Genomic DNA, 53,825 nt, shown 5'->3' with positions numbered 1-53,825 from the left:
AGAAGCGCGTGTACCTGCGTGACAACAAGGGTCGGTGTCTGTCGACGATTGTCTGCAAGAGCATGGAGCACCCACACAGAATTGTGGGCTTCAACATTGCTCACGCTCTGGTCGACGAAATCGACTGCATGCCGATCAAGAAGGCCGATAGCGCCTGGAAGAAGATCATTGCGCGGATGTCGACCGTCTGGCCGAGCCGCGATCAGAACACCATCGACGTTACGACGACGCCGGAGGGCTTCAACTGGGTCTATCGCAAGTTCGTCAAAGAGCTGGCTGCCAACCCATCGCAGCGACCGCTATACGGGATCGTGCATGCCAGCACCAGGCAGAACGCCAAGAACTTGCCGAAGGACTACATCAAGTCCCTGCGCGAGTCGTACCCGGCCAACCTGGTAGACGCCTATATCGATGGCCTGTTCGTCAACCTGACGTCGGGCAGCGTGTATCCGAACTTCAATCGCGAGCTGAGCCACACGAATGAAACTATTCGACCTGGTGAGGCACTGCATATCGGGATGGATTTCAACATTAACCGCATGGCCGCTGCAGTCTTCGTCGTTCGCGATGGGGAGCCATTGCTGCTGGATGAACTCACAAGCCTATTCGACACGCCGGCCATGATTGCGGCGCTCGAGGCCCGCTATGAAGGCAAGCACCAGATCACCGTGTATCCAGACGCCAGCGGCAAGAACCGCAAAAGCGTCAACGGTAGCGAGTCAGATCACAGCCTTCTCAAGCAGGCGGGCTTTACGGTTCGCGTGAACCCAGCCAACCCTTTGGTCCGCGACCGGGTGCTGGCGGTCAATGCCATGTTCCTGAATGGTGAAGGTCTGCGCCGCTGCAAGGTCAACACCGATATATGCCCAGTCACCACCCAGGTGCTGGAGCAGCAGACTTACAACGATCAGGGCGAGCCGAACAAGGACGGGACAGAAGACCCGGGCGATGCGTTTGGCTACTTCATCGTCAACCGTTACCCAATCGTTAAACGCACAGGCGGTATCCGCCGTATTGGAGGATTGGCTTAATGCCGGTGCAATCGACAAACCCCGACTTTGACGCACACATCGCCGAATGGCGAATGATGGACGACGCGCTCGAGGGTGAAGGCGCTATCAAGCGCAGCCCGAAGAATTTGCCCAAGCCGAGCGGCATGGTTGAGGCCGAAAAGCTGGATGGGGCAGGAAATGCCTACCTCTACCAGAACTACACCGACCGAGCCCAGTACGAACACTGGGTACGCGACTCGCTGCGGTCCATGATGGGGCTGGTATCCCGGCTTCTCCCAGAAATCAACCTGCCTTCTGGATTGCAAGGGCTGGAAGACAACGCCACGTCGGACGGCTTCGGCCTGAAGCAGCTGTTCTTTCGCATGGTGCGCCAGGCCATTTCTCATGGTCGCGTTCCGCTTGTGGTGAACATCGATGAAACCGGCGAACCGTATTTCTCAACGTATGCGACACGCAACGCGATCAACTGGAAGGTTGGCAGTCAAGGCGGTCGGCAGGATCTGGTCCTTGCGGTGTTCATCGAGTTCCGCGATGACAAAGAGGACGAGTTCGATCACGAATGCAAGATGGTTTACCGCGTCTTCAAGATGATCGGCAACGTATGCCACAGCGAAGTGCTGGGTGAAGCCGGCGAGGTCATCGAGGAATTGAAGCCGCTGGGCACGACCGGCACAGATAACCGGCTTGTGCGAGGCCTTGAGTTCTTGCCGGTGATCTACTGCGGCTCAACGGACAACGCGCCAGATGTGGACGAGGTTCCTTTGCTGACGATGGCCAGGGCTGCACTGAAGTCCTATCAGTTGAGCGCCGACTACTTCACTGCTCTGCACCAGACCAGCCACCCACAGCCATGGGTCGCCGGGCTGGACGAAAAGGTTGAGCTGAGCGTAACCGGTCCATCTGCTGCCTGGGATCTCGGCCCGACCGGTTCCTGCGGCTATCTGGAGTTCCAAGGCGCCGGCATTGAGGCTGTCCGCAAGGCCATGGACGATCAGCGCAACGCCGCTGTTGAAGCTGGCGCCAAGGTCATGGATGTGGGCGGCACTGAGTCGGGTGAGGCGCGCAAGACGCGTCAGAACGACCAGCATGCGACTCTGCACAGCATCGTCATCACAGTGGCTGAGGCGGTGGAGCAGGGGCTGCGTTACGCCGCCGAATGGAAGGGTTACGACTCGAAGCAAATCAAGTTCAAGGTCAACCCTGAGTTCGTGATCCCGCAGGTCGACGCTCAAGTGCTGGCCGAACTTCAGAAGAGCGTCATGGCTGGCACGATCAGCGCCGACACCTACTGGCAGTACCTCACGACCGGCAAGCTGCCGGAACGACTCTACGACGAAGAAGCCGAGCTGATCAGCGACGAGCGCGAGTCAGCTGGCCTCAACCTGGACAATGAGAATGCCGACAGCAAGCAGGGAGCAGGCCGACAGCCAGCTGCTGGAGCAGACGACCCGTCACTCAGTGATGGTCGAGCGGCTTAAGGCTGGCGAGGTCAAGAAGTTCGAGAAGTACTTGCGCCAGATCGATGCGCTTGTGCGGGAGCAATTGACTCGCAAAGAGCTGACTACCTACAGCCGTGACCGCCTTGAGCAGTTCCTGGCTCGGGTGGATGGAAAGCTGCTGGAGATCTACAAGGCCTTCAGCGATTTGGTGCAGGCTGACCTGGTGGACATCGCCCTTTACGAGTCCACCTTCGAGGCAAACAGCCTCAGCCACGCGATGTCGATCGATGTTGTGGTGCCGACCAATGCAGTGATCCGCGCGGCGATCTTCTCCTACCCGTTACAGGTGAAAGGGATCGACGGCGGCAAGTTGCTCAAGAGCTTCCTGATCGGCTGGACCAGAACGGAAACGATGCGGGTGACCAACACCATTCGCTTGGGCTTCGGCCAGGGCCAGACGAACGCACAGATCATCCAGGCCGTGCGCGGTACCGCGGCGCAGAACTTCACCGATGGCATTCTCGCCGTGAGCAACCGTAACGCAGCGTCTGTCGTGCAGACGGCGATTCAGCATGTGGCCACGACGGCGCGGATGGAAACGCTGAAGGCGAACAGCGACGTCGTGCTGGGCTATCGCTGGGTGTCGACGCTCGACCGCAAGACCTCGCAGCAATGCAAAGGCCTGGATGGCATGCGCTTCGACTTGGGCAAGGGGCCACTGCCGCCGGCGCACATCAATTGCCGGTCGACGACGGTGCCCACCACCAAGCTTTCGGAGCTGTTCGCGAAAGACTCTACGCGTGCATCGATCGGCGACAGCGGTGCCGGGCAAGTCGATGCAGGCCTGAACTATTACGAGTGGCTGGCAACGCAGCCGGCGCGCTTCCAGGACCATGCTCTCGGGCCGGTTCGGGGGAAATTGTTCCGCGATGGCGGCCTAACACCGGAGAAGTTCGCGAAACTGCAGCTCGACAAGAAGTTCAAGCCGCTGACCCTGGCTCAGTTGAAAGAGGTCGAGCCCGACATGTTCGCTCGAGCAGGCGTTACACTCAGCGCTCAACCAGGTTGAGATTGGCGATGCAGATCATTGTTGAAGATGGGCAGGGAAGGCCAGACGCTAACAGCTTTGTACCGCTGGAGAAGCTGATCTTCTACCGGGACTACTACGGCTTTCGCATTCCTGAGACAGAGGAAGAGCAAAAGGCTTTGCTGCTGCGCGCCGCCGAGGACATCAACGGTCGTCAGTGGAAAGGCCGTAAAGCCAATCCTGATCAGGCGATGGCCTGGCCACGTCGTGACTGCAAAATCGAGTACCAGACGCTGTCTGAAACCTTTGTTCCGTTCGAGCTTGAATGGGGTCAGGTGCGGCTTGCCGCTGAGCTCTATGCCGCCGAGCAGGGCTTTCAAATCGAAGAGCCGACACACTGCGCCGAGCCGAATGGCCGCCGTACTCGACTCAATCGCAACACTCCTGGGGTTCGCATGCGTCCGCCGCCGTACGCACCCAGCAGGACGCAGTTCGCCGATTACTTGGTGATGCGCGGACTCCTATTAATTGCTAAGGGATAGCAGATGCTTAAAATATTACGGTTTACGGTAGCTGTTGTTGTGACTGCTGCGGTTGTTGGGCTTGCATTTATGCTGGGTCTCTCTTTTGGACTTGGTAGCAGCCATGGAAAATTCATTTCAGAGGCCGTACCTGTACTTTCGATGTTGAGCGGGTGGGTTGCAGGTATTGGTGCGCTAGCGGCCGTTTTGACCACGCTGTGGTTGGCAGACAAGCAGCGTCGTGAGGATGTGGAAAGCCTGCACATCGGATTGAACACCTGCATCATGACGGGTGGTGATACCTGGTTCATCAATCTCCAAATCACCGCGAATGGAAAGCGCCCTGCGTTGGTTAAAGGGGTTACGTTTACCTCTCCGTATTCAAAGCATGCCTGCCACATAACTGGATTCATGCAATACGGCAGTCAATTACCAGTCCAACTCAGCTACGGAGAGCAGGCTGATTTTCATCTTGATTACGGGACGGAGAATCAGTTGGCAAATTTCGTAGAGAATTATTGCGGAGGCCGTTTGAACGGGCTCAAGGTTAAAGTGAGTACGACACTTAATACCTTTGAAGCGAAGGTTCCATCGTACCTGCTAACGCTGAACGAATAACACACGCCACATACACCAAGCCTCGGCCATGCCGGGGCTTTTTTATGCCTGCAAAGCGGGCTCAAAACACTTCCCAAGGGGAAAACAATGCCTTTCGATTTTGACCCGGTCGAGCTCGGCCTTGAGCTTGATGCCGAAAAGACGGCTGCACTGAAAACTGCCTTGGGCGGGATCTTTCAAGAAGCGCTGGATGCCGAAGTAACCGGTCTGAAGACCAAAAATGCCAATCTGATCCGCGACGGCAAGGCCATCAAGACCGAGCTTGATCAGTTCAAAACTCAGTTCGAGGGCTTGGACATCGGCGCAGTGAAAGGCCTGCTGGCCAAGGTTGGCCAGGACGAGGAAACGAAGCTAATCGCCGAGGGCAAGCTCGACGAGGTGATCACTCGCCGGACCGAGCGCCTGCGTGGCGACTACGACAGGCAGCTGACCGCCGAGAAGGCCCGCGCCGACAAGGCTGAGGCCTTCGCCGCCAAGTACAGCAACAAGGTACTGGCCGACTCTATCCGCGCTGCCGCCATCAAGGCCGGCGCGCTCCCCGAGGCTGCCGAGGACATCATTCTCCGCGCACGGGGAACTTTCAAACTCAGTGAAGACGGCGAGGCAATCGCTACCGACCGTGACGGCGAGGTCGTTTACGGGAAGGACGGGAAAACCCCGCTGTCACCGCTCGAATGGGCGGAATCGCTGCGTGAAACAGCAACACACCTGTGGCCAAGGGCTCAGGGTGCCGGTCCTACCGGCGACAACGGTGGCAAGGCCACGAAAAAGTGGGGGGAGTACACCGAGCAGGAGCGTGCGGCGCTGGCCCGAGACAACCCCGAAGCATACAAGCGACTCAAAGCCACTCAAGGAACCTAATTCATGGCCACTACGCAACTCGCGGACATCTTTGTTCACGACTATTACACCGATCTGGCGCCGGTTAATTCGCCAGAAAAAACCGCCGTATTCGAATCCGGCATCATCACCAAGTCGCCAGTTCTGGATGCCATCGCCTCTAATGGTCAGGGTGTTGCCGAGATCGATTACTGGCAGGACCTGGACGCCGATGAAGAGCCGAATATTTCCAACGATAATCCGGACGATCTCGGTGAAGTTGGCAAGGCCGAAATGGGCAGCATGCGTGCGCGCACTCTGTACCTCAACAAGGCCTACGGTGTCGCCGACTTGACCTCGGAGCTGGCGCGTTCCGAGCCGATGCAGCACATCCGCAACCGTTTCGGCACCTACTGGACTCGCCGCTGGCAGCGTTACCTGCTGGGCGCAGCTCGCGGCATCATCGCCTCGAACATCACCAACAACGCGGGCGACATGGTGATTGATGCGGGCGCCAAGATTGGTGCCAACGCATTCCAGGATGCGGCATTCACTGCTGGCGATGCCGCTGACGTGTTTGCTGCGATCGGTGTGCACTCGGTGGTCATGAATCAGATGGTCAAGCAGGACATGATCGAGTACCTGCGCGACTCCGACGGCAAGATCATCCTGGCCACCTACCTGGGCAAGCCGGTGTTCATGGACGATGGCCTGACCTACGGTGCCGGCAAGTACCTGTCTGTGTTCTTCGGTCAGGGCGCGTTCGGCTATGGCGAGGGCAATCCAGCGAACCCTGTTGAGCTGGAGCGCAAGCCTTCCGGCGGTAACGGTGGCGGTGCCGAAGTCATCTGGGAGCGTAAGACGTTCATCCTTCAGCCGGCCGGCTTCAGCTGGAAAGGCAGCGAGAACCGCAACTTGAGCCCGACCGCCGCGCAGTACGCCACGGCGGGCAACTGGCAGCGCGTGTTCGATCGCAAACAGGTCCCGTTTGCCGCTGTAATCAGCGGTACCACCACGCCGTAACTCGGCAGCCCAATTGATCTGAGCGTCGCAACTGGCGCTTGGATTGTTTAGAGGTGATCCATGAAAGTGATCTACACAGACGCTCCAGGCAATGAGCCTGGCGCTTGCTATCGCCTGACCGACGAATTCTTCGGCGTCATCGGCACTGCCACTAAGGTGGTGGTCGACGGCGACTTCCCGCACATTACCGACGCCTACCTTCGCGCCGGCATTGCGGTCGAGGATGGCAAGTCGCCAACGTCACTGCGAGAGGATGGTCCAACCATTGCCGAGTGGCTGACGGCAGGCTACCAGGTCGGCAATTACCCACCTGAAGGTTACGCTTCCCGCAGTACTCCGGAAGAGATTGAGGCAGCGCAGAGCCTCGGCAAAAGCCAAGAAGATACCGAGAATGACCCGCTCAAAATGAAGGTTCCTGCTCTGAAAGAGTGGCTGACCGCGAACGGGATCGCTTTTGACTCCGCAGCGTTGAAAGAAGACCTGCAAGCCCTGGTGCCGAAGGAATAAGGACAAGTACATGACCGACTTCATCACTGTTGCCGATGTTGATTCCTCGCTGGGTCCTGGCTGGGCCGGCGCCGGTGATCCGGCCCTTGCTGTGACGATGGCAAACGCTTGGCTCACAGCAAAGATTCAGCGGGCTGCCCCTGATCCGGTGCCGACCGAGATCAAGACGGCCGGCGCACAGGTTGCTAAGGAGGCGGCAGCGGGCAATTTGTACAAGGCCACCCAGAAAGAAGTGCTCAGCAAGACGGTATCGGCTCAATCCGGAACGTCGACCAGCAAGACCTATGCGGCCGGCTCCACTGACCTTTCCGCTGGCGAAAACTTCGCCCTGGCGCTGCTCGCCCCATGGACCAAGCGCGCTGGCGTGTTCATGTTGAAGAAGGCCTGAGCATGGGTATGAAAGAAGAGATTCAAGCCGAACTTGCGGAAGCGTTCGATGATCCGGACGGCTTGGCGGATACAGTAAAGCCTGTTGCGGGTGCTCGAAAAGTTGACCCGGTCTATGACCCCGAGACGAGTACCACTTCCGGCGGAGCGCTGAATTATCTCGGCCGTGGGGTGTTCGGCAGTTATCTCGCTAAAGAGATCGACGGCTCACTGATCCTGACAGCGGATGAAAAGCTGCTGGCGCTGCAAAACGAACTGTTCGTATCGAAGGCGGGGATTCCTACTGAAGTACTGGCGGTTCCACTGATTGGCGACATGATCGGTGGTAGGCGCGTAATCAACGTCGGTGCCGATCCGGCTGGCGCCACCTGGACCATTCAGCTGAGGAAGTAGCATGGCTTCCAGATACGCCGGCATGAACGGCAGCTTTGCCGAGAACATCCGGCAGTTTGCCGAGCAGGCAAAGGAGGGCATCGACGCGACGTTCCGCGAGATCGTGATCGAGATCGGTAGCAGCGTCATTCGCATGTCGCCGGTGGGAAATCCCGAGATCTGGGCCGCTAACGTCGCGCATCGCCAGACGAACACCCGGGCGGCCGACGACTATGACTTCAAGGTTGCCGTGCGCAATACGGTCATCAACATGACTGACAGTAACTTCACCAAGGCCGGCAAGCTCAAGCGCGGCGTGAAATACGCCAAGCCGCTGACCAAGATCGAGCGCGAGCAGAACTTCAACGTGAACGGTCTGGTGGCGGGGAAGGGCTACGTCGGTGGGCGCTTTCGCGGCAACTGGCAGTTCTCAATCGATACTCCGGCTGAGGGTGTGCTGGACCAGGTCGACCCGTCGGGCAATGTGACCATCGCAGTGCTCCGCACCCAGGTGCAGGCGCTGACCATTGGCCAGACAGCCTATATCGTGAACAACCTGATTTACGGTGTGCCCTTGGAGTATGGGCACAGCAAGCAAGCCCCAGGCGGCATGGTCCGCGTGACCTTGACCCGTTTTCAACAGATCGTCGACGACGCCATTAGGAACAACCAGGTATGAGCCACGCAATCATTCGACAGCTATTTGAGGCGCGTCTGACAGACTGGGCAGCAGCTCGCACACCCGCGCTGCGCATCGCCTATGAAGGTGCGGCCTTTACGCCGGCAGATGGCGAGACCTATCTGAAAGCTTTCGCCATTCCCGCCGGCACCGGCAGCAACACACTTGGCGGTGATCATCGCGTTTACACCGGCGTGTTTCAGGTGAGCATTGTGACTCCATCGGGTTCCGGCCCGGGCAGCGCTGAAGGCCTGGTAGGCGAGATCGCCGAGCTGTACCCGCTCTACCTGCGGCTCAATCGCGGTGACTTCGAAGTCATCGTGCTGACGCCGGTAGAGCCAAGTCCCGGCATTCCCGACGACACCACCTACACCGTTGCCGCGTCGTTCCAGTACCGCGCTGACACCAACTAATTACGCCCGTTGGGCAAACCCAGAACCCGCCTTGTGCGGGTTTTGTCATTTCTGAAAAGAGGAAAAACCCATGGGCTTCAAGATCCCCAACGGCGGTACCTTCCAGCACGCCGCAACCTATGAGGCTGCGCTGGCGTTCACTGCCATCTCCAACGCATCCGAGGCGGTCGCCACTGTCGTCGGTGCTGATTTGGACGCCGGCGATATCGTCCTGCTCAATTCCGGCTGGAGCAAACTGGATAACAAGGTTGTTCGCGTGAAATCCGCAACCGCCATTGCAATCACCCTAGAAGCGATCGATACCACCGACACTCAAATCTTCCCGGCTGGTAACGGCGCCGGAACCATGCGAAAGGTGCTGACCTGGGTGCAGATTCCGCAGGTCACTGACCTGGCATTTTCCGGCGGCGAGCAGAACTATCTGGACGTTGTGTTTCTGGAGAACGACCAGGGCAAACAGATCCCGACCGACAAGTCCGCAGCCAGTATGGTGCTGACTATCGCTGATGACCCGGCTCAGGCCTTCAATGCTGTGCTGCTCAAAGCTGACGCGGGCAAGCAGGTGCAGGCTGCGCGCCTGAACCTTCCGGGCAACGACACGCTTCTGTATGGGGCTTACACCTCGTTTTCGAAACAGCCGGCGGTTTCCCGCAACAACCTGCTGACCCGCACCGTCAACCTGGCGCTGCAGGCCGAGCCAACCCGCTACCTGACTGCGGTGGCGTAACCCATGGCCAAGTTCAAGCTGATTCAAAACCCTACGTTCAAGGCTGACGTGATGATCCCTCGGGTCGGCGGCGATCCGATGAAGGTGCCGTTCGAGTTCAAGTATCGAGACCGGACTGAGCTCGCGGCGCTGTATACCGAATGGGGTGAGCGTAACAAGGCGCTGGGCCTGAAAGTCGAGGAGATGGGCCTCGAAGAGTTCACAGCAGCGCAGATCGACATCCAGGTCGAGCAGATCAAGGCGGTGGTCGTCGGCTGGGACTTCGACGAGAAGCTCACCGACGAGAACATTCGCATTCTGGTCAGCTCGATCGTCTCGACGCCCAGCGCAGTGTTGGCGGCGTACTCCGAGGCCTTCAACCAGTCCCGCCTGGGAAACTCCTAAGCGTCGCGCGCGCCCTCTACGAGCAAGGGCCTTCGGCTGAAGAACTGAGGACCTTTGGCTTTATGGTTGGCGACCTTACCGGCCAGGACTGCGAGGTTTGGCCGGACAACTGGCCAGCCTTTACGGTCTTCGAGGCGATGAGCACTCAGTGGCGTACAGGCGCGTGTGGCGCAACGGGATTGGACTACGGCGTTCTGTCCAACGTGATTCGAATGTGTGGCGTGCCTCTCGGTGAGCGGCAAAGCATCTTCAGCGATATCCGGCATATGGAAGCTGAAGCCCTGCAGGTGATGGCGGAACAGAGAGAGCACAAATGAGCACCACCTTTGCATCGCTGGGTATTGCGGTTGAGTCGTCGCAAGCCGTCAAAGCTGCTGATGATCTGGACAAGCTGGTCGATGCGGCTGAGGACGCCGAGAAAGCGATCGACGATCTCGGCAAGACCGGTGACTGCCTGGCCAACACCGGAAAGAAGATCGTTCAGACCGAGACAGAGGTCGCGCAGGGCATCGACAAAACCACTGGTGCGCGGGAGCGGCAGGCCGGCGCGACCCGCAAGGCTACCGAAAGCGCAACCAGCGAAATCGCGATCATCAGCCGTCTCGACAAGGCTATGACGGGCAACCTCGACAGCATTGAACAGCTGATCCAGGCTGAAGGGCTGCTGGAGCGCGCTCGTAAAGGCGGTCTGGTCACCATCGAGGAGCAGACCCGGTATCAGGATCAACTGGGCAAGGCCTACGACAAGATTGAAAAGGCTGAGTCCAAGGAAACTGCACAGAAGCAGCGTCTGATCGACGCGGAAAATCGCCAGATTGAGGCGTTGAAACGTACGGTAAACAGCATCGATCCGGTCACCGCAAAGCTGGCCAAGCTCGAGGCGCAGGAAAAAGCACTGGAGGCCGCGCACAAAGCTGGCGTTATCGACGCGAACCGTTACAACGAGGCGCTGGCCAAGATTGGCGGCGACCGAGCAGCGCTGGAGAAGACCGCGACCGGCTTTGACAAGCTGAAGCTTGGCACGCGCCAGGCGCAGGAAAACGTCGTTCAGCTCGGTAATGCGTTGTCGTCTGGCGACTGGGGTAGCGGTATTCGCGCGGTGGCTCAGTTGGGCGCTGGTGCTGGTGCGTCGGCGGCTGGCTTGCTCGCGATTCTCGCCCCTTTGGCGCTGGCTACTGCCGCTGTGGGTGGACTGGCTTACGCCTATCACATGGGCAGCGAAGAGCAGGATGCGTACAGCAAGGGCCTGATTGTTACCGGTAACTCGGCGGGTTTAAGCACTGGGCAGCTTGCTGATATGGCGCGCCAAGTCAGCGCAACCGTGGGCACCACTGGCCAGGCCGCCGAAGCGCTCGCAGCATTGGCAGGGAATGGCAAGATCGCAGGAGAAAGCTTCGCCGGCATCACGCAGGCCGCCGTGTCCATGCAGGAAGCAACCGGCAAAGCGATCAGTGAAACGATTGGCGAATTCACAAAGTTGGCGGATGACCCCGTCAAGGCATCCGCAGCACTGAATGAGCAGTACCACTATCTGACGGCGTCGGTTTACTCGCAGATCGCGGCTCTCGAAGAGCAAGGCAACCATGCTGGAGCGGTCAAACTTGCAACTGAGCAGTACGCTGACGCGATCAACGAGCGAACGCCGAAGATTCTCGAAAACCTAAGCTTCTGGGAGAAGGGCTACAACGCAGTTGCGCGAGCAGCGGATAGCCTGAAGAACCTTGGTCGCCCAGATATTGGTGCTGATATTGAGGCAGTGCAACGAGATCTGGCCCGAGCGCAGTCTGGCGATGTGGGGGCGTTCCAGAACAAGCAGGAGATGATCGACTTCTACACCAATCGTCTCAACATGCTGGAGGATCAGAAGGCCGCTGAAGCCGATATCGCCAAGTACGAAGGCGAGCAGGCGAAAGTCCAGCAAGATGCTGTTGCTGCGATGGCAAAGGTTGATGCGCTCACCAAGTCATCATGGACGAATGAGCAAAAACGCACGGACGCGCTGAAGGAATACCGCCGGCAACTCGACGATATTCGAAAAGCCGACCCCAAGGATAAGCGCCTTGAACAGGCGGTCGTCGACAAGAACATTGCGAACATCAACGACAAGTTCAAGGACTCAAAAGCCGCAACGGGCAGTGTCGATCTTACTGGCTTCAACGACGCCAAAAATCAGCTCGCCTCGATTGTGGCTGAATACAGCAACGCCCAAAAGCAGCTGGATGCCGCGCAGAAAGCCGGGCTGATCTCCCAGGCTGAGTACACGCAAAAGCGTGACGGCTTGATCGGCAACGAGCGGGACGAGGTAACGGCTGCGTACGAGGCTGAGGTCGCGGCGCTGGAGGCGGTGAAGAACAAGTCCGGTACCACGGCGGCGCAGCGCATTCAGCTGGACCAGAAGATCGCGGATGCACGCACGGCGATGCTCAAGGCGCAGAAAGATGCCGATAGCCAACTCGAGGTGCTCGCCACAAATGAAACTGGTCGACTGGCCAAGCAAGAGCGCGCGATCACTTCATACGCTCAGGCGCTGAGTCAGCAACAGAAGGCGCTGGAGCTGGCTGGGCGGCGCGCTGTTATCGGCGTTGGCCAGGGCGATCGCCAGAACGCACTCAGCGGTGAGCTGAACAGCCAGCAAGACCGGTTCGCTCAGCAGTCGCTGGAGCTGGAAAACCAACGCTCCGACCCGTCGCGCAATATGTCCGACGAAGAGTTCACTCGCAAATCCCAAGCCCTCGCAGATGCGAACAAGGCCGCTACCGACCAGATCCGGCAGAACTATGCCGATGTCGAAGCGGGGCAGGGTGACTGGACGAAGGGCGCGACATCGGCCTGGGCCAACTACCTGGATTCGGCGCAGAACGTCGCCGGCCAAACCAAAAGCCTTTTCGGCAATGCCTTCAGCTCGATGGAAGACGCGGTAGTCAACTTCGCCATGACCGGGAAGTTGTCGTTCGCCGATTTCACCAAGTCGATTTTGGCGGACATGGCGCGAATTGCTGCGCGGCAGGCCAGTTCTGCGTTGCTGAGTAGCCTGGTAGGCGCCGGCATCAGTTACTTCACTGGCAGTGGTTCCGGTGCAACAGGTGCTGCAACGGCCGGCGGTGCAGAGGCTGGCGCGCAGAGCTTCGGCAGTCAGTTTGATGCGAGCTCCGCCTCCGTGAACTTCGGTGGCGGCAGGGCTTCGGGTGGCGGCGTTGACCCCAACACTCTGTATGAAGTGAACGAGAAGGGGCCGGAGCTGTTCAGTCAGGGAGGCAGGTCCTACCTGATGACCGGTGCTGCTGGCGGCAGTGTCACACCGCTGACTACCGGTGGTGGGCCAGGCATCGCAGCAATGGGGGGCGGCAATGGCGGCAACACTTACAACTTCCCAGTTGCTGTTTCGGTACAGACGTCTGGCGAAGCGGGCGGCGCAGCCTCACAGGAAGCATCCAGTCAATTCGGCAAAGGCATTCAGCAGGCCGCAAAGGTCGAGGCTGAAACGGCAATCGCCAGAGCACTGCAACCCGGCGGCTCAATCTGGCGCCTGACAAATGGGAGGGGTTGATGGCGATCGAGACATTCACATGGCCAACCGAGCGCGGTAGCTCGCCCGAGATTACGTATCGGGTGCGCACCGCGCAGTTCGGCGACGGCTACAAGCAGCAGATTGGCGATGGACCGAACAACAAAGAGGACTCCTACCCAATCACCTACAGCGGCCAGAAAGCAAAAGTGCTGGAGATCATGGCGTTTTTTGACCGGCACGCTGGGGCGAAGGCGTTCCTCTGGACAACACCTCTCGGGCAGCTCGGCCTGTTCACCTGCAAGAATCCCGCGCCCACTCCAATGGGCGGCGGCGTTTTTATGCTCACGGCCACCTTTGACCGTGCTTTTCAACCATAAGGGGCAACCATGCCGCTGATCAGTGACATTCAGGTTCTTCAGCCTGGCAGCGAAGTGCTGCTCTTTGAGCTGGACGGCTCGGACTACGGCGCGGATGTTCTGCGCTTCCACGGGCACGCTATCCCGCATTCACCGGCAGAGCTGATGGCCGCCGGCGACAACGCGGACCAGCTACGCGCGAAAGTAATCTGGTTCCAAGGCAATGAGTACAGCGCCTGGCCAATGCAGATCGACGGCATTGAATCCAATGGCGACGGCACGGCGGTTCGACCAACGCTATCGGTCGGCAACGTCAATGAGCGCATTACCGCGCTCTGCCTGGCCTTCGACGACCTGCTCGAGTTCAAACTGACGATGCGTCACACCCTGGGCACGTACCTCGATGCGCAGAACTTCCCGGCTGGTAACCCGACAGCAGACCCAACCCAAGAGACTATCGAGGTCTGGTACATCGACCAGAAGACAAACGAAGATGGGGAGACGGTCAGTTGGGAGCTGGCCAGTCCGGGCGACGTCGGCGGCGAGTCGATCGGGCGGCAGGCGACCACGCTGTGCCACTGGTGCCTCACCGGTGGTTATCGCGGGCCGAACTGCGGCTACACCGGCCCTTACTTCACGAAAGATGGCGTGCAAACCGATAACTCTGAACTCGACGAGTGCGATGCAACCTTGGGCAGGGGGTGCGATCCACGTTTTGGCGTGGGCAATCCGCTGCCGTTTGGTGGATTCCCCGCGGTTTCCCTCATTGCCCGGAGCTGACCATGCGTAAGCACATCCTTAGCGCGATACAGGCGCACGCGGCAGCCGAATATCCGAAAGAGTGCTGCGGGCTGTTGTTGGGCATTGGCCGCAAGCAGCAGTACTACCCGTGCCGAAACATCGCCAGCGAGCCCAACGAGGAGTTCCGGATCGACCCGGAGGAGTACGCGGCGGCCGAGGATACCGGTGAAGTGATTGGCGTAGTTCATTCACATCCGGACGCCACCAGCAGGCCGTCACCGCGTGACCTGGCCATGTGCGAGGCCACGGCTTTGCCCTGGCACATTCTCAGCTGGCCCGAGGCGGATCTACGCACGATAGTGCCGACCGGCAGTACGCCGCTGCTCAACCGACCGTTCGTGCATGGCGCGTGGGACTGCTGGGCCATATGTGCTGAGTGGTACCAGCGCGAGTGGGGGCTGGAGTTCGAAGCCTTCAAACGCGCAGATGGCTGGTGGGAAAACGCTGATAACACCAGCCTGTACGAGGCGAATTATGAGGCGGCCGGGTTCTACCGGGTCGATCAGCCGCAGCGCGGCGACATGGTCGTGATGGAGGTGGGGCGGACGGTTTACCCGAACCACGCCGGGATTTTTCTCGGTGATGATCCGGCGCTTCCAGGCGAGGACGCGAACACCTTCGGCCCCGGGCCTTTCATGTTGCACCATCTGTACGGAAGGCCCTCAGAGATCATTGTCTTCGGCGGCCCCTGGCTCCAGCGAGCCCGCCTGGTGCTGAGGCACAAAGATGCAAAACAACCAGCGTGACGCGTCAGGTTGCGGTTGCGGGCGATTTTACGGTAGGTGACACTATTAGCCATAGGCATGGGAAACCGCCCGTGATTGTCAGGAAAGGAATTCAGATGTTTGTGATTCGGTTTGTCGTTTTAGGGTTTCTCGCGTTTTACAGCTATTCAATGGGGATGGAGCGTGGAGGACTTAACGCATTTGGTAATTTTGTGGTGTTCAGTGGAATTGTGTTTATTCCCGCTTTCTACATGCTGCCCACAATCGAGGCCTGGCTGCGAGAGCACCCGAACCTGACGTCGATCGCCCTGCTGAATCTTTTTCTAGGCTGGACGCTACTTGGTTGGGTTGCAGCTCTTGTGTGGTCATTCAAGCGTCAAGAGTCATATATAACGTCTAAGCAAGTGCAGCCCTTCGTACCTGCTCCTCCAAAGAAAGAAGAGCCGGCGACCAAGGCTTGTCCATATTGCGCAGAGCAGATTCTGGTCGCTGCGGTTAAGTGCAAACACTGCGGAAGCGAAATCCCCGCAGCCTAAATAGAGAGAAACAAACAACCCGCTTCGGCGGGTTTTTTTATGCCAGGAGATAGATATGGCAGCGACAGCGATTCACTACTCCCCCATGACAACGATTCAACTCGGCAGCATCCTCGGGAGAAAGTTTTTCCGGCAGAAGCAATACCAGCTGGATTCTGGTAACACCTGGGAGGTATTCAAGGCTTTAAAGGCAACGGTCGAGGGTTTCGCCGAAGAGATTGCGCGCCTCGATAGACTCGGCATGAGGTTCGCCATTCTGCGCAACGGAAAGAACGTGGGGGAAAAGGATTTTGACTTGGGCGGAATCAAGACACTCAAGATCGTCCCGGTGATCAGCGGCAGTAAGCGAGCTGGCCTGCTACAAACCATTCTAGGGGTGGTTCTAATTGCCATGAGTTCAATTACAAACGGAGCGACCCTAGCGCCTGGTATCGCATTGACCGCCGGCGGCGTAATACAGATGCTCAGCCCGCAGGCATCCGGCCTCAAGCAAAGCGCCGACCCTGCCAATGCGCCGTCCTACGCCTTCGGTAGCGCCAAGAACACCACCGCAAGCGGAAATCCAGTCCCGATTTGCATCGGAGACCGGCGCTGGGGCGGCATGATCATTTCCGCATCGATCTACGCCGAAGACAAAACGTAGATATCACGCAGCACGCAGGCCGCCGATGAGGCGGTTTTTTTTCGCCAGGAGGAAAGCATGGGCGTAGCACAGAGGATCGATATTCACGGCGAGAAAGGCGGTGACAGCAACCCAAAGTCACCAGTTGAAGCCAGCGACAGCCTGCGCTCGACGAACTTGGCCAAGCTCTTGATCGCCGTTGGCGAAGGTGAGTTTGATGGTACTCCGACCGACTACGACATCTATCTGGACAACACGCCAATCAAGGATGCGAGCGGTAACGTCAATTTCCCGAACGTGAAGTGGGATTGGCGTCCCGGCTCTGTCGATCAGACGTACATCCTTGGTATTCCATCGGTCGAGAACGAAACCTCGCTGAATATCGAGTTACGCAGTGACACAGCGTGGGTGCGCTCGATCACCAACACGCAGCTGTCGGCAGTTCGGGTGCGATTGGCCTGGCCCGCGCTTCAGCGGCAGGACGACAGCGGCAACGTTGGCGGGTACCGGATCGAGTACGCTATTGATGTGGCCACAGACGGCGGCGCCTACCAACAGGCCTTGGTTGAGGCCGTAGACGGGAAGACCACCACACGCTACGAGCGTTCGCGTCGTGTCGACCTGCCGGCGGCCACCAGCGGCTGGCAGATCCGCGTCCGCCGGATCACCCCAAACCAGAACAGCAACAAAGTCGCCGACACGATGCTGATTGCCGGCTACACCGAAGTCATTGACGCAAAGCTGCGGTACCCAAACACCGCGCTGCTCTTCATCGAGTTCGATGCGGAGCAGTTCACCAACATTCCAGCCGTGACCGTGAAGTGCCGCGCCCGTAAATGGCAGGTGCCAAGCAACTATGACCCAATGTCCCGGACCTACACCGGCACTTGGGACGGCACCATGAAGCAGGCCTGGACCAATAACCCAGCCTGGATCACTTACGGCATCTGCACAGAGGACCGTTTCGGCCTGGGCAAGCGCATCAAGCCGTTCATGGTCGACAAGTGGGAGCTGTACCGGATTGCGCAGTACTGCGACCAGCTGGTGCCAAACGGCCTCGGCGGGACAGAGCCGCGTTTCCTGTGTGACATGAACCTGCAGGGCAAGGCCGATGCCTGGTCGCTGCTGCGTGATATCGCCGGCATTTACCGAGGCATGACCTACTGGGCCCAGGGCCAACTGGTGATGCAGGCTGATATGCCGCGCGCGCAGGACTTCGACTACGTCTTCACCCGTGCCAACGTCATCGACGGCAAGTTCTCGTACGGCAGCGCTTCGGCGAAGACCCGTTACACCCGGGCTCTGGTCAGCTACGACAATCCGGCCAACAACTACGACACCGATGTGATCCCGTTCGCGGATCTGGCTCTCCAGCGCCGCATGGGCGACAAGCCGACCGAACTGAGCGCCATCGGCTGCACCCGGGCGTCAGAGGCCCAGCGTCGCGGCAAGTGGGCAATCCTGAGCAACAACCAAGACCGCACCGTGTCGTTCAAGACGGGCATGGAGGGTGTTATTCCTCTTCCCGGCCACATCATCCCCGTGGCGGATTCGCTGCTGGCGGGCCGCGCGGTAGGTGGCCGTATCTCGGCCGCCGCTGGCCGGGTCGTGACGCTTGACTGTGATACCCAGGCCAAGGCCGGTGACCGGTTGATTCTCAATCTGCCGGGCGGCCGAGCCGAGGGTCGTACCGTGCAGAGCGTCAAAGGCCGCGCCGTGACCGTGACCACAAACTACAGCGAACCGCCACTGCCGCAGCTTCAATGGGCGCTGGACGCTGATGATTTGGCCATCCCGCTTTACCGCGTACTGCGGACCAAGCGCACTGCGGAGGGCGAGTTCGAAATCAGCGCGTTGCAATATGACCCGAGCAAGTTTGCGCACATCGACACCGGCGCGCGCCTAGAAGAGCGGCCGATCAGCGTAATTCCCATCACCGTGGTTCCGGCGCCGACCAGCGTCACGGTCACGTCCAACTCGGTCGTGTCCCAGGGTATCGCTGTCGCCACCATGACCATCACCTGGCCAGCGGTAAACGGTGCTGTTGGGTATGACGTGGAATGGCGCAAGGACAGCGGCAACTGGATCAAGGTGCAACGCACAGGCTCAACCAGCGTCGACGTGACCGGCATTTATGCCGGTGCCTATCTGGCTCGGGTGAGGGCGGTGAGTGCGTTCGACATCTCGTCGATCTGGAAGAGTTCGAACCTGACCCAGCTCAAGGGCAAGGAAGGCTTGCCGCCGGCGGTGTCGTACCTGAACACCAGCAGTCTGCTGTTCGGCATCGGCCTCAAATGGGGTTTCCCGGCTGGTGCCGAGGACACTCAGCGCACAGAGATCTGGTACGGGTCGACCAACAACCTGGAGGTGGCAACCAAGCTGGCGGATCTGGCCTATCCGCAAAGCGACTACAGCATGCAAGAGCTCAAGGCCGGCGCGACGCTGTTCTTCTGGGCGCGCCTGATCGACCGGACGGGCAACGTCGGGCCGTTCTACCCGGTTGGCAGCGGGGTGATGGGGCAGGCCAGTTCGGATGCTGCGCCAGTCCTGGATATGCTGGTCGGCAAGCTCACTGAGACGGAGCTGGGTAAGCACCTGCTCGACCGCATCGAGTTGATCGATGGCATTGGTCCGGGGTCGGTGAATGATCGTCTGGAGCAGGCCAAGACGGAACTGACAGAGCTGATTGATCAGGTCACCGACGCTCTGGCGTACGACCCAGTCAAGACCTACGCCGCTGGCGAATTTGTTCGGCAGGGCCAGCACCTGTACCAGGCCATCGACTCGGTACCGGTCGACGCGACGCCACCGAATGCCAACTACTGGACGGATGTCGGAACCCTGCTGCAATCCGCCAACGCGCTGGCCGAACAGGTGGCACTCAATACCACCAAGATCACCGAGGTGGACGGCAAGGTCACCGCTTCGGCCACAGCCTTGCAGTCGCTGCGGGCGGCGTACCGCGCTGATGATGGATCGGCATCGCTGGCCGGGGCGCTCAACGACTGGGATGTTAGCGCCTCGTTTGCGCAGCAGGTGAAGGTCCAGGCGGCCGACAATCTGGCGCAGGTCGAGCGCACCACGGCACTGGATGCGGCGGTGGGCGAGAACAAGGCGGGCATCCGCTCGCTGGAATCTGTGGTCGCCACGGACAAGCTGGCCACGGCCGAACGCCTGGATCAACTGAAGGCCGGCGTCGATGGCAATGCGGCTGATATTCAGCAGGTCGAGACGGCCCAAGCGGCAACTGATGAGGCGGTTACCGGTGTGAAGAACACCGTGCGCGCTGTGTACACGATCGGCAGGGACGACACCGGCGACGGGGCACTGTCTGGGGTCGTCAAGGACTGGCACAGCACGGCGCTGTTTGCGCAGGAGACCCGCGCACGGGCCACGGCGGATATGGCTCAAGTTGAACGTTCGGAGCAGCTGCAGGCTTCAATCAATGGCAACACCGCAGCTGTGCAGACCGTGTCTCAGGCCCAGGCAACCGTCGAGGGCAAGTTGCAGACGCTGTGGTCGGTGAAGATGGAGACCACCGCCGGCGGCCAGCAGTACGCCGCTTCGTTCGGGCTCGGTCTTCAGGTCGATCCATCTGGGGTGTCGTCCCAGTTCGTCGTCAGGGCTGACACCTTCATGTTGCTGAACCTGGCCAATGGCACGCCTGTTTCGCCGTTCGCGGTGTCGGGTGGGCAGACGTTTATTCGTGATGCGTTCATCCAGGACGGCAGTATCTCGATGCTGAAAATTGGCCAGGCACTGCAATCGGACAACTACATTCCCGGCACGCTGGGCTGGCGCCTGGATAAGGCCGGAAATTTGGAGTTCAACGGCTCAGCGCCAGGCGGTGGACGACTGACGATGACCAACAGAGCCATCAAGGTCTATGACCAAAACAATGTGAAAAGGGTGCAACTGGGGGATCTTGACGCATGACTCACGGATTACGGATATGGGGTGGCGATGGTGCGCTTCAGCTGGATGAAAACTCGTTCACTGTCAGGCTCGTTTTATCAGTGCTTGTGACATTTACTCGGGCGAAGGAAATTCAGAGCTTCACGGTGCCGGGGTGTAATCCCGGTAACGCAATTGCGTTTGTGGTTCCCAGCGGTCCTGTATCAAACAATCAGCGCCAGTTTGAGACTGAAATGCTTGATGGTGTCGCGCGCGTCTACAACTATACGCGAACATTCGACGCTAGCTCGGTCACAGATGGGACTATGCGCCTGTTTGTCGTGAGGTTTCGTTAATGACATATGGGTTGAGTTTTTCAAATAACGACAATGTTGTTGTTCTGGATTCTGAATATTCCAGGTTGTGTGTCATATACAGTGGGCGCTATGCGCCAAACTACGGTCTGGGCAATTACATGTCACTTGTTACATTTCCAAGTCCAATTACAACCGCCGAGCAGCCTATGATTTTCATCAGGCCGGACACCGTAGGTGGGTTGTTGAAAATGGGAGCTGCCGGAGCTGTACGGGGCAGCCCTGGTAATTGGACCGGTTTTGTGACTGGTATGTATAATCAGGTAGGTTTTTTTCCAAATGGGCGATATATAGTCGCTTCATTTAGCGCGCAGCCTACAGCTAATTATGGGTTAAGGCTGTTCTCATCGGCAGGCACCCCTATTTTCGATTCGGGAACCCCCAATCTGTTGTTTACTCGGGCTTTTCAGAATTGGACCTACGTTAAAACTGAGCGCGGGGATCAAGGCGAATACATTAACTTTTATACGGTTCCGTTTGATTTTCCTGAAAATGAATATCTTTTAGCTAACTCATTCGTGATGAGGATGAATAGTTCGGATAATGTTGGGCGTGCTCTGTATACGTGGTGGGACTTTCCGAACAAGGCTTTGTACGTTGTTACTATAGCCTTCTCCAATCCCTATGCGTTCTGGTTGCCCGCCATGTTTGCCAAGCTCGGCTAATACAGAATTACAATTAGTGAGGCCCGCCCAGTGCGGGTTTTTTATTGCTTAAATTAAGGAAAACACTATGCCCTGGTACAGAGATGGAAAAGTGACCGTAACAAATGGCTCAACGAGCGTGACTGGCGTCGGCACCGACTTCGCGTCGAACAGCCGGGTGGGCGATGCATTCATCGGCCCGAATGGCGCGCTGCACGAAGTGACCAATGTCGCCAGCGCAACGGTGCTGGCGATCTTCCCGGCGTACGCCGGCCCTACAGCCGCCGGTGCGAGCTATACGGTGGCCCCGATTCAGGGGTACGTGAAGCAGCTTGCCGATCAGGCGCAGAGCATCATTCAGCAGTGGGGCTCGACACTGGCCGGCCTCGGCTCCGTGTCGACTGAGAACGTGGTGCCGGTGGAGAAAGGCGGGACGGGTGGCAAAACCCAGGTTACAGCGAGATCCGGGCTTGGTTTGGGAACTGCAGCGACGCTCAATGCCGGCTCCGCTGTGGGCAACGCGATGCTGGCAGGGGATAGGAATTCGCCGCTAGCAGCCACCATTAATACCTGGGGCAATTCCTTCCAGATCTGGAACAACACGACTGCTGGCGCACCAGAAATCAACACGTCTGGAACAATCCTAAATACTGCCTGGATAGACGGAAAGTACGGCGCCCAAATTCTAATGTCTTTCACTGGGCGCATCTTTTTCCGATCAGGCGACTACACGAGCACCCTGATGCGCGAGATTTACCACACCGGAAACACTACACGTGGCTCCGGCGGTGCTCTGTCGGCGGCATCACCAATCGTCAGAATTGCGAATGTCGCGGCAAGTCAGCGTCTCGACCTGCAGGAGCAAACGTTCAAGCCCGCCGGGGAGTGGGGCGTAGCCAACAGCGAAGCTCCCGGTGTGGCTGTAGAACGCCTCGGCGTTGGTGAGTACCGCGTCACGGGAAGCCTTGGCCTGGCCCTTGAAGGGTGGCGCACGCAAGACCCTTGTTCGCCGGACGGTGGTCGAACGCTGGGCATTACCGAATGCCAGCAGGTCGCCAACGGGACGATCATCATCAAGTTGTTCAAGCGGCGGTGGACGCTATCGGACGATGGCGAAATGATCCCAGGCCGCGGCGCCGCACTGGATGTGCCCCTTAACAGCTGGATCGACGTACGGCTGGAAATGCCGAAACCCGAAGTGCTGCCCATACCGCTGGAAAAAATGACCGAAATATAAGAGCCCGCCACTGAGCGGGCTTTTTACTGCCTGGAGAAAAGTTATGACCATCACCGAGACGCGCGGAGTGCGCAACCGAAACCCCGGAAACATTGACTACAGCCCGGCCAACCCATGGCTGGGCCAGCTCGCGCCAGATCCGGCGATCGAGAAGCGGTTCGCCCGCTTCGACACGGCCGAGAACGGTATCCGCGCCCTGGGTAAAACCCTGCTGACCTACCAGCGCAAGCACGGACTGAAGACGGTGAAGGCGATCATTAACCGCTGGGCGCCGAGCATCGAGAACGACACCGGCGCATACGTGCGCGCGGTCGAGGCAAACACCTGTACCGCCCCCGGTGCCGAGATTGATCTGGCCAAGGTCGCGGTGATGCAGGGCTTAGTGAAAGCCATCATCCACCACGAGAACGCCGGCTTTGCCTATCCGGACGCAGTGCTGGTGGAAGGCGTGCGCAGGGCGCTGCTGTGAATGCCGTGGGGTGGCGCCTAATTGGTATCGCTGCAGTGCTGGCCGTTGTGGCCGGCGGTGCGGCGGCGCTGGCCTGGCAGCTTCAGGACTGGCGCTACGGCCGGCAGTTGGCAGAGCAGGCGAGGGTTCAGGGTGAGGCGCTGAATCAGCTGACCCTCGCCGCCGCCACCCAGCAGCGTGCCGAGCAGGACAAACGTTTGGCGCTCGAGCAGCGCCTGGCGGCCAGCGACCAAACCCACCACGAGGCTTTGACCAATGCTCAAAAAGACCAGGCTCGCCTGCGCGATCGCCTTGCTACTTCCGATCTACGGCTGTCAGTCCTCATCGACGCAGCGGATTCAGCCGGTGGTTGCGCAGTGCCAGCCGCTACCGGCGCCGGCGGCGTGGTTCATGGAGGTGCGAGAGCCCGACTTGACCCAGCGCATGCTCAACGAATTATCGGAATCACCGACGACGGTGACCAGGGACTAATCGCGCTGGCGGCGTGCCAGGCGTATGTGAGGGGGATATCACACTGAGGCTGAATGACTGCAATTTTCGGCGCGGGGCCAAGTACTGGCAGATGTCACCCCATTCAAGATGGTCAGTCGCTATTCCGCGCTGCGCTTACTTGGTTTTGGAGGTGCGTCAGGACACTCATCGGCCCATCGCGTAACCGTCATGTCATTGAATTGCTCCCCAATGGTGTCGACGCGCAGGCAAGCGCCGTTCTTTGAGTAGAACAAGATGCAACGCGAGCTATCAAAAGAGCAGACATCGACCTCGAAGAACTTGCGTGCAGCCCGCTCCCGCTCCACGCCACTATATTCATAGCCATCGGTGGTATGCATCCGCGTCGGCTTCCATCCTTGCTTGACGAGCTTGGCCCTGGCCGCAACCAAGAGCTCACCGACGGCGATGCCTGCCGGCCCGTGTTTGTCGTTCGTCGACTGCGAGCCATCCGCAAACGCGGCGCCAGCTCCAATACAATAAAATGCGGCGAGTGCAAGGATCAAAACCTTCATTTTCTGGTACCTACAGCGGCTTCGTAGCTCGCCAAAAACTTTGAATACTCGGCATAAGGCTGCGGTGGATAATGGTTCGCCTTTAACCGCTGGCTCGCCCGTCAGATTGCACAACCCGGTAGTTCCCGACAGAAACGGCCTACTGATACAAGCACCGCCGCTCGCACACACCTTCAGATTTACCACCACGCTGGATGATGACAGTTCTCTGGTGTGAGCGAGCCAACAGCTTATTTTTTCAGGCTGAATTACAGACCAACTTCACCCTTAGCAAGGTCCGAAGAATAGCTGGCTGATATTGGTGTAACTATCCCCTCCCTAATACTTCTCAGGGCACTTGAAATCCCATGCGTCAATTACCAAGTTCTTTACTTCTTCGCCGGTAGTGGTAATTCCGAGGCATACATTATTTTTTTTATAATGGAACTCGCAATATTGCACCCCTTGGGTGCATCTTTCGATTTCGCTAATACCCATATTTTTAAGTATTACCGCAGTGCCAACCGGCTGCATCTCGTTCGCTAAACTTGGCTTCCAACCATGTTTAATCAATGCTTTTCGTGCATTTAAGAATGACATTCCTTTTTTAATAGGCACATCTGTTGCGTTCGCAAAAATGCTAACGCAACATAGCAAAATGAAAGCAATATAATGTAGTTTCATTTTGTAGTTCCGCCAAATTTCTTGTAGGTGGTTATGACATCATCATACGGCATGTACGGCTGACCGGACGGGTGTCCATTCAGTGGGCGATTAGCCATGCCGGGGCCCATTGGTAAAGATTCCCATTGTCCAGACGCTTTGTGTATCGCATCTTTAATGTCACCATTTACGAGTGAATCAATTGCATGCACAGATCGGAGAATTTCGACCGCAGTCAAGTCCTGCGTATGCGGTGTGAAGTCAGATAAGCCCATTGCTGTAATACACTGTAACTTCCATGTATTTATCGTAATTTGATACCTGCCTGATGCCGTAGTTGATCCGCCGTAACCTGCCCCCGGATGGGTGGACTCATCAGTAAAAGTCCATTTTCCAGTTTTAAAACCCGGTGCCCAGCCATAACCAAATTTTGCGTGGTAGTTACCACCTTCGGATTCGGCAATGGTATCCAAAAATGCCTTCACGTTCTTGTTTTTTAAATACCCCTCATTCTCGGTCCGTCTTATCTGTTGCTTGGCGTCCAGCGATACAGTTTTTGGGGTGGAGTCTTTGACGGGCGTCACCGTTCTTGTGGCTCTGGGAGACATTTTTCTGCCATTTTTGCTAAGCACTTCAGCCATGATGAAAGTCACCAATATAGATTTTGACGCTCTCTGTCTGCCCCTCTGGGAAAACAGAAATAATGAAACTTTTTCTTTGGTCTGGGGAGGATTGTGTGCAGTCGGTTGTATGAAGAGCATCTGCTGCCATGCCTTAGTCCTCAAAAAACAGTTTGATTGTTTCGGGCAGGTGCGAACTCACTACATGCGTATACCCCATCGGATCACTTACACCGTGTTCCATGCTGCCGTCAGCGCGCTGGATGGCGTAATCAAGATTGGGTAGAGGCTCGCCCGAGTCTTGGTCAACCAGTCTGAACTTGTCGCTGAAGTGCACTGGCATCGGCAGCAGGCCGCTGAAGGGTGCCGGTACGAAGGTGTCGCCAATAATGACCGTGCCGGATCCAGCCATAACTACGTTGCCGTGGCTACCGGTACTGTCTTGAGTAGCAGCATTCAGCCCATTGATGAGAACCGTAGCGCTGACGCCACCCGTGATCGGGCTCCCGCATGCGGATTTATCGGTCATTCGAGCGGCGGCAAGGCCATCGAAGTTCACATTGGGAGAGCCGCTGACAATAGGATTTGTGCCATGCCCCGGAAGCGGGCAATTGGTGGGGTCTGTCACTCGGGCAGCAGGTTTGCCACTCATGGGAAGTTCCTTTTCAAGGTCTCAAATGGGGTAATAGTGGTCGATGGGCGAGTCGGAAAAGCGCCAGCACTCATCCCTAGGGTTGAACAGTGCTCGGTGGTTTTCGCGCATGGGACGGCAGGCCAGCAACGCCTGCCAGGCGATTTCGACGCAGTTGTCCATGTCCTGAATGGAATAGCCATCAAGCTGGTTGAGCCAGGCGTTGTAATTGGGCATACCAACGCTGCGGTAGGCACTGAGCAATATCTCGGCGACTTCTTCGCCCCAGTGGATAAAGCGCCCCGGACTCCAGGGACCTGTCTGGGCATAGATAAACCAGCCCAAGCTTGGCAAGTCACCATCTGCAAGTCGTAACGTGTCGCGCTGCGAGGAAAAACCACAGGTGATGTGGACGGTCAGCCAACCCTGGTGTTGCTGGATAAATCCAGTGGGGTCAAATTGTGCCAGCGGTACGACACGATAGCCCGTGCCAGGCATTGACCTGGCGACCAACTCAGCGTCCAACCTTGAAACGAAGGCCCGAATCGCTTTGCCTTCGCCGGACGCCGCGCAAAGAATTTCAACCGGCGTGCTCGCAGGCGTGTCGCTGAATCCGACGATGCGAACCAGTCCATAAAGGCGTAACGAGGTTTTCAGGCCGCTGGGATGAAGCGAGGTATCGAGTGTGCAGGCGCAGGGGATGGGCACATCCATAGGTGCAGGGCGCATCAAATATTACCGTCCATGTAAATGTGCGTCGCGAAGAATGCCCCAGGTAGAAGTCGCGCTCAACAATATTTACAATGTTTAGGTTGACAGCCAGTCAATGGCCGCCGATTGCGTGGGCCGTACCGCCTTGGCGTTCGAGCCTGGCGCGGAGCGTCTGGCGTGGTTGACCCATTCGCGACGCAAGTTCATCCGCGATGGTGCGGGGGAGATGTGATTGTGTTCGGTCGGCAGGACGTGGGGGGAGGGTATCGCTTGAGGTAAAGGTGAGGGCGCTATTGGCAGAGCGTCGGCAGCGGATCAGCTATGAGCGGGAGTTGTTTTCCGCCGCGGCTGCCTGTCGATGAAAGAGCGGAAGACCTTGCGATCCTCCGCTCAGGTAATCACTTACCTAAGTGCGCTTTTACCTTGTCGACCATTACGCCAACTTTCTGAACTGCGTCCTTGATCTTCTCCTTTGACACCTTGAAATGTTCAGACCAGTAGTTCAGCTCATATGGTTCATGCACGTTGATTTTAGATGCGTCCTGAGGTCGACGTTTGGTGAGGTCGTCCGACATTTTGTTTCTCCTTGTATGGGTTGGTACTGCGCAAGGAGGCTAGCAGTGTCGTTGATTGTCGCGAGGTAAGACCGTGCAAAACCGATGATCGGCATCACCGACGAAGGTGACCGAGGATTGATCGCGATGGCTGCATGCTTGGCGTTCGTCAGAGAGGTGGTTCGTTGAACGGTTTGATCAGACTCTGTCCCTGGTTGCGCACATTGCCCACGCCGGAGCTGACCTTGAACCATTCAAAGGCTCCGGCCGGTTCGCCCTGGAGCAGCACCATTTGCTCGGCGCGCTCCTTTGGCGTGGCTGGGTCCAGCCATTCCCGAGCCAACTCTGGCGCAAGCACTACCGGCCGTCGGTCATGAATGTCTACCATGCCGCCGGCGCTATCGGCGGTGATGATCACGAAGCCGTCATGTTCGCCAGGCCCTTCATCCGTGTCGGGAAATTGGCCGATGGCGGCACACAGAATTGGCGAGCTGTCCCGGTGCCGGATCAAATAGGGTTGCTTCTTCGGTCCGCCTTCATCGACCCACTCAAACCAGTTATCGATGGGGGTGATTGCGCGGTGTGGCCAGATCGCCCGAAAGAATAGCCCGTGTGCGACCTTCTCGACCCTGGCATTGATTGGCGGGGCGCGATCCTTCGCCCAGTGCGGGCGCCATCCCCAGCGCACCCGATCAGCGTGCAGGGTGTCGCCTTCGAGGTAGAGCAGCGCGACATGAGTCGACGGTGCAACGTTGTACCGCTCGAGCGGTTGATCGCCGACGGTATTGACCAGAGCGTTAGGCATGCTTAACGCCGCAACGAAGTCGTGGATTCCTCTGTACTGGGAAAGTCTTCCGCACATTGGCAAGCCCTCCGGTGGAGTCTGCAAGTTTAGTTGCCCGGGAGGCGGGTATACGGATCGATTCCGGTGAGTTCGAAAATTTTGGCGTAGAGCTCGCTGATCAGCCGGTCCTTTGCCGCTAGCTGCCAATTGCTTTTGGTCTCGATTGAGGTCTTTTCCCGCTTGGCGTCTGACAGCTCGGCTTGTGTGCGACTCAGCTCTGCCCTGAGGTGGTCACGCTCTTTGGACACGTCCGCGTGCATTTGCACTAGGCCGAAGATGTCCTCGCGGGTTCTGCGCAGTTGTAGGGTCAGCTCCTGGACTTCATTTTCCAGTATGCGGTTGTAATGGGCGACAGTTTCCAGTTCGGTCGGGCATCCCAGCCAGTCAGTAGTGTCTTCGATGTCGAGGGGATCCACGGTAGGTGCCTTCAGTGTGTACTGTTTGGATGTACAGTAATCGAGGCGCGATGGTCGGACGAGGGTAGAGCGACGAGCTGTAGGATTTGGGGGGATGTACGGTCGGCAGGATGCCGGGGAAGGGGCTGTAGATGGTGCGAATTCTGCACCGCAATTATTTTTTAGGTCTTGGATTTAAAGGCCTGTAAGGTGGGTGTTTTGCTCTGTTTGCGTTGCGGAAAGTAACTCAAGCTATTGATTTTAAAAGAAAAATTATCGGACTTAAAATCCCCCGTTCGTAAGGACGTGCCGGTTCGATTCCGGCTTCGGGCACCATATATATCAAGGGTTTGCTAGCGAAAGCTAAGCAAGCCCTTGTTCGTTTCTGGTCCGCAATTCACTTGGTGGGTGAGAGCTTCTTGCCTACTCAGTTTCGATTCTACTGCCCCGTCATGACAACAGTCGTATGAGCCAGGCGCACAGGTGAAAGGGCGTGGGGATATTTCCTGATCCTATAAGGGCGGGGTAAAAGGTTATTAGACGTGCCGAAGCTGCTTTGTTAAAAAAATAGTGCATAGCACGCTGTCGGCGTACTCATGCATCTCCATTTGGCTAAATGGAAATCGCCCAACATTGAGCTGGGCAACGATCAATGAGTCTGATTGCCGATACAGGGAAAAGTAGCTGCGACTTTGGCCAACTGCTCGCGCACCAGTGCATTGGGCTCATTGATCTCTCTTCTCTTCGCCGCTTGACCCTTTCGCCCAAACAAACCTTCTTGTCGCTCGTGGGGCCGACAGACACATTCGCTGTATGACTCCTTGTCGATTGGCGCACCAGTGGTTGCGGGTCAACTGTCCTTGGAACGCCCTATGAATCGGCAAGAAGAGTTTTTGGCGAAAGCATTAGCGGTTCATCATGAATATGAAAAGGCTACGGTCACCGTTCACAAGATGATGCGTGAAAGCAGGGCTGTAGGCGCGGAATTGGATGCGGTTGTAGTGCGGCAAATTGCATCCCTTGATGCCTGGATGGAGCTGCCCCACGAGTTCGGGGACTTCAAGGCGGATGACTGACAGGTTTCGATTCAGTGGAGTGGGGGCCTCGGTAATCGGGCGTTTTGAACCTCCTCAATGTGAGGGCATCAAACGACTATAACGTCAGGCATGGGCCTGCCCGGAGATGATCAAATGAAACGCACAACGGCTTTGATTTTTGTGGTGTTGGCAGCGTTGTTACTTGGCGGTTGCTGGCCGTATTGGCATGACCGTGACGGTCGCGGACATGATCGTGGGCGTTACTACGGTGACAATTATCAGGCACAAGAGTATCGCCCTGCATGAGTTCGATGTAGCAGAGCCAGGATAGATTCGTGTCGAGCCCGGCAGTTCAACTGACTGCCGGCAGGAGGGCGTCGTATAGCAAATAACAGCGGGTGGAGTGAAAGGCAGTCTCTACCAGGGGCACGTCGAAAGGAAAAGCCCGACATGAGGTCGGGCTTAAACGTGTAGTAAACTCAACCGTTTAATCGTGTTTGTACTTATTCTTGTATTTATGATGATGTTTACCGTTGTGACCTCTGCCCTCTGAGTCGTGATTACGATTATCGCCAGACAGGTTATTACCTACTGCGCCACCTGCGGCACCGCCAAGGCCTGCGCCAATGGTGGAGCCGGTTGAGCCACCCAACTGATGACCAATGACCGAACCACCCGCCGACCCGAGCCCACCGCCGATCGCTGCGTTGGTTTTGTTGCCCCTCGGCGCACCGACAGCGCTGCCTGCAGCACCCCCTACACCGGCGCCGATCGCTGCACCCGTGCTTCCGCCCATTTGCTGACCGACTATGTTGCCCAGTGCGCCGCCAAGGCCTCCGCCAACGGCGGCGGAGCCATCTCCAGCGGCCATTGCTCCTTGTGTGATCAGAGCACCAAGAGCAAGGGCAAGCAGTGTGATTCGCATGGTGTGGACCTCAATAAGTAGTTTTTGTGTTCAGACTGCTATTTTGACTATTGAGCATTTTGAAACGTGCGTTGTTGCTTCCTATCGCCAGGCGGCTCTCGTCAGTGCATTCAGGATGGAGCACTAGAACTATAGAGGATGCGGCAAAGCCAAAGTTCGACCTGCGAGAATGGCACGCCGTCGAGAGCTTACATCGAAGCAACAAAAAGCCCGCATGCGGCGGGCTCTTTAGTGCGGGTTACTCGACTATCAACCAACAGAGGGATGCAGCAATGACTGAGCGCCATATGATCCACTCGGAAACGCTTTCGAACGGACGCAAGATCGAAGTCAGGGCCAAGATTCTGAGGGACGGCTCGTTGCAGATGTTCATCGGTGTTTACCAGCCTGACGGCACGGTCCTCTTTGAGGACCACGACCCAAAACCGCATTTGCTGGACATGGAAGACGCGCTGGAGTGGGGGATCGACATCGCGAGACGCACCGGTAACGCCCCTGCAGTCGGTCAGGCTTGATGATCACCGGAGCTGTTTTTCGGGTGTGCCGCCTCTCACTAATGAATCATTGATCCGCTTGATGGTCGTATCTATGGTTGAGCGCTCTGCGGACTAAACTTGCGGGTAGCGACAATCCTTCTCCATAGCACTGACCCTTGCTTTTAGGATGTTCATATGAAGCGCACAGCGATAATGATCCTGGCCATTTCAAGCTCTCTACTGTTGGGAGGCTGCTGGCCTTACTGGGAAGATGGAGGCGGGCGCGGTCGAGATCATGACCGTGGTCGTGAGTATCACCGCAGTTATGATCGCCACGATGACCGTGGATACGAGCGTCGTGACAATGATCAGGGCGAAGGTCGTAACCACAATCGTGATCATGACGACAGAGAAGACTGACGCTTGAGGTTTGGTCGGGACGAGGAAAGGTCATGTGGATTCTGACAGGAAGGATGGCTCGGCCCGTCAACCAATGGTTGATGGCGGCGGGTATTGGTCTGATCGTAATGATGACCAATGCCCAGGCTCAAACCACACCTCAAGCCGCTCAAGAGATAAAGAGCTTGCTGGATTTTGTCGAACACAGTGAGTGTCGGTTCGTGCGTAACGGAAGCGAATATCCGGGCTCCCAGGCTCGGGCGCATCTGGAGAAAAAGCTGAACTATCTCGAAGGCAAGAACATGATCAGCAGTACAGAAGACTTCATCGATCTGGCGGCCACTAAAAGCAGCATGAGTGGCATCCTCTATGAAGTGCGATGTCCAGCAGGCGTACAACCTGCAAGTCTCTGGCTGAAGACCGAGCTACAGAAGCAGCGTCAGCTTCATTGAGCCGATCCGAAGTCGAAAAAGCCCAGCCTGATGCTGGGCTTTCTCGTTTTCGGGCGTCTTACGGGTGGACTGGATCGACCGGTCAGTCACTTCGAGGCTATCCTGTGATTTCAAGCCAAGGGCGCAGTGACGTATGGGCGCGACTAGAGTGAATAAATCCCGCCCTTCGATATAGAAACAGCAGTGCGCGTTGCTCCGATGGTAGGCCCCTTCCTGGTCTGAAGGTTCTTATGACGCCTCACACGCAGCCAGGGATGGTGGGCCGTGGTGGCATTGGAAAAGTTGCGATTATGGACACGAGAGTCAGACTGGCGAGCGGCGAAGAGGCAGAAGACTTTTTCGTGCAAACACTGGAACAGGCTGTCGATGCTGTGGTGGTCATTGATGACCAGAACAACGTGGTGTTTTTCAATGCGGCTGCCGAACAGTTTTGGGGGTGTTCCCGTGTAGAAATACTGGGAAGCAACGTCAATACATTGGTTCCTCACGCCATACGTCCCCACCATGACGGTTATGTCGGCGCAAACCGGGAGACCGGGGTCAACAAGATCGTGGGTGTTAGCCGGGATGTCCATATCGCGCGCAAGGATGGCGAGGAGCGCTGGGGTGCGATGTCGATCTCGAAAATCACCCTGCAGGGCCGAATCCTTTATGCGGCCTTCCTCAAGGATGTGACACAGACGCGCTTGAAAGATATCGAACACCGGTTGCTGTCGATGTCGGTCAATATCACCAGTTCTGCCACCTGTATTGTCGACGCCGATGCACGTCTCATCTATGTCAATGACGGGCTCATTCGATTGCTCGGGTATTCCCGTGAGGAGGTCATCGGACGGTCGCCTCTGATGTTCTTTGTCTCTGATATTCAGGCCGAATTGCGTGCGCAAGCGGTGCTGGAAAGAGTCCTGCGTGGTGAATCCAGTGAAGCCAGCGCACTGATCAGCAAGCGTAATGGTCAACGGTTGTGGGTGCATATTTCGTCGACCCCCGTGTTTGATGCTCAAGGGAAGGTCGACAACATTGTCATTGTGCTGACTGACATCACCCGGTCAAAGCTGCACGAGGTGTTACAGGACAAGGTGATAGGGGCTCTTTTGAAAGAGCAGTCTTTGGAAAGCGTATTGACCCTGATGTGCCAGGAGATCGAACGCATTGCGCCCGAAGTCATCGTTTCGATCCTGAGCGTGGACCCGGAGGGTTTTCTGCACCCGCTGGCCAGTCCTGGTTTGCCGACCGATTACTCCAGAGCGATCGAGGGACTACCGATAGGTCCTGTTGCCGGGTCTTGCGGGACGGCGGCCTACAGGGGCGAACCGGTTCTGGTGACGGATATCAACCACGATCCGCTCTGGGCGGATTACAAGTCTCTGGCCGAGAAGTCGGGTTTGCGAGCGTGCTGGTCTATTCCCGTGCGCAACGGAGCAGGGCGGATCGCTGCCACCTTTGCACTCTATTTCAGGGAATGTCGCGGTCCCGATACCTTGCATGCTCACCTGGTGACGGCGGGAGCGCACCTGTGCATGTTGGCACTCGAGCGGGAAGAGGCGCGTGAATCCATTCGAAAAATGGCGTTTTATGATGCGTTGACCGGCTTGCCCAATCGCAGTTTTTTGCTTGCACAGGCGGACCGGGCCATAGCCGAAGTTGCTCAAGAGCAGGCTGGGTTGGCGGTGCTGTTTGTCGACCTGGACCGCTTCAAGCAGGTCAATGATGCGCTGGGGCATGCTGCGGGCGACGAGTTGCTGCAAGTCATGGCGCAACGGTTGCGCAGTGTGCTCCGGGAGTCGGACATTGTCGGGCGGTTATCCGGTGATGAGTTCGTTCTGGTGCTTCCAAGGATGAATGCCACACAGGTCACGACCTTTCTCGAGCGGTTGAAGATGACCCTGAGTATTGCGGCCAATATTGCCGGCACCTCCGTTGTCCTGTCGGCCAGTATCGGTATCAGCATGTTTCCAGATGACGGGCAGGATATGGAAAGCCTGTTGCATTGCGCCGATATTGCGATGTACCAGGCCAAACGTACCGACCGTGGCAGTTTCAGTTTTTTTCTCGAAGAGATGAACAAGATCGCTCAGGGACGTTTGATACTTGAGACGGCGTTGCGTGTGAGCCTCGCTGAGAATGGTCTTCAACTGGTTTATCAGCCACAAGTCGATTTGAGGAGCGGGCGTCTTGTCGGCGTAGAGGCGCTGGCACGCTGGGAACACCCAACACTGGGCAGTATCTCGCCAATGCGATTCATACCCTTGGCCGAGGAGTGCGGGTTAATCAATGAGTTGAGCCAATGGGTGTTGCAAGAGGCCTGCGGGCAATTGGCGCAGTGGCGTCGGCAAGGATTCGTGGTCCCGTCCATGTCGATCAATCTGTCACCGATCAACTTTCACAATTTGAATCTGGTGGGGCTGATAGCCGAGCAATTGCGTCGATGTGAATTGCAGCCCGCCGATTTGTGCGTGGAGGTGACGGAAGGCGTATTGCTTTGCAACAGCCCTGGTTCAGAGCAAACCATCCAGGACCTGCATGCCTTGGGCGTGCGTCTGGCGATCGATGACTTTGGCACGGGTTATTCCAGCCTGGGGTACTTGCGGCGGTTGCCGATCAGCGAACTGAAACTGGACAAGAGTTTTGTTGATGACCTGGAGCACGATGCCTCCTGCCGCGCATTAAGCGAGTCTGTTATCGGTATTGGTAAGGGGCTTTCCTTGCACGTTGTTGCTGAAGGCATTGAGCACGCTGCCCAGCGTGACATTCTCAGATCGCAAGGTTATGAGGTCGGGCAGGGATATTTCTTCTCTGTCCCATTGTCTTCCGGGGCGTTCATGCAATGGATGCTGAGCGGCCCGAGCGGGCGATAAACGGCGTAGAAATAATCCTGGCCAGCCACGGCAGTCGATCAGGTCCTCATCCCTGACATCTATACTCTTTCTCATGCATTCAGCCATGGGATCCCGATCCCGGGACCTATCCTGTTCACTCGCTGGTGATAAAGCCTTGGCATAGATTTACGAGGGCTCAACATGCGGATTTTGATAGGGGTTGCAGCCTTTTTATTCATTTCAGGGTGCATGACTTCTCCAGTTCCAGCAGAAAAGGCCGCTCAGGTTCCAGGTGATCGGGTTTTTGCATTTCAGCAACCCATCAAAGGCGACAGCGGAACGATTTTTGTCACCCGTGATGGCGGTTTGCTGGGTTCGGCCTGCTATATCGGTGTTTATGTGAACGGTGATTTTGTTGCGCGAGTGGGACCTGGTGAAGGAGCAAGATTTTTCACTAAACCCGGGGAAGTCTTTGTCGGCGCAGGCGAAGACCTGAAGGGTAACGGCCTGTGTTCGTTAGGTATTTCCTTGCGCGAGGTGGTAACGACCATGGATGCCGGAGAGGTCAGGCATTTTCGAATTTACGGTGATGCGAGCGAGGGCATTTCAATAGCACCAAGCTCTCGCTGAAGTAGCGACGTTCGAGCTGCGACCTTTAAAAAAGTGTGGTTATTTAAGGGCTTAGGTGATTTCTTGTGTGAAAAAAAGATGTAAATATCTTGTTACATGTCGAGTGATGAGCTATTATCGCGGCCGTGTTCACCTACCACGGTTGACGCATTTTTAAGCCCCAAGCGTCCATCAGCTGCTTGGGCTTTTTTTTGCCTGAAATTTGTCGCTGGTGGGTACTGGTTTTGAACATGGAACGTTTCTAAGCTTCTAATAACGTATCGACCGCAGGACGTACGAGAGGTGAGCCATGAAGACCGATCCGCAAGCACCACGTACTAAAAAACCAGCTGAGCCGAGCCGTTCGGGTGAAGCACAGCAGGACCGCGACGAGCTCCAGCCAGATAATCCGAAAAAGTGGAAGGATGTTCAAAGCGCGGTCGAGAGCGAGCTGGAAACACTGCACGATAAAGCCAGACCCCTCTAAGCGGCGCTCGCCAGCGAGTACAAGCAATGCATCTCACCGTCGGGTGAGATGCATCGTGCGCATCAGGCAATCAGATCTACTTTACCGCTGGCCAGTCGATAGATGCCCCCGACGATTTTCAATGTGCCCTTGCTCAGCGCTTCAGTCAGTACGGGTGAGGCTTTCTTGAGGTTGTCTACCGCGTCTTTGACGTTTTGCACCGTCGCGTTCTCGAGAAGATTTCCCGGATCCTTGAGTACCTTCTCGATAGAGGGTCTGAGTGCGTCAGTCAGTTTCTGGATTTGACCGGGGAAAACCGCATTGTCCTTTGCTGCCTTGATGCCCGCCGTGAGGGCGCCGCAGTCTTCATGCCCCAGCACCAGAATCAATGGTGCGCCGAGCACCAGGACCGAATATTCCAGGCTTGCCAAGCCTTCCTCTGTGACGAAGTTGCCCGCGACACGCACCGCAAAAAGGTCGCCACGGGCCGTGTCGAACGCGTACTCGGGGGCAATGCGCGAATCAGCACAACTCAATACTGCCACGAACGGGTTCTGGCCAGAGACGAGGGCTTCACGCTCGGACTTGAAATCATGTGTCTTGGAGGTGCCGTTGATGTACCGCTTATTGCCCGCGATCAGTCGTTGAAGGGCCGCATCCGGGTTGATCGAGTTTTGTGGTTTTGGAGGTAGGGACTTTTTCTCAGCGGCCTGTGCGATGCTGTCAGGCAGTACACCGGCAAGCAGCAGGGCGCTGGCCCCTAGTCCTGCAAGCCGGAGAAAACGACGACGGCCATCTGCGTCCGGCGCGGAGCTTGTATCACAGGATTCACACATGATTTGTGTACTCAGGATTTAGGTGGGAGTGGCTCGCTATCAAGGGCTAATACTTCCAGGAACCTTCAGCACTTCTTCGTTGGAGTCTAGATGGTTTGCCGGGGCCCGTTTCAGGTGACGCGCGATTCCAAAGTGCGAAACACCTAGCACTTTGAGCTTAATCCGTTCGCGTTTGCCGGGGTCGGCTAACCTGTAAAGGTCAGGTAGCACTCCCGCACACTATCTCCCCATGGACGGAATGCCATGTTTCCTCTTCTTCAGCTTTGCCAGATTGTGGAGTCCGGTTTCTATCCACTCTCGTGTACCTGCACGGTGAATCCCGACGGATCGTTGAGGGTTATGATTGTCGAACCAGAATCCGGACGTGTTGAACTGCTGATCACTGGCGTGTCGACGGCGACGCTGACCAGTGTCCGGGAGATCGCTAACTTTATCGGTGAGCTGCGTACTGAGTTGAAAGCCGGGCGTAGAGCGTTCGCAGGCTGAGACAACGATCAGGTCAGGTCGCAGGCCGACGATTGGACGTCCGGCGAATGATCTGGCGGCAGCTTGATTCGCCGCGCAAGCGAGGTACTAAATCTGGGAGTTGCATCACGTACGCAAGAGGGTTATCAAGTCTTTTGCAGTGGAAACGATTTTCAGAGCGTCGCATCGAGTGATGCCGTGACGCGGAGGGAATTGCCATGTTACTCAACAAACCCGAGCACGAACTGCGCAGCGACTTCCAGAACCTTGCGTCTGATTTGCGATGGTCGGCGGTGGAGCTCAAAGCCATTGCCGAGCGACTGAGACAGACCGGTAATAACGTCGATGCCCAGTCACTGCTGAAGACGTGTCAGGTGTTGGAGACCGCCGAAGAACGGCTGGCCCTCTATGCGAGCGAAGTGAAGGCTCATCGTATACACCTTGAATAAGCATGGGCCGCTATAGCAGCTCGCTCAGGGCTGCCAGTTTGGCTCTGTGCGGCATCATTGTGGATTTTTTGGAACGATGGAAGTTTCCAGGCGTCTCAGATGAGATCGCCGCTATAGAGTAGGGAGATAGACCCAGTTGAAGAAAAGGTTATCAAGTTTTGCAATGCTCACATTGATGGCGCTTGGCGGCTTTGCGTTGCTGTTCGTTGCTAAATACTGCATTGAATACTTTGTAGGCCCCATTGCTGAGTCATGGATTGATCTCGCGCTCGTCCTCTCGGGCTATGTATTGTTCTTTCTTCTTGAGCCTATTCGAAAGTCGGTGAGCAAAAAATGGAGTAAAGGGGTGAGACGAAAAAGACACAGCGAGGCAGCGTGAGAGGCGTTGATAAGGCGTAGGCCCCCGTGGGGGGGCTATGATATTTCCGTAACCATGACAACCCTTTCACGAAGTCTTCACCCTGACCGGCCTAGATTGACCTGACTCCTTTGTGATATCCCCTTCAAGCCCGCCCGCATGCGGGCTTTTTTTCGACCTCAATATTGTCCATTCGTCGACAGGCTCTCCAATGAGTCTCTGTTTATTACTTTTGCCGAGGCCTGACAAATTCGATAAAGTTAACCATTAGGTCAGCTTTTCGGTTTTTCAGCCCTTCGTATCGTCAGGAGGGCTCCTGAGACCTGAGATTTCCCTGTACACCATAACGACATGGGCGGAATTCTTAACCGTCCAGAGGATGATCCATGTCCAACCGTGATATATCCCGGCGCTCTTTCCTGCAGGGCGGGTTGATCGCTGGCGTCAGCGTGACGCTGACCCCGCTCAGCTCCCAGGCATTGGCTGCCTTGATGGAAAACAGCGTGACCGTGCCATCCGAGCAATGGCTCGGCAACAACGGCAAGGCACGCATGCGTAACGACTCATTGTCCAAGGTCTGCGGCAGCAAGGTATTTGCCCGCGACATCCGCGCCAAGGACATGCCGGGCTGGCCGCAGCAACAAGGCCACGCGATGCTGCTCAAAACCATTCGCGCCGACCGCATTTATGACGGTTTCGACCTGTCGTTGCTGGGGGCCGAGCTGCAGCCGGATCGCATCGTCACTGCTGAAGACCTGGACAAGGACGGCATCGTTTTCCCTGAAGACCACGCGCCCGATCCACTGCTGCCGACCGGCAAGGTGCCGATGTTCATCGGCCACCCGGTAGCGATCCTGATCTGGAACGACTTCGAGCGTTTCCGCCAGGCCAAGAACACGCTCAAGTTCAACGATAAAGCGATCCGCTACGGCGCCGAGGCGCCGTTTTACACGCGCGATCCTTATGGCAGTTTCCGTTACGTGCGGGTCGGTGGGGCGACCTCGGCGGATGAAGATGAATTCGCCAGCCTGAAGGACTCGATCCTGTTCCCGATGATTCGCGAACGGCGTCCGGTGTGGAACGCCCAGCCGAACCTGCACGGCAACCTGACCGAGCGCGGTCTGTTTTATGCCGATCGCATGAAGCAGCAACTGGAAACCCCGCCAGAAGGCTGGATGGTTTTCGACGAGCGCTACAAGACGCCGTCGATTGAACCGGCTGCAATGGAACCGGACAACGGCAATGGCTGGTACGACCCGGCGACCAAGATCCTGCATTTTGTCGTCGCGACCCAGTGCCCGCTGGAGGCTGCGACTGAAACCGCGAAGATGATCGCGCCGTCGCGGTTTGGCTTGAGCACGCTGAACATGCACCCTGGCTACACCGTCGGCTACGGCTCCAAAGACCACAATATCTTTGTCTACTACGCGGCACTGGCGGCGTTGTATGGCGGCGGTGTGCCGGTGCGTCTGGCCAACGACCGTTACGAGCAGTTCCAGAGCGGTATCAAGCGTCATCCGTTCGACATTCGCTACCAGTTGGCCGTCGATAAACAGGATCACAGCTTCAAGATTTTCCGCGCGGACATGATCGTCGACGGTGGTGGGCGGATCAACTACAGCCCTTCGGTGGCGGCGGTCGGTGCGACAGCCGCACAGTCGATTTACTACATGCCGCAGAACGACCTGCAAGTGACCGCTTACCATTCTCGCGGCGTTGAAGCGGGCTCCATGCGGGGTTACGGCACCCTGCAAAGCATGGCCGCCACCGAAATGATGGTGGATGAAATCGCTGATCGTCTGGGTATCGACGCCATCGACCTGCGCAAGAAAAACGTGCTGCTGTCCGGGATGAAAAACACCCAGGGTGCAGTGCCGGCAGGTGCATTGCGCCTGCATGAGATTCTCGAAAAAGCGGCTGGCAACGAGCTCTGGAAAAACCGTTACGCGCTGAAAAAGCAAGAGGACGCCAATGACCCGGACAACTGGTACGGCATCGGCTTCGCCATTTGCCAGAAAGACTTCGGCACCGGTTCCGAAGCGCCGATGGCCAGTATCCAATTCAGCGCTGACGGGCATATCACGCTGCGCCATATCGGCATCGAGATTGGCACCGGCATGTCCACTTCCCAAGCGTTGGTGGTCGCCGATTTCCTCGGCAACCCGGCCAGTGAAGTGAAGACCGGCGAAACCGAATGGAAAGAGCTGCAGCTGACCAGCAGCGGCAATCCCTACCTCATGAGCCAGGCCGAGCAGGATGCGATGCTGCGCAACCCGCGCTGGGTCGGCAAGATCGCCTCGGCATCGTCGGCGACCAACTCCGCCTATTACTTCAGCCATGCGACCCGTGAAGCGGCGCGTGTGTTGTTCAATCACGGTCTGTGGCCGGCCGCCGTCGAAATCTGGCGTCAGGGGCCGTTCGGTGGTCAGGCCAACCCGTATGTGCTGCGCCGCGAAGACGCTCATTGGGTGGACGGCAAATTGACCGCCAACGGCATGGAACCGCTGCCATTTGCCGTGCTGGCCAAACGTGCCCATGAGCGCGGTCTGGTGACTGGCGCGACGGTGCACGGTTTCAACCGCTGGAGCTGGGCCGAGGCCGAGTACAGCATCAATGGCGTGCGCGAGCGGTTGCCACTCGATGGTCTCGCCGTGAAGTATGGAGACGGTGCGCCGAACGCGATCAAGGCGCAGATGAACAGCGCCGGTTTCCACCTGCTGGATCGGCAGAACATTGCCTACCCGGCGACCCAGTTGAACAATGCAGCGGTGACCTATTACAGCCCCGTGGCGACACTGGTTGAACTGAAAGTGAACAAGGGCTCGGGCGAGGTGAAAGTCCTCAACCATCACTCCTGGCTTGAATGTGGCCGGGTGCTGGTGCCAGAGCTGGTCAAGGGCCAGATCGAGGGCGGGATCGCCATGGGCATCGGCCACGCGCTGCTGGAAGAAATGCCGCTGTACGAAGGTGGACCGGGGGAAGGTGACTGGAACTTCAACCGTTACCGTTTGCCGCGCGCCAAGGACGTCGCGGTCTGGACGCAAACCTCGGAAATCCTCCCGCCATTATCGCCGAGCGACCCGTCCAAGGGCATCGCCGAAGTGGTGATGATTCCGGTAGTGGGCGCCATCGCCAACGCCGTGGCCCATGCAATTGGCAAACGGGTCCGTGACCTGCCTATCACTCCAGCGCGCATCAAGGAGGCCCTCAATGGCTAACCGTCCGCTTCAAATGACCCTCAATGGTCAATCCGTCGGTCCCGTCGAGGTCCCTGATGATCTGCCGATGATCGACTATCTGCACGAATACCGAAACCTGACCGGTTCGCGCCTGGGCTGTGGCCAGGGTATTTGCCACGCCTGCGTGGTGATTGTCGACAACCCCGACGGCACCAGCGAAGAAGTACGCACCTGCATCACCGGTGCGCATTACTTCGAGGGCAAGAAAGTCCGCACCATCGAAGGCCATGCGAGCCGCGATGAAAGTGGCAAGGTCACCGAGCTGAACCCGATTCAGCAACGCTTCGTCGACGAATTCGCCTTCCAGTGCAGCTATTGCGCCCCGGGCTTCGTCAACGCCGCGACCGTGCTGGTGGAAAAACTCCAGCGTCAACCGATCAGCAAAAGCCAACTGGAAGCGGTCATCGAAGACAGCCTCGGCCACCACATTTGTCGCTGCACCGGCTACGTTCGCTATTACAGCGCCACGCGCAACGTGCTGACCGACCTCGGCCTGGTCAAGGAGGGTTAAGCATGAAGCGACTACTTTCCAGCCTTGGCGCGGCGGTCGGCCTGGCCGTTTCGCTGATGGCGATCCAGCAGGCCCAGGCGGCCGATCAGCAGCAGATCAAGCGCGGTGAATACCTGGCGCGGGCGGCGGACTGCATGGCTTGCCACACTGCACCCGGTGGCGCGCCTTATGCGGGCGGCCTGCCGATCGTGTCACCGTTCGGCACCCTTTATGGCACCAATATCACCCCGGACAAGGACCACGGGATCGGCCTGTACAGCGATGACGAGTTCTTCGCTGCGCTGACCGAAGGCAAGCGTCGTGATGGCGCCAACCTGTACCCGGCGATGCCGTATACCTCGTATCACCTGATGCCGCGTGAAGACTCCGACGCCATTCACGCGTACCTGAAGACGGTCGCGCCGATCAGCCGTGCTGCACCGGTTACCCACCTGAGCTTTCCGTTCAACGTGCGTTTGGGGTTGACGGGCTGGAACATGCTTTACGGTAAGGACGTGAAGCTGGCGCCTGCGGACGGCAAAAGTGAAGACTGGAAACGCGGCCAGTACCTGGTCGACGTGCTCGGCCACTGTGGCGAATGCCACACGCCGCGTGGTCTGCCCGGCGCGATGAAACAAGACAAACGCTTGACGGGCGGCCTGCTCAATGGCTACCTGGCGCCCAGCTTGCTCGCCAACGATCTGGCGGCACGCGGCTGGACGCATCAGGACCTGAGTTCTTTCCTCAAGCACGGCATGAGCGCTCAAGGTACGATGTTCAACGAGATGTTCCCGGTGTTTCATAACAGCACCCAGAACCTCAATGACCCGGACCTGGCGTCCATGGCGACTTTCCTGCTCGGCGACCCGCCACCGCAAGCGCGGGTGTTGAGCGAAGTGCCGTTGGACAAAATGACTGAAAGCGCCCAGCGCGGGCGTCAGGATTACCTGAACGTTTGCGCCGGTTGCCATGGTGTCAACGGCGAGGGCAAGCCGCACATTGCGGTGGCAATGCAAGGCAACACCACGTTGCGCCTGGAAGATCCGCGCAACCTGTTGCGGGTGATTGAAGACGGAATTGGCGAGCAAAAATTTGCCGGCTTCGAGCGCATGCAGCCGATGCCGGGTTTCGCCGACAAGTTGAGCAATCAACAAATGGCGGACCTGATCAGCTATTTGCGTCAGGCTTGGGGCGGTCAACCGGCTGATCTGCTGATCGGCCAGATCGAGCAATTGAAGGCAGATGCTCCCGTTGAGCACAAGGCACACTGATATGCAGCATCTTGACCTGCAAGTGGTTCGGCGAGCGTTGGCCTGGTCCAGCGCTGGCCAGCGTGTATGGCTCTGCAGCGTGCTCGGCACCTACGGCTCGGCGCCTCGTGCGCCGGGCTCGATGTTGGCGGTCAACGACAGCGGGCAATGGATTGGCTCGTTGTCGGGTGGCTGCGTCGAGGACGACTTCCTGGCACGCATGGCCGAAGGGGCGTTTCTCGATGCTGTTTCAGTGGTGCGTTACGGCGAAGGCGATGATCCGCGCTCCACGATAAAACTGCCCTGCGGCGGGTTACTCGACGTGCTGGTGGAAAAGCTTGAACCTGAGTGCGAGGTGCAAGCCCATCTGCGCGAACTGGAGTCCGCGTTGCTGGGGCAGCGTCGTTTGATTCGCGAAGTGAATCTGGCCAGCGGCGCACGCAGTCTACTGGTTGACCGTGAACACGGGCCGCGTATCGAACGGGAAATCGACCGGGTGCGCGTGCGCGTCGGTGCGGCCCAACGCTTGTTGCTCGCCGGTTATTCCAGCGTGGCCCAGGCATGTGCCGAGTTTGCGGTGGGGCTGGGTTTCGAAGTGATTCTGTGTGATCCGCGTGATGAGGTCCTCGAAGGGGTGGTCCTTGAGAACGTGGAAATTCGTCGCGAGTTGCCGTCGATGTTCATCGCCGAGGGTGGCTGTCACAGCGATACAGCCGTGGTAGCGCTGACACACGATCCGCGCATCGACGACCTGGCCATGATGGAAGCGGTGCGCACCGAGGCGTTTTACATCGGTGTGATGGGCTCGATGCAAACCTCGCAAAAGCGCTTTGAGCGTTTACGGCGTATCGGTGGTTTGGGCGAAGCTGAACTGGCACGTATTCATGCGCCGATCGGGCTTAATCTGGGCAGCAAGACACCCGCGGAAATCGCCTTGGCGGTGCTCGCCGATATTCTGCGTATTCGCAGCGGTATAGCTCGGGATCAACTCTGAAAAACAGCCTGTCGGTGTGCTGCCGATCCTCGGCGAGTCCCGACTTCAGCGTATGAAGCCGGGACTTGCTTAGCGGAATCGAGGCAGTGGCCGGTCGACAGGTTTGAGTGAGGTCAGCGCGTTCTGAATCAGCGGGGCATCTTTCTCGATGTCTTGCAGACGGTCGCGAATTTTCATAGCGGTGGGGTGGCCGCCATGGATGTCGACCCAATCGGCGATCTCCTTGCAGGCAGCCGCCAAGCGCGCCTGACGCGAGTCGAGCAGGGTCAGCAAGGTAGTGATGGACTCTTTTTCGGACATGAGAAACACCTCCGTATCAGAGAAGCTTTTGATCGAGCAACAAAACGCTCGCCGGGCGCGAGCGTTTGCCGATGAGGTCGCCGATCCTTCAGCTGGAATCAGTATAGACCCGCAATGCCAATGGCAGCGGAGCCGCGTGCAGCCTGGGTTTCAGACTTTACGCGAGACCCGCGAGCTGGCGGCATTGAGCCGTCGGCACTCCTTCATGGCATCTTCTATACGCTCATAACCATCGCCGATAAAACCGCCGCCGGTGCGCGTATCGGCGATCCGGTACCAGACCGCCGCAATCGGCTGCTGATGAGACACTTCACCCGCACGGCGACCCTGAACGGTGGTCTTGTTGCAACGTTTCACAACGAATATGTCTTCCATGGCGTCACCGACGCTCCAGTTGTGTACACATCAACTATAGAAGCAAGTTGAAAAGGTGCAAAAGCGGTCTGTGCTGTTCGTCGCCTTAAGCGAGGACCGCCACTGCCTTGATTTGCGCCCACAGCTGCTGGCCGGGGTGCAGTTGCAAGTGATCGCGGGAATAGCGGGTGATGCGCGCGAGCAACGGTGTTCCGGCAGCGTCCAGGCGTACCAGCACATGGGCGGCGTTGTCCGCGGAAATTTCACTGGTCACTGTCACTGGCAGGCGATTGAGGATGCTGCTCAGTTCACCGCCCTGAAGACTCAGGCTGACATCGCGAGCCTGGACTTTGACGCGCAACAACTTGCCAACGGCCATAGGCGAATGCGCGACCCGCACATTCAATTGGCTGCGGGGCAGTTGCAGGGTCAGCAGTTGATAATGGGCGTCGTAGTCTGTCACCTGACCCTCGATCACCACGCCGGCGTCGTCGCCCAAGGCCAGTGGCAGGTCGAGCCGCGCAAGCGTTTCGCCGACAGGCCCGCTCGCCAGGGCTTTGCCGTAGCTCAGCAGGACAATGTGGTCGGCCAGCCGAGCGACTTCATCCTGCGAGTGACTGACGTACAACACCGGGATTTCCAGTTCGTCGTGGAGCCGTTCGAGGTACGGCAGGATTTCGCTTTTGCGTTGTGAGTCCAGCGCTGCCAGTGGCTCGTCCATCAACAGCAGTTTCGGGCTGGTGAGCAACGCCCGGGCGATACCGACCCGTTGGCGCTCGCCGCCCGAGAGGTGTTGTGGATGACGGTCCAGCAAGTGGCTGATTCCCAGCAGTTCGGTGGCGTGGGTCATATCGACCCGGCGTTGCTGGCGTGGAATGCGCCGCAGGCCAAACTCCAGGTTGGCCAGCACCGACAGATGGGGAAACAGACTGGCCTCCTGAAACACATAACCCAGCGCCCGTTTGTGCGGGGCGACAAAGAGTTTTTTGTCGCTGTCCTGCCAGACTTCGTCATTGATCTGGATAAAGCCTTGCTCGGCCTTTTCCAGACCGGCGATGCAGCGCAGACAGGTGGTTTTACCCGAGCCGGAATGACCGTACAGCGCCGTGACGCCGCGGCCGGGCAGGTGCAGGTCGACGTCCAGGGAAAAATCCGGGTAGCTCAGTTTCAGGCGAGCGTGAATCGTTGAGGTCATCGATCAGCTCCAGCCGGCTTTGGTTTTGCGGCTGGAGTACAGCGCCAGCAATACCAGGAACGAAAACACCAGCATCGCCCCGGCCAGCCAGTGGGCCTGGCCATATTCCATGGCTTCGACATGATCGTAGATCTGCACCGACACCACGCGGGTTTTGTCCGGGATATTGCCGCCGATCATCAGCACCACGCCGAACTCACCGACGGTATGGGCGAAGCCGAGAATGGCCGCGGTGATAAAGCCTGGCCTGGCCAACGGCAAGATCACGTTGAAAAAAGTGTCCCAGGGGTTGGCACGCAAGGTGGCGGCCACCTCCAGCGGACGCGGACCAATCGCCGAGAAGGCGTTCTGCAATGGCTGGACGACAAAGGGCATCGAGTAGATAACCGAACCGATCACCAGCCCTGCAAAACTGAACGTCAACGTGCCCAGCCCCAGTGCCTGGGTGAACTGGCCGATGACCCCGTTAGGACCGAGGGTCAGCAGTAAATAGAAGCCGATCACCGTCGGCGGCAGCACCAGGGGCAGGGCGACGATGGCGCCGATGGGTCCGCGCAACCAGGAGCGGGTGCGCGACAGCCACAGCGCAATTGGAGTGCCGATGACCAGCAGGATGGCCGTCGTCAGGGAGGCCAGCTTGAGGGTCAGCCAGATGGCGGAAAAGTCGGCACTCGATAGCGTCATTTAGAGTTGATAACCGTAGGACTTGATGACCGCAGCGGCTTTAGGCCCTTTGAGGTAGGCAACCAGCGCCTTGGCGGCCGGGTTGTCTTTGCCTTTGTTGAGGATCACTGCGTCTTGTTTGATCGGGTCGTGCATGTCGGCTGGAACGATCCACGCCGAACCGCCAGTGACTTTGCCGTCTTTATAGATCTGCGACAAGGCGACGAAGCCTATTTCTGCATTACCGGTGGAGACGAACTGGTAGGCCTGGGTGATGTTCTGGCCTTCGACGATCTTGTTTTTGACCTTGTCGGTCAGGCCCAGCCTGGCCAATACCTGGGTCGCCGCAAGGCCGTAAGGGGCGGCTTTCGGGTTGGCGATCGACAGGTGCTGATAGGTGTTGTCGCTGAGCACTTTGCCTTTGGCGTCAACGTAACCGTCCTTGGCCGACCACAGTGCCAGGGTGCCGATGGCGTAGGTGAAACGCGAACCTTTGACCGTGTCACCTTCGTTCTCGAGTTTTTGCGGGGTGCTGTCGTCAGCCGACAGGAGCACTTCGAACGGCGCACCATTTTTGATCTGGGTGTAGAACTGGCCCGTGGCGCCATAGGCGGCGACCAGTTTGTGCCCGGTGTCTTTTTCGAAGTCGGCGGCAATGGCCTGGATCGGTGCGGTGAAATTGGCCGCGACCGCAACCTGGACTTCATCGGCGTGGACTGAGCCAAACGCGAACACGGCGAGCAAGGATGCCAGGCAAGTAGGGGCAATACGTGAGGCACGAATAGTCATGAAGCGGCTCCGAGGTAGGCAGGTGCAGTGGGCAGTTTTTATTGGAGGCGAACTGCACCGACGCTAGGGTGCAAACGCTATATAGGTGAATATATAGCGAATTACCGACAAACGGAACTTTGTCGCTGGCTTCAAAAGATCGTCCGAATGCGGCCCGAACCTTCGGCAACTACGGGAACTGGCGGAGCTGCCGAAGCCTGCGATCCTGGCTATTGATTGATCGTTCCCACGCTCCTGCGTGGGAATGCAGCCAGTGACGCTCCGCGTCACCTGCCGAAGCAGACGCAGAGCGTCCGTTGAGGCGTTACCACGCAGAGCATGGGAACGATCAAATGGTGTTTAGCGACGCGCCATCAAGGCCAGCGCCTCGTCAGCCAGCCGCCGGGTCAACTCAGCGGTGGGTAACTCAATCCCAAGCCGCAGCGCTTGTCCGGCCCAGAGATTGCTGAAGTCCGCTTCATCCTTGGCCCGCAGTGGCATCAGCGCGCCGCCGGCCAGCGGGAAGGCCGGTGCTTGCGGGCTGATCGGGCCGAGTTCGCGCATGACCCGATTGAGAATCCCCCGCGCGGGCCGCCCGGTGAAAATATTGGTCAGCGCCGTCTCGCTTTCCTTGGCGCTGCGCAAGGCCCGGTGATGGGAGGCGCTGACCTTGGCTTCCGGGGTAAACAGGAAGGCGGTGCCCAGTTGCACTGCCGAGGCCCCCAAGGCGAAGGCGGCGACAATTCCGCGCGCATCGCCGATCCCGCCAGCGGCGATCACCGGTACGCTGACGGCATCGACGATCTGTGGCACCAGTGCAAAGGTGCCGACCTGACTGTTCAGGTCATCGCTGAGAAACATCCCGCGATGGCCTCCGGCCTCGTAGCCCATGGCGATGATCGCGTCGCAGCCATGCTGTTCCAGCCAGATCGCCTCCTCGACGGTGGTTGCTGAAGACAGGACCTTCGCACCAGTGGCTTTGACCCGATCGAGCAGGGATTTTTCCGGTAGGCCGAAGTGAAAACTCACCACCTGCGGACGGAACTCTTCGAGCACCGCGCAGGCGGCGGCATCGAACGGCGCACGATTGGAAACCGGGGTCGGTGCGTCGAAGTCAGCGCCCAGTTCGCGGTAATAAGGCTCCAGCAAGTTTTTCCATTGCTGAGCGCGTTGTTCGTCGGCCACGGGTGGTTGATGGCAGAAGAAGTTCACGTTGAACGGGCGCTGGCTGTGTTGCCGGATGACCTTTAGCTCTTCGCGCAACTGTTCGACGCTGAGCATGGCCGCGGGCATAGAGCCCAAGGCGCCGGCATTGCTGGCCGCAATGACCATGGCCGATCCGGTGGCTCCGGCCATGGGAGCCTGGATGATCGGCAATTCGATGCCGAGCAGATCAAGAATACGGGGGTCAGGCCACTGGCTCATTGGGACGTCCTCTTCATGACAAGAGCGGCTTTTGTAGCAGGAGTCAGCGTCATAAGGCCAGTGGCCTTTAGGCGCAGATGCCGAGTGCAACAGCGTAGCCTCCGGTTGTGCCAGCGCTTGCACCAATGGCATTGTGGCCGCTTGTGGTGGATGTGAATCGTTAACGACGGAGGAACTGTTCCATGGATTTGAAGCAACTTGAGGTTTCACCATTCCGCGTATCGGGATTGCGTGTGCGTACGCTTAACAGCGCTGAGCAGCAGGCAACTACCGCCAGAATCGGCCCGATGTGGCAGCGTTTTTTTGTCGATGGGTTATTTGACAAGATTGCCAATAAGAAACCGGACTCACTGGCTTACGGGGTGTACTCCCACTATGAGTCCGATGCCTCGGGCTCTTTCGATGTGATGGCCGGGGTGGCGGTCAGTGAAGCTGCCCCCGGTTATGAAACCATTGAGGTGCAGGGCGGCCAGTACCTGGTTTTCGAGGCGAAGGGAGCGATGCCGGGCAGTGTCATCGAGGCGTGGGGCAGGGTCTGGGCGTATTTTGAGGCCAATCCGCAGGTCAAACGCCGATTTGCCACCGATTTCGAAGCCTATACCGGCCCTGAGTCAGTGGCAGTGTATATCGGCATTTTCTAAGGCCGGGTTTCACGCGCAAGCAGTTGACGCTTGCGCTCCACTCCCCAGCGGTAGCCCGAGAGATCGCCATCGCTGCGTACCACCCGATGGCAGGGAATGGCCACCGCAAGGTTGTTGGCACCGCAGGCCTGGGCCACGGCACGGAAGGCTTTTGGCGCGCCGATGCGCTGGGCTATTTCGGCATAGCTGGCGGTGCTGCCCGCCGGAATATCTCGCAGCGCCATCCACACCCGCTCCTGAAACGCCGTGCCGCGCACATCCAGCGGCAGGTCCAGGCCAAGCGCCGGGGCTTCGATGAAACCCACCACCTTGGCAATCAACTGCTCGAACTCATGGTCGGCGCCAATCAGGTTGGCCTGGCGGAACCGGTCTTGCAGGTCGCAGACCAGGGCGTGGGGATCGTCCCCCAAGAGGATCGCACACACCCCGCGTTGACTTTGTGCCACCAGAATTGCGCCTAATGAACATTGGCCGACGGCAAAACGGATGTCGGTGTTCTGGCCCGCAGCGCGGTAGTCGCTGGGCTTCATGCCAAGTAGATGATCGGCGGACTCATAGAAACGGCTGTTGGAATTGAAACCTGCCTCATACAGCGCGTCGGTCACCGAACCGGCGACTTCCAGGCGTTCACGAACCCTGCGTGAACGTTGCGCAGTGGCATAGCCCTTGGGCGTCAGGCCGGTGACAGCCTTGAACACCCGATGAAAGTGGAAAGCGCTCATTCGTGCGGTCTCTGCCAGTTCGTTCAAGCTGGGCAACGTCTCGGCAGCCTCGATCTGCCGACAGGCTGCGGCGACCAGTGCGGCGTGTTGCGCGGCGAGATGAGTCTGGTCCGGTGCTGCGCGTTTGCTCGGGCGATAACCGGCAGCCTGAGCCTGTTCCTCGGTGTCGAAAAACTCGACGTTTTCCGGTTTCGGCAATCGTGCCAGGCTGCTGGGGCGGCAATAGATCCCGGTGGTTTTCACCGCGTAGACAAACTGACCGTCGGCATGCGGGTCGCGAGCCAGCACCGCGGACCAACGGGGATCTTGCTCTGTGGTGGGTTTGGCAGTGGTCATGGAGGGTACCGGTAGAAGGTTCATTCGTACGGAGCCTAGCGAGTGTGGGCGCTGAGGACACTCCGGCGCTTGCGGTCAAATTCCGGATGTCATCCCGCCGTGCGGAAGGTGAAGTTGATCCGCTGTCCGCCCAGTTGTGGGTGATGACCCTCCTTGAGCGGCAGCACGCCGTGATAACGCAAGCGATCCACGCCGCCCCAGACCACGATGTCTCCGTGAAACAGCGGCACTCGCAGGCGTTTGTCGCTACGCTCAAAGCCGCCGAACAGGAACATCGCCTGCAAGCCGAGGGACACCGAAACAATCGGTGGATCGTAGGATCGTTCATCCTTGTCCTGATGCAGCGACATTTTGGCTCCCGGCAGATATCGGTTGATCAGGCAGGCATCCGGCTCAAAGTGATGGAAGCCGGCTTCTCGTGCGGCGGCCTGTGCCATCTCCCGAAAGACCTCGGGCATTGCCGGCCATGGCTGGCCGCTGACGGGATCGATGCGAGTGTAGCGATAGCCCCTGCGATCGGTGGTCCAGCCCAGCGTGCCACAACTGCTCAAGCCGACGGACATGGTTAAACCGCCAGGGGTGACCATCTGCCGAAACGGTGCGGCCAGTAAAATCTTCTCCAGCACCGGCAGCAATTGCGCCACCCAGGGCAGGGCGAAACCTCGGAGAACGAAAGACTGTTCGCCGATTTGCTCGGTCCTGGCCGGTTGCCGGTCTTCACCGGCAAACAGGTCGAAGGTCGCTGGGGGCATCACTTTACTGCGCATCGTGAAAGATCACTCCAAGGGTGTGCCGTTTGCCGCTGTGCAGGCGACTGACACCGTGGCGCAGGTTCACCCGGTAATCGCCGCGAACACCTTTGACCGGGCGCTGATGCACGGCAAAGATCAGCGCATCGCCTTTTTCAAGGCTCATCACCATGGGCCGTGATTGCATCCGTGGGCGTTGCTCGGTGAGCACGAATTCGCCGCCGGTAAAGTCATCGCCGGGAGCGGACAGCAGAATCGCCACTTGCAGCGGGAACACATGCTCGCCATACAGATCCTGATGCAAACAGTTGTAGTCCTGCGGGCCATATTGCAGCAAGAGCGGCGTAGGACGCTCTTGTCCGGCGTCATGACAACGTTGCAGGAAGGCAGCGTGTTCCGTGGGAAAGCGACCGGGCAAGTCCATCCGTTCATTCCAGCGATTGGCCAGCGGGACAAGCCTTGAGTAAAGCGTGCCGCGCAGGCAAGCAACGATATCTGGCAGCGGGTAGCGGAAATACTTGTACTCGCCGCGCCCGAAACCATGCCGGGCCATTATCACTTGCGAGCGGAAAAGCGCAGGCTGAGCGTAGAACGCGCAGAGATCTGCACAGTGTTCAGGGTTCAGCAGGCCTTTGATTATCGCGCAGCCGTCCCGGTCGAGGTCTTGCTCCAGGGAAGGCCAATCCAGCGTGTCGATACGTGAGACCAGAGGCTGTTCGCCCATCGCACGGACGCCGCTGATATCACGTGTAAGGGGGGCGTTGTGCTGCAACGAAGTGGGCATGTTCCGGCTCCTGAACCCAAGGTTGAGGTTTGCCAGTCTAGGGAGTACGAAGGTGGGTGACACTCCGGTGCTTGCGGTCGAACTCCGGAGTGGTTGTGCCAGGGGGTTACAGCGCTTTGCTGACCTTTATATCGCTGATTCCGGACAAGTCGCCGTGAATCGCTTCGAGTGCCGCTCTGGCTTCTTCTTCGGTGCCGGTTTCAAGCTGGGCGAACTCGAAACGGCGTTCTTCGTTGAGTTTGTATTTGATGACGTATTTAGTCGTTTGGGCCACGGTCGTACCTGTCTGTCGCAGTGCGGGCCGAGGTCTCAGCTGAGTTTCGAGCTGGACCGGCGGATGATTTTGATCGAGTGGGTCAGGGTCGGTTTGCGGGTCACGCTGATCGGCCGGCGGTTGACCGTGTCGATGGTGATGTTCCAGAAGCCGGTGCTTGGCGCGGTGATTTTCGCAGGGAAGGTGCCGAACGCGCCGCCGTGGTAAGTGTGGCGGCCGCCATTCTTGAAGCTGCGAAAATTGGCGTCGTTCATCAAGCGGATGTTGCACATTTGGGAGCATTGAATGACGACGATGTCATCTTCATTGAGGTGCTCGCGCTGGTGGATAAATTTCATGGGGGCGCCTCCAGAAGGGCTTTTTCTACAAAATCAAAACGATAGCATGGGCGATGGCGCAGTTTATCAGCCCGAACGGTTTATTATTGGGCTACCGCGAGGCGCTTTGACAATTAAAAACAGCTATTCGGGTTTTTATGGGTGATAAAGCAGCGGTCTCCGGAGAAAAACAGTATTTGCGCTGTCGGAGGGTCTTTAAGGGAGGATTCGTATGAAGCGGGGTGTTTTGGTACTGGCGTTGGCGATGAGTGGTTGCGCGACTGTCTCGGACATTAGTCAGACGCTGCCGACCATGAATGTGATCTCGGGGAAAAAACCTCAAGCGTATGCCGACTGTGTGGCCAAACATTTGGCCAGTACCCGAGGGGCTGTGCAAATGGAGCCCTACAACAAGGATGGTGTCCGGGTCATTGTTCCAGGAAAACTGTCTGCGAGTCCGTCTGCGGTGTTTGACATCGAAGAACGATCCAGCGGGAGTAGCATCAAGCTCCACGAAAGCATGTCCAATGTGCCCATTCGGCCTGGAGATGTGCAGGATGCGGCCAACAAATGCATTTCTGGCTCATAGTTTTTTTGGCGATTCCCTCTCGCTCGCTGAATTTGAAATTGGCTGATTGACCGTATCGTCCGATAAACTGTCGTCAATCAGCAGGAGTGCCGTCCAGCCTCGGGCTTGGGCGGCACTGTCATTTCTGGAGTGGTCAATGAAGCGAGAGCAAGTAAGAGAGCGGCATGCAGAGGGGCTCATCTCTGCGACGCATGTGATTCAAAACCCGGCAAACTCCGGGGAATGGATTGTGTTCTTCAAGAAAAGTGCAGGGCGCAGCTATTTCCTGGTGGATGAAAACGACGAGGTCGAATCATTCGCTCGGCTGGATGATTTGATCGAGACAGTACGCGGCCTCGGGATCAAATTCGCCGAAATTCACATGTAACGGCCATAGCGTCTTGCCGGTTACTTGCACACCACTACGACGCTGCGGCTCTTGTAGTTGCCAACGTCGACGCCCAGGGTCTTGTCGCTCTCCTTGGTGGCTGGCGTGCCATCGGTGCCAATGATCCGATAGCCGGTTCCAGCGCAGGAATCGTCAGCCATTTGATAACATTTGGCCCAGGAGTTGGCTTCACCCGAGCAGTCGATCGACAGGCCTTGCTCGCCATTGTTCAGATAGGTTTTGGACGCAGTGGCGCAACCGCTCAAGGCCAACACCGCAATCAGAGCCAGATATTTTTTCATGTGAGGGTCGTCATCGAGTGAACAGTGTGTAAGGGCGTGAGTCGCCCTGCAGCGAGATGCTATAGCGAACAACCATCTCGGTACAGACAAACACAAAAAAGCCCTGCACGTTGGCAGGGCTCTTTCGAGCAGTGGTGTTACTCAGGCTTGGCGCCGCGCCGCTTGGGTGCAGGCGGGGTGTCTTGCAGCACCGAGGCCACTTCAATCGCCATCGCTTCTGTAGGGAAAGGCCCGGCGATGTTTTCGCCGCTAACGCTGTCGACCCACCATTGGCCATCT

The 53,825-nt window shown here is 57.9% G+C and carries 67 protein-coding genes and 1 pseudogene (2 of these 68 only partly in view); 45 read left to right on the top strand and 23 right to left on the bottom strand.

Going from position 1 to position 53,825, the window contains the following annotated elements:
- The 27 genes from BK658_RS18525 to BK658_RS18395 form a co-directional block, all read left to right on the top strand.
- Window positions 1–1,031: the 3' portion of a terminase large subunit domain-containing protein gene (locus BK658_RS18525; protein WP_123583537.1), read on the top strand. 259 nt of this gene lie to the left of the window's left edge; only the last 1,031 of its 1,290 coding nucleotides appear in the window; its start codon lies beyond the left edge, outside the window; its stop codon occupies window positions 1,029–1,031.
- On the top strand, window positions 1,031–2,491 hold the full coding sequence (locus BK658_RS18520) for a DUF4055 domain-containing protein (RefSeq protein ID WP_123583536.1): 1,461 nt from the start codon (window positions 1,031–1,033) through the stop codon (window positions 2,489–2,491). The genes BK658_RS18525 and BK658_RS18520 overlap by 1 nt, the downstream gene beginning before the upstream one ends.
- A complete protein-coding gene (locus BK658_RS18515; protein ID WP_185019855.1) occupies window positions 2,409–3,521 on the top strand; it encodes a minor capsid protein in 1,113 nt (370 codons plus the stop codon). The genes BK658_RS18520 and BK658_RS18515 overlap by 83 nt, the downstream gene beginning before the upstream one ends.
- Window positions 3,522–3,529: 8 nt before the next feature.
- Window positions 3,530–4,021: a DnaT-like ssDNA-binding protein gene (locus BK658_RS18510; RefSeq protein WP_123583534.1), complete on the top strand. Its 492-nt coding sequence runs from the start codon at window positions 3,530–3,532 to the stop codon at window positions 4,019–4,021.
- A gap of 3 nt (window positions 4,022–4,024) precedes the next feature.
- The gene (locus tag BK658_RS18505) at window positions 4,025–4,618 is read left to right on the top strand and encodes a hypothetical protein (protein ID WP_123583533.1); all 594 of its coding nucleotides are present in this window, start codon (window positions 4,025–4,027) and stop codon (window positions 4,616–4,618) included.
- Window positions 4,619–4,705: 87 nt separating this feature from the next.
- Entirely contained in the window at window positions 4,706–5,479 is a 774-nt protein-coding gene (locus BK658_RS18500) for a hypothetical protein (protein WP_123583532.1), read from the top strand.
- A 3-nt stretch (window positions 5,480–5,482) separates the two neighbouring features.
- Entirely contained in the window at window positions 5,483–6,460 is a 978-nt protein-coding gene (locus tag BK658_RS18495; protein WP_123583531.1) for a major capsid protein, read from the top strand.
- A gap of 60 nt (window positions 6,461–6,520) precedes the next feature.
- Window positions 6,521–6,967, top strand: coding sequence for a HeH/LEM domain-containing protein (locus BK658_RS18490; protein WP_123583530.1), 447 nt, complete (start codon window positions 6,521–6,523; stop codon window positions 6,965–6,967).
- A gap of 10 nt (window positions 6,968–6,977) precedes the next feature.
- Window positions 6,978–7,355, top strand: coding sequence for a hypothetical protein (locus BK658_RS18485; RefSeq protein WP_123583529.1), 378 nt, complete (start codon window positions 6,978–6,980; stop codon window positions 7,353–7,355).
- A 2-nt stretch (window positions 7,356–7,357) separates the two neighbouring features.
- A complete protein-coding gene (locus BK658_RS18480) occupies window positions 7,358–7,747 on the top strand; it encodes a hypothetical protein (protein ID WP_123583528.1) in 390 nt (129 codons plus the stop codon).
- 1 nt (window position 7,748) lies between these two features.
- Window positions 7,749–8,405: a hypothetical protein gene (locus BK658_RS18475; RefSeq protein ID WP_123583527.1), complete on the top strand. Its 657-nt coding sequence runs from the start codon at window positions 7,749–7,751 to the stop codon at window positions 8,403–8,405.
- Window positions 8,402–8,818, top strand: coding sequence for a phage tail terminator-like protein (locus tag BK658_RS18470; protein WP_123583526.1), 417 nt, complete (start codon window positions 8,402–8,404; stop codon window positions 8,816–8,818). Before BK658_RS18475 ends, BK658_RS18470 begins: the two co-directional genes overlap by 4 nt.
- 70 nt (window positions 8,819–8,888) lie before the next feature.
- Entirely contained in the window at window positions 8,889–9,545 is a 657-nt protein-coding gene (locus tag BK658_RS18465; protein WP_123583525.1) for a phage tail protein, read from the top strand.
- A 3-nt stretch (window positions 9,546–9,548) separates the two neighbouring features.
- Window positions 9,549–9,929, top strand: a complete 381-nt coding sequence (locus BK658_RS18460) for a phage tail assembly chaperone (RefSeq protein ID WP_123583524.1) — start codon at window positions 9,549–9,551, stop codon at window positions 9,927–9,929.
- A gap of 62 nt (window positions 9,930–9,991) precedes the next feature.
- On the top strand, window positions 9,992–10,246 hold the full coding sequence (locus BK658_RS18455) for a DUF1799 domain-containing protein (RefSeq protein ID WP_123583523.1): 255 nt from the start codon (window positions 9,992–9,994) through the stop codon (window positions 10,244–10,246).
- Window positions 10,243–13,476 (top strand): phage tail tape measure protein, encoded by a 3,234-nt coding sequence (locus tag BK658_RS18450; protein WP_123583522.1) that lies wholly within the window; start codon window positions 10,243–10,245, stop codon window positions 13,474–13,476. Before BK658_RS18455 ends, BK658_RS18450 begins: the two co-directional genes overlap by 4 nt.
- Window positions 13,476–13,814 carry a phage tail protein gene (locus BK658_RS18445; protein ID WP_123583521.1) on the top strand — a complete coding sequence of 113 codons (339 nt, stop codon included), beginning with the start codon at window positions 13,476–13,478 and terminating at the stop codon, window positions 13,812–13,814. The genes BK658_RS18450 and BK658_RS18445 overlap by 1 nt, the downstream gene beginning before the upstream one ends.
- A 9-nt stretch (window positions 13,815–13,823) precedes the next feature.
- On the top strand, window positions 13,824–14,573 hold the full coding sequence (locus BK658_RS18440) for a phage minor tail protein L (protein ID WP_123583520.1): 750 nt from the start codon (window positions 13,824–13,826) through the stop codon (window positions 14,571–14,573).
- A gap of 2 nt (window positions 14,574–14,575) precedes the next feature.
- Complete coding sequence (locus BK658_RS18435) at window positions 14,576–15,340, top strand: C40 family peptidase (RefSeq protein WP_123583519.1); 765 nt, start codon at window positions 14,576–14,578, stop codon at window positions 15,338–15,340.
- A 95-nt stretch (window positions 15,341–15,435) separates the two neighbouring features.
- Window positions 15,436–15,855: a superinfection immunity protein gene (locus BK658_RS18430; protein ID WP_259740106.1), complete on the top strand. Its 420-nt coding sequence runs from the start codon at window positions 15,436–15,438 to the stop codon at window positions 15,853–15,855.
- Window positions 15,856–15,910: 55 nt separating this feature from the next.
- On the top strand, window positions 15,911–16,498 hold the full coding sequence (locus tag BK658_RS18425) for a tail assembly protein (protein WP_123583518.1): 588 nt from the start codon (window positions 15,911–15,913) through the stop codon (window positions 16,496–16,498).
- A gap of 57 nt (window positions 16,499–16,555) precedes the next feature.
- Window positions 16,556–20,413: a TipJ family phage tail tip protein gene (locus tag BK658_RS18420; RefSeq protein ID WP_123583517.1), complete on the top strand. Its 3,858-nt coding sequence runs from the start codon at window positions 16,556–16,558 to the stop codon at window positions 20,411–20,413.
- Window positions 20,410–20,727 (top strand): hypothetical protein, encoded by a 318-nt coding sequence (locus BK658_RS30360; RefSeq protein WP_123583516.1) that lies wholly within the window; start codon window positions 20,410–20,412, stop codon window positions 20,725–20,727. Before BK658_RS18420 ends, BK658_RS30360 begins: the two co-directional genes overlap by 4 nt.
- Window positions 20,727–21,410, top strand: a complete 684-nt coding sequence (locus BK658_RS18410) for a hypothetical protein (RefSeq protein WP_123583515.1) — start codon at window positions 20,727–20,729, stop codon at window positions 21,408–21,410. Before BK658_RS30360 ends, BK658_RS18410 begins: the two co-directional genes overlap by 1 nt.
- Window positions 21,411–21,477: 67 nt before the next feature.
- On the top strand, window positions 21,478–22,626 hold the full coding sequence (locus BK658_RS18405; RefSeq protein WP_123583514.1) for a phage tail fiber protein: 1,149 nt from the start codon (window positions 21,478–21,480) through the stop codon (window positions 22,624–22,626).
- Between the two features lie 43 nt (window positions 22,627–22,669).
- Entirely contained in the window at window positions 22,670–23,095 is a 426-nt protein-coding gene (locus BK658_RS18400) for a structural protein (RefSeq protein ID WP_123583513.1), read from the top strand.
- A 5-nt stretch (window positions 23,096–23,100) separates the two neighbouring features.
- The gene (locus BK658_RS18395) at window positions 23,101–23,613 is read left to right on the top strand and encodes a lysis system i-spanin subunit Rz (RefSeq protein WP_404943187.1); all 513 of its coding nucleotides are present in this window, start codon (window positions 23,101–23,103) and stop codon (window positions 23,611–23,613) included.
- 72 nt (window positions 23,614–23,685) lie between these two features.
- On the opposite strand, the gene BK658_RS18390 is transcribed toward BK658_RS18395, so the two are convergent.
- From BK658_RS18390 to BK658_RS18370, 5 genes are all read right to left on the bottom strand, one after another.
- Window positions 23,686–24,099: a hypothetical protein gene (locus BK658_RS18390; protein ID WP_123583511.1), complete on the bottom strand. Its 414-nt coding sequence runs from the start codon at window positions 24,097–24,099 to the stop codon at window positions 23,686–23,688.
- 318 nt (window positions 24,100–24,417) lie between these two features.
- On the bottom strand, window positions 24,418–24,762 hold the full coding sequence (locus tag BK658_RS18385; RefSeq protein ID WP_259740105.1) for a hypothetical protein: 345 nt from the start codon (window positions 24,760–24,762) through the stop codon (window positions 24,418–24,420).
- On the bottom strand, window positions 24,759–25,382 hold the full coding sequence (locus tag BK658_RS18380; protein WP_221178612.1) for a lysozyme family protein: 624 nt from the start codon (window positions 25,380–25,382) through the stop codon (window positions 24,759–24,761). Before BK658_RS18380 ends, BK658_RS18385 begins: the two co-directional genes overlap by 4 nt.
- A 133-nt stretch (window positions 25,383–25,515) precedes the next feature.
- Window positions 25,516–26,013 carry a PAAR domain-containing protein gene (locus BK658_RS18375; protein ID WP_123583510.1) on the bottom strand — a complete coding sequence of 166 codons (498 nt, stop codon included), beginning with the start codon at window positions 26,011–26,013 and terminating at the stop codon, window positions 25,516–25,518.
- A gap of 21 nt (window positions 26,014–26,034) precedes the next feature.
- Window positions 26,035–26,721: a hypothetical protein gene (locus tag BK658_RS18370; RefSeq protein WP_148049731.1), complete on the bottom strand. Its 687-nt coding sequence runs from the start codon at window positions 26,719–26,721 to the stop codon at window positions 26,035–26,037.
- A gap of 248 nt (window positions 26,722–26,969) precedes the next feature.
- Here BK658_RS18370 and BK658_RS30810 point away from each other — a divergent pair.
- Window positions 26,970–27,065, top strand: a pseudogene (locus BK658_RS30810) (hypothetical protein); the annotation flags it as partial.
- Window positions 27,066–27,101: 36 nt separating this feature from the next.
- Here the strand turns inward: BK658_RS30810 and BK658_RS18365 are convergent.
- The 3 genes from BK658_RS18365 to BK658_RS18355 all read right to left on the bottom strand — a co-directional run bounded on the left by BK658_RS18365 (window position 27,102) and on the right by BK658_RS18355 (window position 28,517).
- Window positions 27,102–27,278, bottom strand: a complete 177-nt coding sequence (locus tag BK658_RS18365) for a DUF3606 domain-containing protein (protein ID WP_071555508.1) — start codon at window positions 27,276–27,278, stop codon at window positions 27,102–27,104.
- A 148-nt stretch (window positions 27,279–27,426) separates the two neighbouring features.
- Window positions 27,427–28,119 carry an SOS response-associated peptidase family protein gene (locus BK658_RS18360; protein ID WP_123583508.1) on the bottom strand — a complete coding sequence of 231 codons (693 nt, stop codon included), beginning with the start codon at window positions 28,117–28,119 and terminating at the stop codon, window positions 27,427–27,429.
- Between the two features lie 29 nt (window positions 28,120–28,148).
- Window positions 28,149–28,517 (bottom strand): hypothetical protein, encoded by a 369-nt coding sequence (locus BK658_RS18355; RefSeq protein WP_259740104.1) that lies wholly within the window; start codon window positions 28,515–28,517, stop codon window positions 28,149–28,151.
- 851 nt (window positions 28,518–29,368) lie between these two features.
- Here BK658_RS18355 and BK658_RS18350 point away from each other — a divergent pair.
- Entirely contained in the window at window positions 29,369–29,572 is a 204-nt protein-coding gene (locus tag BK658_RS18350) for a hypothetical protein (protein WP_123583506.1), read from the top strand.
- A 114-nt stretch (window positions 29,573–29,686) separates the two neighbouring features.
- Window positions 29,687–29,839 carry a hypothetical protein gene (locus tag BK658_RS30025; protein WP_185019854.1) on the top strand — a complete coding sequence of 51 codons (153 nt, stop codon included), beginning with the start codon at window positions 29,687–29,689 and terminating at the stop codon, window positions 29,837–29,839.
- Between the two features lie 181 nt (window positions 29,840–30,020).
- Here BK658_RS30025 and BK658_RS30355 read toward each other — a convergent pair whose 3' ends face one another.
- Window positions 30,021–30,458, bottom strand: a complete 438-nt coding sequence (locus BK658_RS30355) for a glycine zipper domain-containing protein (protein WP_123583505.1) — start codon at window positions 30,456–30,458, stop codon at window positions 30,021–30,023.
- A 272-nt stretch (window positions 30,459–30,730) separates the two neighbouring features.
- Between BK658_RS30355 and BK658_RS18340 the strand changes: the two genes are divergently transcribed.
- The 5 genes from BK658_RS18340 (at window position 30,731) to BK658_RS30015 (ending at window position 35,700) form a co-directional block, all read left to right on the top strand.
- A complete protein-coding gene (locus BK658_RS18340) occupies window positions 30,731–30,973 on the top strand; it encodes a hypothetical protein (RefSeq protein ID WP_123583504.1) in 243 nt (80 codons plus the stop codon).
- 413 nt (window positions 30,974–31,386) lie between these two features.
- On the top strand, window positions 31,387–31,785 hold the full coding sequence (locus tag BK658_RS18330; protein ID WP_123583502.1) for a YfeK family protein: 399 nt from the start codon (window positions 31,387–31,389) through the stop codon (window positions 31,783–31,785).
- A gap of 230 nt (window positions 31,786–32,015) precedes the next feature.
- Window positions 32,016–34,643 (top strand): EAL domain-containing protein, encoded by a 2,628-nt coding sequence (locus tag BK658_RS18325; RefSeq protein WP_404943186.1) that lies wholly within the window; start codon window positions 32,016–32,018, stop codon window positions 34,641–34,643.
- A gap of 162 nt (window positions 34,644–34,805) precedes the next feature.
- Entirely contained in the window at window positions 34,806–35,234 is a 429-nt protein-coding gene (locus tag BK658_RS18320) for a hypothetical protein (protein WP_123583500.1), read from the top strand.
- 289 nt (window positions 35,235–35,523) lie between these two features.
- Window positions 35,524–35,700: a hypothetical protein gene (locus tag BK658_RS30015; RefSeq protein ID WP_185019852.1), complete on the top strand. Its 177-nt coding sequence runs from the start codon at window positions 35,524–35,526 to the stop codon at window positions 35,698–35,700.
- Window positions 35,701–35,762: 62 nt separating this feature from the next.
- Here BK658_RS30015 and BK658_RS18315 read toward each other — a convergent pair whose 3' ends face one another.
- Entirely contained in the window at window positions 35,763–36,515 is a 753-nt protein-coding gene (locus BK658_RS18315; RefSeq protein WP_123583499.1) for a carbonic anhydrase, read from the bottom strand.
- Window positions 36,516–36,758: 243 nt separating this feature from the next.
- On the opposite strand from BK658_RS18315, the gene BK658_RS18310 reads away from it, so the two are divergent.
- From BK658_RS18310 to BK658_RS18280, 7 genes are all read left to right on the top strand, one after another.
- Window positions 36,759–37,001, top strand: a complete 243-nt coding sequence (locus tag BK658_RS18310) for a DUF1652 domain-containing protein (RefSeq protein ID WP_123583498.1) — start codon at window positions 36,759–36,761, stop codon at window positions 36,999–37,001.
- A gap of 197 nt (window positions 37,002–37,198) precedes the next feature.
- Window positions 37,199–37,429: a hypothetical protein gene (locus BK658_RS18305; RefSeq protein WP_123583497.1), complete on the top strand. Its 231-nt coding sequence runs from the start codon at window positions 37,199–37,201 to the stop codon at window positions 37,427–37,429.
- A gap of 136 nt (window positions 37,430–37,565) precedes the next feature.
- Entirely contained in the window at window positions 37,566–37,808 is a 243-nt protein-coding gene (locus BK658_RS18300) for a hypothetical protein (RefSeq protein WP_148049730.1), read from the top strand.
- A 365-nt stretch (window positions 37,809–38,173) separates the two neighbouring features.
- Entirely contained in the window at window positions 38,174–41,005 is a 2,832-nt protein-coding gene (locus BK658_RS18295; RefSeq protein ID WP_123583495.1) for a xanthine dehydrogenase family protein molybdopterin-binding subunit, read from the top strand.
- Window positions 40,998–41,537 carry a (2Fe-2S)-binding protein gene (locus BK658_RS18290; RefSeq protein ID WP_123583494.1) on the top strand — a complete coding sequence of 180 codons (540 nt, stop codon included), beginning with the start codon at window positions 40,998–41,000 and terminating at the stop codon, window positions 41,535–41,537. The genes BK658_RS18295 and BK658_RS18290 overlap by 8 nt, the downstream gene beginning before the upstream one ends.
- Window positions 41,538–41,539: 2 nt before the next feature.
- Entirely contained in the window at window positions 41,540–42,787 is a 1,248-nt protein-coding gene (locus BK658_RS18285) for a c-type cytochrome (RefSeq protein WP_123583493.1), read from the top strand.
- A 1-nt stretch (window position 42,788) separates the two neighbouring features.
- Window positions 42,789–43,760, top strand: coding sequence for an XdhC family protein (locus BK658_RS18280; RefSeq protein ID WP_123583492.1), 972 nt, complete (start codon window positions 42,789–42,791; stop codon window positions 43,758–43,760).
- A gap of 69 nt (window positions 43,761–43,829) precedes the next feature.
- Here the strand turns inward: BK658_RS18280 and BK658_RS18275 are convergent, their stop codons facing one another.
- From BK658_RS18275 to BK658_RS18250, 6 genes are all read right to left on the bottom strand, one after another.
- Complete coding sequence (locus BK658_RS18275) at window positions 43,830–44,060, bottom strand: hypothetical protein (RefSeq protein ID WP_054597737.1); 231 nt, start codon at window positions 44,058–44,060, stop codon at window positions 43,830–43,832.
- Between the two features lie 150 nt (window positions 44,061–44,210).
- Window positions 44,211–44,435, bottom strand: a complete 225-nt coding sequence (locus BK658_RS18270) for a hypothetical protein (protein ID WP_123583491.1) — start codon at window positions 44,433–44,435, stop codon at window positions 44,211–44,213.
- A gap of 85 nt (window positions 44,436–44,520) precedes the next feature.
- The gene (modC, locus tag BK658_RS18265; RefSeq protein WP_123583490.1) at window positions 44,521–45,609 is read right to left on the bottom strand and encodes a molybdenum ABC transporter ATP-binding protein; all 1,089 of its coding nucleotides are present in this window, start codon (window positions 45,607–45,609) and stop codon (window positions 44,521–44,523) included.
- 3 nt (window positions 45,610–45,612) lie between these two features.
- Window positions 45,613–46,293, bottom strand: coding sequence for a molybdate ABC transporter permease subunit (modB, locus tag BK658_RS18260; RefSeq protein WP_123583489.1), 681 nt, complete (start codon window positions 46,291–46,293; stop codon window positions 45,613–45,615).
- Window positions 46,294–47,061: a molybdate ABC transporter substrate-binding protein gene (modA, locus tag BK658_RS18255; protein WP_123583488.1), complete on the bottom strand. Its 768-nt coding sequence runs from the start codon at window positions 47,059–47,061 to the stop codon at window positions 46,294–46,296. It abuts the gene before it with no gap.
- 339 nt (window positions 47,062–47,400) lie between these two features.
- Entirely contained in the window at window positions 47,401–48,465 is a 1,065-nt protein-coding gene (locus BK658_RS18250) for an NAD(P)H-dependent flavin oxidoreductase (RefSeq protein WP_123583487.1), read from the bottom strand.
- Between the two features lie 182 nt (window positions 48,466–48,647).
- On the opposite strand from BK658_RS18250, the gene BK658_RS18245 reads away from it, so the two are divergent.
- On the top strand, window positions 48,648–49,106 hold the full coding sequence (locus BK658_RS18245) for a GyrI-like domain-containing protein (RefSeq protein WP_123583486.1): 459 nt from the start codon (window positions 48,648–48,650) through the stop codon (window positions 49,104–49,106).
- On the opposite strand, the gene ada is transcribed toward BK658_RS18245, so the two are convergent.
- The 5 genes from ada to BK658_RS18225 all read right to left on the bottom strand — a co-directional run bounded on the left by ada (window position 49,103) and on the right by BK658_RS18225 (window position 52,309).
- Window positions 49,103–50,164, bottom strand: a complete 1,062-nt coding sequence (gene ada / locus BK658_RS18240) for a bifunctional DNA-binding transcriptional regulator/O6-methylguanine-DNA methyltransferase Ada (protein WP_123583485.1) — start codon at window positions 50,162–50,164, stop codon at window positions 49,103–49,105. The two genes, BK658_RS18245 and ada, sit on opposite strands and share 4 nt — an antisense overlap.
- A gap of 89 nt (window positions 50,165–50,253) precedes the next feature.
- A complete protein-coding gene (gene alkB / locus BK658_RS18235) occupies window positions 50,254–50,916 on the bottom strand; it encodes a DNA oxidative demethylase AlkB (protein WP_404943191.1) in 663 nt (220 codons plus the stop codon).
- A gap of 4 nt (window positions 50,917–50,920) precedes the next feature.
- On the bottom strand, window positions 50,921–51,637 hold the full coding sequence (locus tag BK658_RS18230; RefSeq protein WP_123583781.1) for a 2OG-Fe(II) oxygenase: 717 nt from the start codon (window positions 51,635–51,637) through the stop codon (window positions 50,921–50,923).
- A gap of 166 nt (window positions 51,638–51,803) precedes the next feature.
- Entirely contained in the window at window positions 51,804–51,971 is a 168-nt protein-coding gene (locus BK658_RS30010; protein ID WP_019690028.1) for a hypothetical protein, read from the bottom strand.
- A 35-nt stretch (window positions 51,972–52,006) separates the two neighbouring features.
- Window positions 52,007–52,309: a DUF1883 domain-containing protein gene (locus tag BK658_RS18225; protein ID WP_123583483.1), complete on the bottom strand. Its 303-nt coding sequence runs from the start codon at window positions 52,307–52,309 to the stop codon at window positions 52,007–52,009.
- Window positions 52,310–52,520: 211 nt separating this feature from the next.
- Between BK658_RS18225 and BK658_RS18220 the strand changes: the two genes are divergently transcribed.
- Window positions 52,521–52,877 (top strand): hypothetical protein, encoded by a 357-nt coding sequence (locus BK658_RS18220; protein ID WP_123583482.1) that lies wholly within the window; start codon window positions 52,521–52,523, stop codon window positions 52,875–52,877.
- Between the two features lie 136 nt (window positions 52,878–53,013).
- Window positions 53,014–53,244, top strand: a complete 231-nt coding sequence (locus BK658_RS18215; RefSeq protein ID WP_123583481.1) for a hypothetical protein — start codon at window positions 53,014–53,016, stop codon at window positions 53,242–53,244.
- A 20-nt stretch (window positions 53,245–53,264) separates the two neighbouring features.
- Here BK658_RS18215 and BK658_RS18210 read toward each other — a convergent pair whose 3' ends face one another.
- Together BK658_RS18210 and BK658_RS18205 are read right to left on the bottom strand one after the other, a co-directional pair.
- Window positions 53,265–53,546 carry a hypothetical protein gene (locus BK658_RS18210; protein ID WP_054597726.1) on the bottom strand — a complete coding sequence of 94 codons (282 nt, stop codon included), beginning with the start codon at window positions 53,544–53,546 and terminating at the stop codon, window positions 53,265–53,267.
- Window positions 53,547–53,683: 137 nt separating this feature from the next.
- Window positions 53,684–53,825, bottom strand: partial view of a hypothetical protein gene (locus tag BK658_RS18205; RefSeq protein WP_123583480.1) — the 3' portion only. It continues 47 nt past the right edge of the window; only the last 142 of its 189 coding nucleotides appear in the window; the start codon falls outside the window, past its right edge — the gene reads right to left on this strand; its stop codon occupies window positions 53,684–53,686.

The sequence above is a fragment of the Pseudomonas brassicacearum genome, from assembly GCF_003732175.1.
Lineage (GTDB): Bacteria > Pseudomonadota > Gammaproteobacteria > Pseudomonadales > Pseudomonadaceae > Aquipseudomonas > Aquipseudomonas brassicacearum_G.
This window is presented reverse-complemented; position numbering and strand designations above follow the sequence as displayed.

Bases quoted from the DNA above. Each gene is read 5' to 3' on its own strand.
- BK658_RS18340 (WP_123583504.1), top strand. From the start codon at position 30,731: ATGACTGAGCGCCATATGATCCACTCGGAAACGCTTTCGAACGGACGC.
- modB (WP_123583489.1), bottom strand. From the start codon at position 46,293: ATGACGCTATCGAGTGCCGACTTTTCCGCCATCTGGCTGACCCTCAAG.
- ada (WP_123583485.1), bottom strand. From the start codon at position 50,164: ATGACCACTGCCAAACCCACCACAGAGCAAGATCCCCGTTGGTCCGCG.
- BK658_RS18405 (WP_123583514.1), top strand. From the start codon at position 21,478: ATGCCCTGGTACAGAGATGGAAAAGTGACCGTAACAAATGGCTCAACG.
- modA (WP_123583488.1), bottom strand. From the start codon at position 47,061: ATGACTATTCGTGCCTCACGTATTGCCCCTACTTGCCTGGCATCCTTG.
- BK658_RS30360 (WP_123583516.1), top strand. From the start codon at position 20,410: ATGACTCACGGATTACGGATATGGGGTGGCGATGGTGCGCTTCAGCTG.
- BK658_RS18330 (WP_123583502.1), top strand. From the start codon at position 31,387: ATGTGGATTCTGACAGGAAGGATGGCTCGGCCCGTCAACCAATGGTTG.
- BK658_RS18285 (WP_123583493.1), top strand. From the start codon at position 41,540: ATGAAGCGACTACTTTCCAGCCTTGGCGCGGCGGTCGGCCTGGCCGTT.
- BK658_RS30015 (WP_185019852.1), top strand. From the start codon at position 35,524: ATGAAGACCGATCCGCAAGCACCACGTACTAAAAAACCAGCTGAGCCG.
- BK658_RS18440 (WP_123583520.1), top strand. From the start codon at position 13,824: ATGCCGCTGATCAGTGACATTCAGGTTCTTCAGCCTGGCAGCGAAGTG.
- BK658_RS18280 (WP_123583492.1), top strand. From the start codon at position 42,789: ATGCAGCATCTTGACCTGCAAGTGGTTCGGCGAGCGTTGGCCTGGTCC.
- BK658_RS18385 (WP_259740105.1), bottom strand. From the start codon at position 24,762: ATGAAACTACATTATATTGCTTTCATTTTGCTATGTTGCGTTAGCATT.
- BK658_RS18315 (WP_123583499.1), bottom strand. From the start codon at position 36,515: ATGTGTGAATCCTGTGATACAAGCTCCGCGCCGGACGCAGATGGCCGT.
- BK658_RS18245 (WP_123583486.1), top strand. From the start codon at position 48,648: ATGGATTTGAAGCAACTTGAGGTTTCACCATTCCGCGTATCGGGATTG.
- BK658_RS18305 (WP_123583497.1), top strand. From the start codon at position 37,199: ATGTTACTCAACAAACCCGAGCACGAACTGCGCAGCGACTTCCAGAAC.
- BK658_RS18495 (WP_123583531.1), top strand. From the start codon at position 5,483: ATGGCCACTACGCAACTCGCGGACATCTTTGTTCACGACTATTACACC.
- BK658_RS18515 (WP_185019855.1), top strand. From the start codon at position 2,409: ATGCCGACAGCAAGCAGGGAGCAGGCCGACAGCCAGCTGCTGGAGCAG.
- BK658_RS18365 (WP_071555508.1), bottom strand. From the start codon at position 27,278: ATGTCGGACGACCTCACCAAACGTCGACCTCAGGACGCATCTAAAATC.
- BK658_RS30025 (WP_185019854.1), top strand. From the start codon at position 29,687: ATGAAACGCACAACGGCTTTGATTTTTGTGGTGTTGGCAGCGTTGTTA.
- BK658_RS18380 (WP_221178612.1), bottom strand. From the start codon at position 25,382: ATGGCTGAAGTGCTTAGCAAAAATGGCAGAAAAATGTCTCCCAGAGCC.
- BK658_RS18375 (WP_123583510.1), bottom strand. From the start codon at position 26,013: ATGAGTGGCAAACCTGCTGCCCGAGTGACAGACCCCACCAATTGCCCG.
- BK658_RS30355 (WP_123583505.1), bottom strand. From the start codon at position 30,458: ATGCGAATCACACTGCTTGCCCTTGCTCTTGGTGCTCTGATCACACAA.
- BK658_RS18475 (WP_123583527.1), top strand. From the start codon at position 7,749: ATGGCTTCCAGATACGCCGGCATGAACGGCAGCTTTGCCGAGAACATC.
- BK658_RS18400 (WP_123583513.1), top strand. From the start codon at position 22,670: ATGACCATCACCGAGACGCGCGGAGTGCGCAACCGAAACCCCGGAAAC.
- BK658_RS18480 (WP_123583528.1), top strand. From the start codon at position 7,358: ATGGGTATGAAAGAAGAGATTCAAGCCGAACTTGCGGAAGCGTTCGAT.
- alkB (WP_404943191.1), bottom strand. From the start codon at position 50,916: ATGCCCCCAGCGACCTTCGACCTGTTTGCCGGTGAAGACCGGCAACCG.
- BK658_RS18325 (WP_404943186.1), top strand. From the start codon at position 32,016: ATGACGCCTCACACGCAGCCAGGGATGGTGGGCCGTGGTGGCATTGGA.
- BK658_RS18460 (WP_123583524.1), top strand. From the start codon at position 9,549: ATGGCCAAGTTCAAGCTGATTCAAAACCCTACGTTCAAGGCTGACGTG.
- BK658_RS18450 (WP_123583522.1), top strand. From the start codon at position 10,243: ATGAGCACCACCTTTGCATCGCTGGGTATTGCGGTTGAGTCGTCGCAA.
- BK658_RS18445 (WP_123583521.1), top strand. From the start codon at position 13,476: ATGGCGATCGAGACATTCACATGGCCAACCGAGCGCGGTAGCTCGCCC.
- BK658_RS18490 (WP_123583530.1), top strand. From the start codon at position 6,521: ATGAAAGTGATCTACACAGACGCTCCAGGCAATGAGCCTGGCGCTTGC.
- BK658_RS18220 (WP_123583482.1), top strand. From the start codon at position 52,521: ATGAAGCGGGGTGTTTTGGTACTGGCGTTGGCGATGAGTGGTTGCGCG.
- BK658_RS18455 (WP_123583523.1), top strand. From the start codon at position 9,992: ATGGTTGGCGACCTTACCGGCCAGGACTGCGAGGTTTGGCCGGACAAC.
- BK658_RS18420 (WP_123583517.1), top strand. From the start codon at position 16,556: ATGGGCGTAGCACAGAGGATCGATATTCACGGCGAGAAAGGCGGTGAC.
- BK658_RS18320 (WP_123583500.1), top strand. From the start codon at position 34,806: ATGCGGATTTTGATAGGGGTTGCAGCCTTTTTATTCATTTCAGGGTGC.
- BK658_RS18470 (WP_123583526.1), top strand. From the start codon at position 8,402: ATGAGCCACGCAATCATTCGACAGCTATTTGAGGCGCGTCTGACAGAC.
- BK658_RS18230 (WP_123583781.1), bottom strand. From the start codon at position 51,637: ATGGGCGAACAGCCTCTGGTCTCACGTATCGACACGCTGGATTGGCCT.
- BK658_RS18275 (WP_054597737.1), bottom strand. From the start codon at position 44,060: ATGTCCGAAAAAGAGTCCATCACTACCTTGCTGACCCTGCTCGACTCG.
- BK658_RS18295 (WP_123583495.1), top strand. From the start codon at position 38,174: ATGTCCAACCGTGATATATCCCGGCGCTCTTTCCTGCAGGGCGGGTTG.
- BK658_RS18250 (WP_123583487.1), bottom strand. From the start codon at position 48,465: ATGAGCCAGTGGCCTGACCCCCGTATTCTTGATCTGCTCGGCATCGAA.
- BK658_RS18215 (WP_123583481.1), top strand. From the start codon at position 53,014: ATGAAGCGAGAGCAAGTAAGAGAGCGGCATGCAGAGGGGCTCATCTCT.
- BK658_RS18505 (WP_123583533.1), top strand. From the start codon at position 4,025: ATGCTTAAAATATTACGGTTTACGGTAGCTGTTGTTGTGACTGCTGCG.
- BK658_RS18390 (WP_123583511.1), bottom strand. From the start codon at position 24,099: ATGAAGGTTTTGATCCTTGCACTCGCCGCATTTTATTGTATTGGAGCT.
- BK658_RS18270 (WP_123583491.1), bottom strand. From the start codon at position 44,435: ATGGAAGACATATTCGTTGTGAAACGTTGCAACAAGACCACCGTTCAG.
- BK658_RS18410 (WP_123583515.1), top strand. From the start codon at position 20,727: ATGACATATGGGTTGAGTTTTTCAAATAACGACAATGTTGTTGTTCTG.
- BK658_RS18290 (WP_123583494.1), top strand. From the start codon at position 40,998: ATGGCTAACCGTCCGCTTCAAATGACCCTCAATGGTCAATCCGTCGGT.
- BK658_RS18210 (WP_054597726.1), bottom strand. From the start codon at position 53,546: ATGAAAAAATATCTGGCTCTGATTGCGGTGTTGGCCTTGAGCGGTTGC.
- BK658_RS18510 (WP_123583534.1), top strand. From the start codon at position 3,530: ATGCAGATCATTGTTGAAGATGGGCAGGGAAGGCCAGACGCTAACAGC.
- BK658_RS18370 (WP_148049731.1), bottom strand. From the start codon at position 26,721: ATGCGCCCTGCACCTATGGATGTGCCCATCCCCTGCGCCTGCACACTC.
- BK658_RS18225 (WP_123583483.1), bottom strand. From the start codon at position 52,309: ATGAAATTTATCCACCAGCGCGAGCACCTCAATGAAGATGACATCGTC.
- BK658_RS18310 (WP_123583498.1), top strand. From the start codon at position 36,759: ATGTTTCCTCTTCTTCAGCTTTGCCAGATTGTGGAGTCCGGTTTCTAT.
- BK658_RS18360 (WP_123583508.1), bottom strand. From the start codon at position 28,119: ATGTGCGGAAGACTTTCCCAGTACAGAGGAATCCACGACTTCGTTGCG.
- BK658_RS18350 (WP_123583506.1), top strand. From the start codon at position 29,369: ATGAATCGGCAAGAAGAGTTTTTGGCGAAAGCATTAGCGGTTCATCAT.
- BK658_RS18500 (WP_123583532.1), top strand. From the start codon at position 4,706: ATGCCTTTCGATTTTGACCCGGTCGAGCTCGGCCTTGAGCTTGATGCC.
- BK658_RS18485 (WP_123583529.1), top strand. From the start codon at position 6,978: ATGACCGACTTCATCACTGTTGCCGATGTTGATTCCTCGCTGGGTCCT.
- BK658_RS18520 (WP_123583536.1), top strand. From the start codon at position 1,031: ATGCCGGTGCAATCGACAAACCCCGACTTTGACGCACACATCGCCGAA.
- BK658_RS18435 (WP_123583519.1), top strand. From the start codon at position 14,576: ATGCGTAAGCACATCCTTAGCGCGATACAGGCGCACGCGGCAGCCGAA.
- BK658_RS18425 (WP_123583518.1), top strand. From the start codon at position 15,911: ATGGCAGCGACAGCGATTCACTACTCCCCCATGACAACGATTCAACTC.
- BK658_RS18430 (WP_259740106.1), top strand. From the start codon at position 15,436: ATGTTTGTGATTCGGTTTGTCGTTTTAGGGTTTCTCGCGTTTTACAGC.
- BK658_RS18465 (WP_123583525.1), top strand. From the start codon at position 8,889: ATGGGCTTCAAGATCCCCAACGGCGGTACCTTCCAGCACGCCGCAACC.
- modC (WP_123583490.1), bottom strand. From the start codon at position 45,609: ATGACCTCAACGATTCACGCTCGCCTGAAACTGAGCTACCCGGATTTT.